Annotated in this window: 39 protein-coding genes (2 of these 39 only partly in view); 17 read left to right on the top strand and 22 right to left on the bottom strand. The window is 34.7% G+C overall.

All coding sequences use genetic code 11. The annotated features are described in order from the left end of the window. Together GQR94_RS08415 and GQR94_RS08410 are read left to right on the top strand one after the other, a co-directional pair. A protein-coding gene (locus GQR94_RS08415; protein ID WP_158975074.1) for a 1-acyl-sn-glycerol-3-phosphate acyltransferase crosses the window boundary here: on the top strand, positions 1-523 show its 3' portion. Its footprint begins 224 nt before the window's first position; 523 of the gene's 747 nt are visible here — the last part of the coding sequence; its start codon lies off the left edge, out of view; the stop codon is at positions 521-523. A gap of 1 nt (position 524) precedes the next feature. After that, the gene (locus tag GQR94_RS08410; protein ID WP_158975073.1) at positions 525-1,406 is read left to right on the top strand and encodes a biopolymer transporter ExbD; all 882 of its coding nucleotides are present in this window, start codon (positions 525-527) and stop codon (positions 1,404-1,406) included. A 5-nt stretch (positions 1,407-1,411) separates the two neighbouring features. On the opposite strand, the gene GQR94_RS08405 is transcribed toward GQR94_RS08410, so the two are convergent. The 4 genes from GQR94_RS08405 to recA all read right to left on the bottom strand — a co-directional run bounded on the left by GQR94_RS08405 (position 1,412) and on the right by recA (position 5,065). Beyond that, positions 1,412-2,929: an outer membrane beta-barrel protein gene (locus GQR94_RS08405; RefSeq protein WP_158975072.1), complete on the bottom strand. Its 1,518-nt coding sequence runs from the start codon at positions 2,927-2,929 to the stop codon at positions 1,412-1,414. A 47-nt stretch (positions 2,930-2,976) separates the two neighbouring features. Then, the gene (locus GQR94_RS08400) at positions 2,977-3,513 is read right to left on the bottom strand and encodes an RNA polymerase sigma factor (RefSeq protein WP_158975071.1); all 537 of its coding nucleotides are present in this window, start codon (positions 3,511-3,513) and stop codon (positions 2,977-2,979) included. Positions 3,514-3,549: 36 nt separating this feature from the next. Continuing rightward, positions 3,550-3,969: a hypothetical protein gene (locus GQR94_RS08395; protein ID WP_158975070.1), complete on the bottom strand. Its 420-nt coding sequence runs from the start codon at positions 3,967-3,969 to the stop codon at positions 3,550-3,552. Between the two features lie 88 nt (positions 3,970-4,057). After that, a complete protein-coding gene (gene recA / locus GQR94_RS08390; protein ID WP_158975069.1) occupies positions 4,058-5,065 on the bottom strand; it encodes a recombinase RecA in 1,008 nt (335 codons plus the stop codon). A gap of 357 nt (positions 5,066-5,422) precedes the next feature. Here recA and GQR94_RS08385 point away from each other — a divergent pair, with 357 nt between their 5' ends. From GQR94_RS08385 to GQR94_RS22935, 7 genes are all read left to right on the top strand, one after another. Continuing rightward, positions 5,423-6,454 carry a rhodanese-related sulfurtransferase gene (locus GQR94_RS08385; RefSeq protein ID WP_158975068.1) on the top strand — a complete coding sequence of 344 codons (1,032 nt, stop codon included), beginning with the start codon at positions 5,423-5,425 and terminating at the stop codon, positions 6,452-6,454. A 225-nt stretch (positions 6,455-6,679) separates the two neighbouring features. Continuing rightward, the gene (gene ricT, locus GQR94_RS08380) at positions 6,680-8,077 is read left to right on the top strand and encodes a regulatory iron-sulfur-containing complex subunit RicT (protein ID WP_158975067.1); all 1,398 of its coding nucleotides are present in this window, start codon (positions 6,680-6,682) and stop codon (positions 8,075-8,077) included. Further along, a complete protein-coding gene (locus tag GQR94_RS08375; protein WP_370458284.1) occupies positions 8,070-8,552 on the top strand; it encodes a gliding motility lipoprotein GldH in 483 nt (160 codons plus the stop codon). The genes ricT and GQR94_RS08375 overlap by 8 nt, the downstream gene beginning before the upstream one ends. A 7-nt stretch (positions 8,553-8,559) precedes the next feature. Continuing rightward, positions 8,560-10,908, top strand: a complete 2,349-nt coding sequence (locus GQR94_RS08370; protein ID WP_158975065.1) for a penicillin-binding protein 1A — start codon at positions 8,560-8,562, stop codon at positions 10,906-10,908. A gap of 104 nt (positions 10,909-11,012) precedes the next feature. Then, entirely contained in the window at positions 11,013-11,714 is a 702-nt protein-coding gene (locus tag GQR94_RS08365; protein WP_158975064.1) for a CoA transferase subunit A, read from the top strand. A 28-nt stretch (positions 11,715-11,742) separates the two neighbouring features. After that, on the top strand, positions 11,743-12,396 hold the full coding sequence (locus GQR94_RS08360; RefSeq protein ID WP_158975063.1) for a 3-oxoacid CoA-transferase subunit B: 654 nt from the start codon (positions 11,743-11,745) through the stop codon (positions 12,394-12,396). 670 nt (positions 12,397-13,066) lie between these two features. After that, complete coding sequence (locus GQR94_RS22935) at positions 13,067-13,237, top strand: DUF6747 family protein (RefSeq protein ID WP_370458283.1); 171 nt, start codon at positions 13,067-13,069, stop codon at positions 13,235-13,237. 77 nt (positions 13,238-13,314) lie between these two features. On the opposite strand, the gene GQR94_RS08355 is transcribed toward GQR94_RS22935, so the two are convergent. From GQR94_RS08355 to pgk, 3 genes are all read right to left on the bottom strand, one after another. Beyond that, positions 13,315-14,295 (bottom strand): DUF4837 family protein, encoded by a 981-nt coding sequence (locus tag GQR94_RS08355; protein WP_158975062.1) that lies wholly within the window; start codon positions 14,293-14,295, stop codon positions 13,315-13,317. Between the two features lie 14 nt (positions 14,296-14,309). Beyond that, complete coding sequence (locus tag GQR94_RS08350) at positions 14,310-15,944, bottom strand: LysM peptidoglycan-binding domain-containing protein (protein WP_158975061.1); 1,635 nt, start codon at positions 15,942-15,944, stop codon at positions 14,310-14,312. A gap of 119 nt (positions 15,945-16,063) precedes the next feature. Then, a complete protein-coding gene (pgk, locus tag GQR94_RS08345) occupies positions 16,064-17,251 on the bottom strand; it encodes a phosphoglycerate kinase (protein ID WP_158975060.1) in 1,188 nt (395 codons plus the stop codon). Positions 17,252-17,469: 218 nt separating this feature from the next. On the opposite strand from pgk, the gene GQR94_RS08340 reads away from it, so the two are divergent. After that, entirely contained in the window at positions 17,470-18,627 is a 1,158-nt protein-coding gene (locus GQR94_RS08340) for a DNA polymerase III subunit delta' (RefSeq protein ID WP_158975059.1), read from the top strand. A 14-nt stretch (positions 18,628-18,641) separates the two neighbouring features. Then, positions 18,642-19,037, top strand: a complete 396-nt coding sequence (locus GQR94_RS08335; protein ID WP_158975058.1) for a DoxX family protein — start codon at positions 18,642-18,644, stop codon at positions 19,035-19,037. 50 nt (positions 19,038-19,087) lie between these two features. Here GQR94_RS08335 and GQR94_RS08330 read toward each other — a convergent pair whose 3' ends face one another. From GQR94_RS08330 to yiaA, 9 genes are all read right to left on the bottom strand, one after another. Continuing rightward, entirely contained in the window at positions 19,088-19,594 is a 507-nt protein-coding gene (locus tag GQR94_RS08330) for an OmpH family outer membrane protein (RefSeq protein WP_158975057.1), read from the bottom strand. 107 nt (positions 19,595-19,701) lie between these two features. Next, the gene (locus GQR94_RS08325; protein WP_158975056.1) at positions 19,702-19,983 is read right to left on the bottom strand and encodes a GNAT family N-acetyltransferase; all 282 of its coding nucleotides are present in this window, start codon (positions 19,981-19,983) and stop codon (positions 19,702-19,704) included. A gap of 424 nt (positions 19,984-20,407) precedes the next feature. Further along, positions 20,408-20,836 (bottom strand): hypothetical protein, encoded by a 429-nt coding sequence (locus tag GQR94_RS08320; protein WP_158975055.1) that lies wholly within the window; start codon positions 20,834-20,836, stop codon positions 20,408-20,410. Positions 20,837-21,066: 230 nt separating this feature from the next. Beyond that, the gene (locus GQR94_RS08315; RefSeq protein WP_158975054.1) at positions 21,067-21,306 is read right to left on the bottom strand and encodes a hypothetical protein; all 240 of its coding nucleotides are present in this window, start codon (positions 21,304-21,306) and stop codon (positions 21,067-21,069) included. A 614-nt stretch (positions 21,307-21,920) separates the two neighbouring features. Then, positions 21,921-22,463, bottom strand: coding sequence for a transposase (locus GQR94_RS08310; RefSeq protein WP_158975053.1), 543 nt, complete (start codon positions 22,461-22,463; stop codon positions 21,921-21,923). A 243-nt stretch (positions 22,464-22,706) separates the two neighbouring features. Continuing rightward, positions 22,707-23,402, bottom strand: a complete 696-nt coding sequence (locus tag GQR94_RS08305; protein ID WP_158975052.1) for a hypothetical protein — start codon at positions 23,400-23,402, stop codon at positions 22,707-22,709. A 53-nt stretch (positions 23,403-23,455) separates the two neighbouring features. After that, positions 23,456-23,842: a hypothetical protein gene (locus GQR94_RS08300; protein WP_158975051.1), complete on the bottom strand. Its 387-nt coding sequence runs from the start codon at positions 23,840-23,842 to the stop codon at positions 23,456-23,458. An 8-nt stretch (positions 23,843-23,850) separates the two neighbouring features. After that, entirely contained in the window at positions 23,851-25,035 is a 1,185-nt protein-coding gene (locus GQR94_RS08295; protein ID WP_158975050.1) for a hypothetical protein, read from the bottom strand. Positions 25,036-25,285: 250 nt separating this feature from the next. Beyond that, a complete protein-coding gene (gene yiaA / locus GQR94_RS08290; protein WP_158975049.1) occupies positions 25,286-25,753 on the bottom strand; it encodes an inner membrane protein YiaA in 468 nt (155 codons plus the stop codon). A 181-nt stretch (positions 25,754-25,934) separates the two neighbouring features. Between yiaA and GQR94_RS08285 the strand changes: the two genes are divergently transcribed. Further along, the gene (locus GQR94_RS08285) at positions 25,935-27,425 is read left to right on the top strand and encodes a hypothetical protein (protein ID WP_158975048.1); all 1,491 of its coding nucleotides are present in this window, start codon (positions 25,935-25,937) and stop codon (positions 27,423-27,425) included. Between the two features lie 282 nt (positions 27,426-27,707). Here GQR94_RS08285 and GQR94_RS08280 read toward each other — a convergent pair whose 3' ends face one another. From GQR94_RS08280 to GQR94_RS08260, 5 genes are all read right to left on the bottom strand, one after another. Next, a complete protein-coding gene (locus GQR94_RS08280; RefSeq protein WP_158975047.1) occupies positions 27,708-28,535 on the bottom strand; it encodes a class I SAM-dependent methyltransferase in 828 nt (275 codons plus the stop codon). Beyond that, positions 28,513-29,070 (bottom strand): hypothetical protein, encoded by a 558-nt coding sequence (locus GQR94_RS08275; protein ID WP_158975046.1) that lies wholly within the window; start codon positions 29,068-29,070, stop codon positions 28,513-28,515. Before GQR94_RS08275 ends, GQR94_RS08280 begins: the two co-directional genes overlap by 23 nt. Before the next feature lie 616 nt (positions 29,071-29,686). After that, a complete protein-coding gene (gene mnmG, locus GQR94_RS08270; RefSeq protein ID WP_158975045.1) occupies positions 29,687-31,555 on the bottom strand; it encodes a tRNA uridine-5-carboxymethylaminomethyl(34) synthesis enzyme MnmG in 1,869 nt (622 codons plus the stop codon). Positions 31,556-31,563: 8 nt separating this feature from the next. Continuing rightward, positions 31,564-31,983: an rRNA maturation RNase YbeY gene (gene ybeY / locus GQR94_RS08265; protein WP_158975044.1), complete on the bottom strand. Its 420-nt coding sequence runs from the start codon at positions 31,981-31,983 to the stop codon at positions 31,564-31,566. Next, positions 31,976-35,467, bottom strand: a complete 3,492-nt coding sequence (locus tag GQR94_RS08260; RefSeq protein ID WP_158975043.1) for a DUF4175 family protein — start codon at positions 35,465-35,467, stop codon at positions 31,976-31,978. The genes ybeY and GQR94_RS08260 overlap by 8 nt, the downstream gene beginning before the upstream one ends. Positions 35,468-35,685: 218 nt before the next feature. Between GQR94_RS08260 and gltX the strand changes: the two genes are divergently transcribed. Continuing rightward, positions 35,686-37,185: a glutamate--tRNA ligase gene (gene gltX / locus GQR94_RS08255; protein ID WP_158975042.1), complete on the top strand. Its 1,500-nt coding sequence runs from the start codon at positions 35,686-35,688 to the stop codon at positions 37,183-37,185. A 74-nt stretch (positions 37,186-37,259) separates the two neighbouring features. Then, complete coding sequence (locus GQR94_RS08250) at positions 37,260-38,201, top strand: SPFH domain-containing protein (RefSeq protein WP_158975041.1); 942 nt, start codon at positions 37,260-37,262, stop codon at positions 38,199-38,201. Between the two features lie 245 nt (positions 38,202-38,446). Here GQR94_RS08250 and GQR94_RS08245 read toward each other — a convergent pair whose 3' ends face one another. Beyond that, positions 38,447-40,129, bottom strand: a complete 1,683-nt coding sequence (locus GQR94_RS08245) for a glutamine--tRNA ligase/YqeY domain fusion protein (RefSeq protein WP_158975040.1) — start codon at positions 40,127-40,129, stop codon at positions 38,447-38,449. 334 nt (positions 40,130-40,463) lie between these two features. On the opposite strand from GQR94_RS08245, the gene GQR94_RS08240 reads away from it, so the two are divergent. The 3 genes from GQR94_RS08240 to GQR94_RS08230 form a co-directional block, all read left to right on the top strand. After that, the gene (locus tag GQR94_RS08240; RefSeq protein ID WP_233268660.1) at positions 40,464-42,647 is read left to right on the top strand and encodes a gliding motility-associated C-terminal domain-containing protein; all 2,184 of its coding nucleotides are present in this window, start codon (positions 40,464-40,466) and stop codon (positions 42,645-42,647) included. Between the two features lie 33 nt (positions 42,648-42,680). Continuing rightward, complete coding sequence (locus GQR94_RS08235; RefSeq protein ID WP_158975038.1) at positions 42,681-45,059, top strand: type IX secretion system membrane protein PorP/SprF; 2,379 nt, start codon at positions 42,681-42,683, stop codon at positions 45,057-45,059. Positions 45,060-45,398: 339 nt separating this feature from the next. Continuing rightward, positions 45,399-57,671, top strand: the 5' portion of a protein-coding gene (locus tag GQR94_RS08230; protein ID WP_158975037.1) for a T9SS type B sorting domain-containing protein. 2,286 nt of this gene lie beyond the right edge of the window; the window shows 12,273 of its 14,559 coding nt (coding positions 1-12,273); its start codon is at positions 45,399-45,401; the stop codon falls past the right edge of the window.

Below are 57,671 nucleotides of genomic sequence, written 5' to 3'. Positions count from 1 at the left end.
AGGAAAAAGCTATATGCTTGTTGCCAACCACACGAGTATGTTAGACATTATGATGATGCTTAAGGCCAGTCCTAACCCGTTCGTATTTGTTGGAAAAAAAGAACTCGTTAAGATTCCATTATTCGGATTTTTCTACAAACGTGTTTGCATTTTGGTAGATCGCGGAGACACCAAAAGTAGAACAGCAGTATACCGAAGAGCTCAAAAAAGATTGAACCAAGGGCTAAGCATTTGTATATTTCCAGAAGGCGGTGTACCAGACGAGCACATTGTTCTGGATAGTTTTAAAGACGGTGCTTTTAAAATGGCGATAGCACATAAAATTCCTGTAGTGCCCATGACTTTTTATAACAACAAAGCGCGTTTGCCTTTTACGATAACCAAAGGCAGACCGGGAGTTAGTAGGGTAAAGGTGCATCACTTTTTCAATACCGAAAATCTAGACGAAGCCCACAAAGCAAGTCTTCGGGAAGAAGTTAGGGCTATTATTTTAAGTGAATTAACAATTTCTGCTAACAAATAAAATGAACAACAAGTTTTTCCTTTGCTTCCTAATACTTTTAGGGATAAAACTCCAAGCACAAAATAACAAGCCAGAAATTGTCTTAATAGAATGTATTTACACTAATTATTCTGATGGCGGTATTGCATTGAAACAATTAATTTCAAATTTTGAAAATCAGCTACTGGAAGAAAAAGTACTCGCAGACTCTAGTGGGTCTAGCTATAGGAGGATTATTAAACAAATGGCGAATGACACTTTTCTCTCTAACCATTTTTTTTCGAATTTTTCTGATGAATGGGAAAAAGTCGGAAACTCTTTTGACAGACTAAACAAGAACTGCCGTAATACTATTCTAAAAGAAAATTCACTACCTTTTGAATTAAAAGTTAGCGACTTAATCACAAAAAAAAACATACAAAGCTCATCTGATATTGCCCAGATAATGCTGCAGGTCTTTTCAGATAAAGATTTAGAATTAGAGTATATTAAATTAAACCTATATCTTTTTATGGCAACAGCTGCCACCACTAATACTAATGGATCAGATAAGCTATTACCTCCTATTTATGATGCGGAGAAGGCATTTAAAATAGCCATAAATAGCGACAATGAAATTTTTATTTCTAAGCACCTGGTTTCAATAAGTCAACTAAGCGAGTTATTGAGAACTTATGTAGTAAAAAACACCTCAAATTCTACCATTCTCCTTAATTACAATAAGAACACAACTTATGGAGATTACATGAAATTACAACAAGTTATTCTAAGCAATATAGAGGCGATAAAACATGAATACGCTTTAGAAACTTATAGTCTCAACTATGAAGCATTAAGCATTGATGAAAAAGATAAAGTAGATACAATGTATCCACTACATGTTATTGCAATAGAAATTAAATAACGTTTCTAAAATCTAAAGCTCACCCCACTATATACTCCAAGTGAAAACGGCTGAAAATTACCTGCAGAATTTGAAAAAGTATTTAATTGATATTTAAAAACGGGTTCTACATTGAATAGAAGTTTCTGAGTAAGTTTATAATTAAACCCGAACCCAAAATTGGTACTGAAGTTTATCGCGTTAACATTATTTGCCTCTCCTACTTCTGTCGTTTGATCTCCAGAATTTAAGAAGACATCATTATTCAATAAAAATAACGAGCTTACCCCGCCAATAACATCAATTCCGAAACGTTTGTCCAACAAAGCATAATTAAGCTCTAACGGCACCTCTAAATACCCAAACTGCTGTGATAAGTCGCCATTTAAGTTAGCCGACTTCGCCGTCACATCATTTGCAATAGCTGCTCCCTTTGTATCGAGACTTAACTCACTCTGAACTACAATATTTTTAGATGTTGGTTTATAATCAATATTTGCAATTTGCACGGTTGCTGCTCCATTTACAGACGAACTAAATTCTATTTGATTGGTGTTATACCCATAATCTACTTTATGGATTCCTGTACGTACTTTCAATTTTCTAGAAACTTCATAAGCTACGGCTATTCCGTAACTTAAGTTTACATTTCCTGTTTTTGTATTAGAAACAAATGCAGAATGTATAGGAGAACCTTCGCCCATTCCATTAAAATACACTGGAGCAATACTAGGGCTCACAGACCATTTATTTGTATTATCTTCTGCAATAAGTTCTTCTTTATCTTCTATTTCATCAAAAATTGATTTCTTCTTGCCTTCCTTTTTATCTAACTGATCTTCTTCTACGTTAACCGCAAGTTCCGTTGTGTTTCCGTTATTTTTTAATGCGCTCCCAGAACCATCATTATCTTTAAGTGGTTTTTTATTCTGATGAATAGGATTATTAGCCGATCCCTCTAAGTTTTTACTCCCGGGCTCTGAACCCTTCTTAGTATTTGAAACTAATTCTGAAGACTGTATGGTAGTAGGCTTTGTGCTTTTTCCTTGTTTCTTAGCTTCTGCAAGCTTTGTTTTAGAAGAATTTAAAGATGCTGTTTTTGTACTTGTTGCACTATTCTCATTGGTAGCGGCACTGTTTGAGCTATTAATTTCATCAACAACATAAGAAGGTGCTGTGTTAAAATTATTTTGTTCTTGCGCATTGGCATCAAAAACTTCTTCCGTATTTGCATGAGAAGATTCTACTGTATTTTCGTGCTTAGATTTTTCTATAACCTCCTTAGAATGTTCTTGAACAGGATGCTCCACATCTGTAACAGAAGGGTGTGCTTCTATATCCTTAGAAAACGGATTTATAAGAAACAACAAAATGACCAATGCAGCAGCTACGCCGCCTAATTGCCACCACCATATCGGAATTATTTTTCGTGATTTCTTTTTGTCTAAAGATTGTTCAATAGCCGTCCAGACTTTTTCGTCTGGCACTTCATCAAAATCTCTGAACTGTTCACGAAACAATTCATCTAAATTCTTTTTACTCATTTTATACTTATTATCTTCCTAATTAGCATCACACTAAAACAAGAGTATCATAAAAAAACTTCTCGTTTAATATCTGCTTCTATTTTATCCTTTAAAATCATTCTAGCTCGCGCTAAATTAGATTTTGAGGTACCCAATGAAGTACCAAGTAATTCACTTATTTCTGCGTGAGAATATCCATCTAATACATATAGATTAAAAGTTAGTCTATATTTATTAGGCAATTCTTGTATGTATTGCAGTAAGCTAGATAAGCTTATCTCTGAATAGTTAGATTCTACGACTATTTCTTCTTCAATGTTGTCATGCACAAGACTAAGGTTAGTCTCTTTCCTATATTTCTGTAAAATTGTATTGACGGTAACTCGCTTTATCCACCCTTCAAAAGACCCCTTAAATTTAAATTGGTCTATTTTTTTAAAAATAGTCATAAAGCTATCATGCAAATTATCCTCTGCCTCCGTTTTATTGCGAGAATACTTAAGACAAACCCCAAACAATACCCGAGAATAATCTCGGTATAATTGCTCTTGGGCTTTTCTATTGCCTTTTTTGCAGTTGTTTATGAGTTCTTCTAGACTCAAAATTGAGTGGTGTGTTAAAGGTTGATAATTTTATTGCTATTCGTTCACTGGCACTTCTATTTCTAAATACTCTGCTTCCCCATTTTCATTTTCTCCTGTGTAAAATTTAAAAAGGTACGTATCTGAATATAAAACAATAAAATTAAACGAAGTTTCTACTTCCTCCAAAACTTCATTACAATCGTCAGAATCAATTAACATAGACCCTATGGCCGCTACATTTCTTATAGTCGTATCTTCTTTGACAATATCAAAACCTTCAAAAAAAGCACAGTCTGATCCTCTCAGGTATTTAACTTTTATCTCATAGGTTTCATTCAAATCAAAAGATTCTGGTAGCTCAACACTTTCTATCGGAAACGCTACAAAACGAAAATTTTCAGTATCTTCTAAGTTACACCCAGCGAGACTTAGCAGTAATAACAACATCATGGAGAGGGACAATAGGTTCCGCATAACTTAATTTTTTTATTAAGATGATCCAGATAGCCAATGGTTGCGTTTAAAAAAAGAAAATCCCGATTTTTACATCGGGATTTTTAATTTAACTTTTTACAGTTTTTATGGCTTCTCTAATTTTTGCATCGAGTTCCTCTTGCAATTCAGGATTATCTAGCAGTAGGTTTTTAACTGCATCGCGCCCTTGTCCTAGTTTGGTATCACCATAACTAAACCATGAACCACTCTTCTTTATAATTTCATACTCTACTCCTAAATCAATAACCTCACCGACCTTAGAAATACCTTCACCGTACATAATATCAAACTCTGTTTGACGGAATGGTGGTGCTACTTTATTCTTCACCACTTTTACTCTGGTTTTGTTCCCTTGAACATTACCATCCGTATCTTTTATTTGTGTAGATCTTCTAATGTCTAAACGTACAGATGCATAAAATTTTAATGCGTTACCACCTGTCGTTGTTTCAGGGTTCCCGAACATTACCCCAATTTTTTCACGCAACTGGTTGATAAAAATTACCGTACATTTTGTTTTACTAATTGAACCGGTAAGTTTACGTAAGGCTTGAGACATTAAACGTGCATGAAGACCCATTTTAGAATCTCCCATTTCGCCTTCAATCTCACTTTTTGGTGTTAATGCTGCAACTGAATCGATAACGACAATATCAATAGCACCAGAACGAATTAAATTATCGGCAATTTCTAAACCTTGCTCCCCGTTATCTGGTTGTGAAATAATTAAATTATCTATATCTACCCCTAATTTTGCTGCATAAAAACGATCAAAAGCATGCTCTGCATCAATAAATGCAGCAATACCTCCATTTTTTTGAGCTTCAGCAATAGCGTGTAATGTTAAGGTTGTTTTACCTGATGATTCTGGTCCATATATCTCAACAACTCTTCCTCTAGGATATCCTCCAACGCCTAAAGCCACATCTAATCCTAAAGATCCAGATGGAATTACTTCAACGTCTTGAGCAACACTATCCCCCATTTTCATAACAGCACCTTTACCGTATGTCTTGTCAAGTTTATCTAGTGTAAGTTTTAATGCCTTTAATTTTGCTTCTTTTTCCGAACTCATTTTTTTTGTATTATAGAAAGCTAAATTACCAATTCTTTTCGCATATAACAATTTGAGAAGCAACCTTTTTAGAAATGAAGGTTTGTAGCATTAGCCAACCCATTAGCATGCCCTATTACTTTATTCTCATGGAACGTGATGATCACTACATTTCCAATAAATTTCTATAAAAAAAATTTACTTCAAGTGATTTAAATATAGTCTTTGAAAAAACTTCAGGGGTTTTAAGAAGAGCTATTTCTTTTTTTGGAAGGGAATCATTTGCAACAAGTTGGCCCTATTTTTTGGTCACCCTTAACAAAACAGTTAAATTTGCCATCTTTAAAATAAATCTTTAACTCATAAAATTAGTATAGCATGCAACTGTACAATACGTTGAGCGCAAAAGAAAGAGAAGCTCTTATCGAAGAAGCTGGTAAAGAACGACTTACAATCTCTTTCTATCAATATGCGCATATTAAAAATCCAGAACTCTTTAGAAACCACCTGTTCATCGCTTGGAATGAATTGGATGTTTTAGGCAGAATTTATGTTGCTTTTGAAGGCATAAACGCACAATTATCCGTTCCGGCAGAAAATTTTGAAGCTTTTAAAAATCATTTAGACAGCATTAGCTTTTTAGAAAATGTGAGACTAAACGTTGCTATTGAGCAAGACAATAAATCGTTCCTAAAATTAAAAGTTAAGGTACGTGATAAAATTGTTGCCGATGGTCTTGATGATAATTTGTTTGACGTGACCAAAAAAGGGATTCATGTTGATGCTGAAAAGTTTAATGAGCTTATTGAAGATCCAGATACAGTTTTGGTAGATATGCGAAACCACTACGAAAGTGAAATTGGCCATTTTAAAAATGCCATTACTCCCGATGTGGATACTTTTAGAGACTCTTTAGATATTATTGAGAATGACTTAAAAGATCATAAAGAAGATAAAAAACTAGTGATGTATTGCACTGGAGGGATCCGCTGTGAAAAAGCGAGCGCTTACTACAAGCATAAAGGCTTTAAACAAGTGTACCAATTAGAAGGCGGAATTATTGAATACACAAGACAAGTACAAAACAAAAATTTAGAGAATAAATTTAAAGGCAAGAACTTTGTTTTTGATCATAGACGAGGCGAACGTATTACAGATGATATCATTGCAAACTGCCACCAATGTGGTAAACCTTGTGATAATCATGTGAATTGTGCAAACGAAGCTTGTCATTTATTGTTCATTCAATGTGAAGAATGCGCAACTACCATGAATCAATGTTGTTCTACTGAGTGCAAAGACATCCATGAATTACCTTTTGAAGAGCAAAAAGCGCTGCGTAAAGGTAAAACGGTAAGTAATAAAATATTTAAAAAAGGACGATCTGAAGTTTTAAAATATAAAAAATAAGAGTAAAGATTACTTTAGTACTAGAAGTACCCTATTTTAAAAACCTCATCATCAATATGCTGAGGTTTTTTCTTTCAAATTTGAGCACTACTTAAATTATATTCTTAGTCTCCTTTTTTAAAATTTTCGTCACATCGAAAAATCACTATCTTTACGGTTATTAAATTTTAGTATGAATCCTTTTTCTTGTAGACTACTAGTCATCAAGAAACCAATATAAAAAATATGGGTTGTAGCAGTTGTTCAACTGGTAAAGACGGACAACCAAAAGGCTGTAAGAATAACGGAACTTGCGGAACTGATGGTTGTAATAAACTTACAGTTTTTGATTGGCTCTCAAATATGTCACTTCCAAATGGAGAAAAACCATTTGATTGCATAGAGGTCCGATTTAAAAATAGCAGAAAAGAATTTTTTAGAAATTCAGAAAATTTATCCCTTTCAATTGGTGATATTGTAGCTACTCAAGCGCAATCTGGCCATGACATTGGTATGGTTACTTTGACAGGAGAACTTGTAAAAGTTCAAATGAGAAAGAAAAATGAAGACCATACCAACAAAGAGCTTCCAAAAGTTTACCGAAAAGCGTCTCAAAAAGACATAGATATTTGGCAAAAATGTAGAGATCGTGAGGCCGAAATTCAGAAAAAATCTAGAGAATTAGCGATTGCCTTAAACCTTCAAATGAAACTTTCTGACGTAGAGTTTCAGGGAGACGGTTCTAAAGCTACGTTCTATTATACGGCAGAAGAGCGAGTAGATTTTCGCCAGCTGATAAAAGATATGGCAAAATCTTTCGGAATACGAATAGAAATGCGCCAAATAGGGTACCGCCAAGAAGCACAACGTTTAGGGGGTATAGGTTCTTGCGGTCGTGAACTTTGTTGTTCTACTTGGCTTACGGATTTTAGATCTGTAAGTACTTCTGCAGCACGTTACCAACAATTATCATTAAACCCGCAAAAATTAGCAGGGCAATGTGGTAAACTTAAATGTTGCCTGAACTACGAATTAGATATTTATTTAGATGCACTGAAAGATTTTCCAGCTTCAGACACCAAAATCATGACAGAAAAAGGATTAGCCTTATGTCAGAAAGTAGATATTTTTAAAGCTACACTGTGGTTCTGTTATAAAGATGATTGGGCAAATTGGCATGCATTATCAAAAGAGCATGTAAATGAAATGCTTGAGAAAAATAAACGCAACGAAAAGGTTTCTAGTCTTGAGGAGTACGCTATAGAGCCATCTGAAGAAAAAGAGCAGGAAAAAGTTTTTGAAAACGTTGTTGGTCAAGATAGTTTAACACGTTTTGATAAGCCTAAACAGTCTAAAAATAACCGGAATAAGAAAAGGAGTCCAAATAAAAAACCGCAGCAAAATGCAGGTAATTCTGCGACTCCGGATGCTAAACAAAATAAACCAGCGAATAACCCCAACCAAAAAGCAAAACCAAATAGGAGAAAACCAAGGCCCCAAAAATCTGCAAATGCAGAAGGTAAAGCAGAGGGTAAACCTAACACGCAAAAAAATCAGAATCCAGAGGGTACCGCTCAAAAAAGAAACAACAATAAGCGAAGAACTAACAATAAAAAAAGACCTACTGACAATGACAATGGCTAAGTATTTGTTTTGTTTTTTATCAATTGTACTTTTTGTTTCGTGTGATTCTAGTATCGTAAAATCTGAGTACAAAACAACTCCACAGGGTAGTTGGGACAAAGATGATGTTAAAGAATTTCAGATTGCTGAATTGGACACAACACAACATTATGATATTTTTATTAACCTGCGGAACGATGAAAAGTATGCATACAGCAATATTTACATCATTGCAGAGTTACACTATCCTGACGGTGCTTCTGTTAAAGACACCTTGGAATATGACATGACTATGCCAGACGGCCAGTGGTTAGGCAAAGGCTCTGGAAGCATCAAAGAAAGTAAGCTTTGGTATAAAGAAAACGTCGTTTTACCCACAAAGGGCGTATATAATTTAAAAATTGCGCACGCCATGAGAAAAAATGGTCGTGTAGAAGGAATCATGGATTTAGAAGGCATTACAGATGTCGGGTATCAAATTGAAAAACACAATTAATTAAGGAATGGCAGCGGCTCCCAAAAAAAAACAAAAGAACAATTTTTTTAAATTCATAAAATGGTTTTGGATTCTATTCATCACAGGACTCCTAGCTATAGTTTTAATATTTCTAGCGGCTTCATGGAACTGGTTTGGAGAACTCCCCACTTTTGAACGTTTAGAAAATCCACAAACAAACCTGGCGACAGAAATTATTTCTTCTGATGGAGAAACATTAGGTAAATATTATTTAGACGATAACCGTACGCCCATACCTTTTGAAGATTTGCCTAAAAACCTTGTAGATGCGTTAGTCGCTACAGAAGATGCACGTTATTTTGAACATTCTGGAGTTGATGCGCGTGGAACCATCCGTGCCTTTGCTTATTTAGGTTCCAAAGGTGGTGCAAGTACCATTTCTCAACAGTTAGCAAAACAGTTATTTACGGGTACGGCATCTCGTGGGTGGAAACGTTACACGCAAAAAATTAAAGAATGGGTTATTGCTACGCGTTTAGAGCGGCAATACACTAAGGAAGAAATTATAGCGATGTACTTTAATATCTATGATTTTGGTAACAATGCTGATGGGATTCGTTCTGCATCAAAAATATACTTTAGTAAAGAACCTAAAGATTTGAATGTAGCAGAATCTGCCATGCTGGTAGGAATGTTTAAAAATTCCTCTTTATACAACCCTAGACCTAAACGTAATCCTGTAGGAACTAAAAACAGACGTGATGTTGTATTAGCTCAAATGGCTAAATATGAGTTCATCAGTGAAAAAACAAAAGACTCATTACAAAAATTATCATTAGGCTTGCGCTATTCTCCGGAATCACATCGTGATGGTTTGGCGACTTATTTTAGAATGCATTTACAGAGTTTTTTAAATGATTGGATCTCTAAAAACCCTAAGCCAGCACTAGAAGGAGAAAGAGATAAATGGAATATTTATTTAGACGGATTAAAGGTATATACCACTATTGATTCAAGAATGCAACAGAATGCAGAAGATGCTGTTGAAGAGCATATGAAAAGGTTACAGGCAGAATTTTTTAATCAAAACACCCCTGAACGCAATAAGACAGCACCCTTTCTAGACATAAACACAAGTCAGATTAACAGTATTATGGAACGCGGTATGAAAGGTTCTGACCGTTGGAGAAAAATGAAAAGTAATGGGAAATCTGAAAAAGAAATAAGAGCATCTTTTAAAGAACCTACACCCATGGTAGTTTTTGATTGGAATAGTGTGGGTAATGAAAAGGATACTATTATGACTCCTTTAGACTCTATCCGCTATTACAAATCGTTTTTACGAACTGCAATGATGTCTATGGAACCACAAACAGGACATGTAAAAGCATGGGTTGGTGATTTAAATTATAAGCATTTTCAATATGATAATGTAATTCAAGGAGCACGCCAAGCAGGGTCTACATTTAAGCCTTTTGTATATGCTGCCGCCATTGATCAATTACGTCTATCGCCTTGCGAAACTTTATACGATGATGAATATTGTATTGAGGCTGGTAAGCATGGCAACCAAGAAGCATGGTGCCCTAAGAACTCTGATGGTAAGTATACTTTAAAAAATATGAGTCTTAAAACGGCTTTGGCAGGATCTGTAAATACTGTTACTGCGCAATTGATGGACAAAGTAGGACCAAAACCTGTAGCGGCTATGGCAAAGAACATGGGAATTACCAGAGATATACCTGAAGTACCTTCCATTGCTTTAGGTACCGCAGAGGTTAATGTCTATGAAATGGTAGGTGCTTTCGGGACCTTTGCCAATGAAGGTGTCTATGTAAAACCAGTTCTTGTTACCAGAATTGAAGATAAAAACGGAACCGTTCTTTATGAGTATGTACCAGAAACTAGAGACGTCATGAGTAAAGATGTTGCCTATGCTATGGTAGATTTGATGCAGGGGGTTGTACAATCTGGTTCTGGAGGAAGATTAAGACACAGCTACGCAAAAAATAATGCTGTTTACAAAGAAGTAGTTACAGGCTATCCATATAACCTAACCAATCCTATAGCCGGTAAAACAGGAACCACACAAAAAAACAGTGATGGATGGTTTATGGGAATGGTACCCAACTTAGTCACTGGCGTTTGGGTTGGTGGCGAGGAACGCGCTACTCACTTTAATAGAACGGCCTATGGGCAAGGCGCTACTATGGCACTTCCTATTTGGGGACTGTATATGGTTAAAAATTATGCCAATAAAGAATTAGATATTTCAGATGGTAATTTTAAAAAACCCGCTGGTATGTCTATAGAATTAGACTGTTCTAAGTTTCAAGAAGATAAAAAGGATGATACAAATCCTGAAGAAGATGATTTGGATGATTTAGATTTTTAATCCCAAATACAACACCTCAAAATGCCCTTAGCTTTTTCCTAAAAAGCTAAGGGCATTTTTTATTTAAAAAATAGTAATTTAGAGGCAACTCAATTTATATTAAAATGATAAAGAAAACTGTTTCTAATGTTCATGAAGCCTTAAAAGGTGTAGAAGATAAAATGACTTTTATGCTAGGCGGCTTTGGATTATGCGGAATACCGGAGAATGCTATTGCAGAATTGGTGTCTTTAGAAGTAAAAGATATTACTTGCATTTCTAATAATGCTGGCGTAGATGATTTTGGTTTAGGCTTACTATTACAAAAGCATCAAGTAAAAAAAATGATCTCGTCTTACGTAGGTGAGAACGATGAATTTGAACGGCAAATGTTAAGTGGCGAACTAGATGTAGAATTAACGCCACAGGGAACTTTAGCAGAGAAATGTAGAGCTGCACAATCTGGTTTCCCTGCTTTTTATACTCCAGCGGGTTATGGTACTGAAGTTGCTGAAGGAAAAGAAACACGAGAATTTAATGGAAAAATGTATGTTTTAGAAGAAGCTTATAAGGCCGACTTTTCTTTTGTAAAAGCGTGGAAAGGAGATGAAGCAGGAAATTTGATTTTTAAAGGTACTGCCCGTAATTTTAACCCTGTAATGTGCGGTGCTGCAAAAATTACAGTGGCAGAAGTTGAAGAGCTTGTTCCTGCCGGGGAATTAAACCCAAATGAAATACATGTGCCAGGGATCTTTGTTCAGCGTATTTTTCAAGGAAAAGACTATGAAAAAAGAATTGAACAACGTACGGTAAGGAAAAAGAATTAATTCATTTTCAAATTTTCAAATTAAAGAAATGTTAGATAAAACAGGTATAGCGAAACGTATCGCAAAAGAAGTAAAAGACGGATATTATGTAAACTTAGGGATTGGCATTCCTACCTTAGTTGCTAATTATGTTCGAGAAGATATAAGTGTAGAGTTCCAAAGTGAGAATGGTGTTTTAGGTATGGGACCTTTTCCTTTTGAAGGAGAAGAGGATGCAGACATCATCAATGCAGGCAAACAAACTATTACAACCCTGCCAGGAGCATCATTTTTTGACTCTGCTACGAGTTTTGGTATGATTCGGGGGCAACATGTAGACTTAACCATTTTAGGCGCTATGGAGGTCTCTGAAGAGGGAGATATTGCAAATTGGAAGATTCCGGGCAAGATGGTGAAAGGAATGGGCGGTGCCATGGATCTTGTGGCCTCTGCAGAAAATATTATTGTTGCCATGATGCACACCAATAGAGCAGGAGAATCTAAGCTTTTAAAAAGATGTAGTCTCCCCTTAACAGGAGTAGGATGTGTTAAAAAAATTGTAACCAACCTTGCCGTCTTAGAAGTTACTGAAAATGGATTTAAACTTTTAGAACGCGCTCCAGGAGTTCATGTAGAAGAAATTATAAGGGCTACGGAAGGCTCTTTAATCATTGAAGGCGATGTTCCTGAAATGATCATTTAAATTAAGCTCCCATTGAAAAAACAACGATAGCCAACATTTATTTATAATTTCACAACAATAATATTTCAAATTCTAATGTTTTTTATTAGATTTACGGAACAACAATTATAAACCCCAAGTTTATATAATTAACAACCCTATTCATACTATGGAAGCACAAATAAGTCACTCCTCTTCTCAAGAAGAAATTCAGGTTTACAGAAACAATTTTATTAGCGGAATTATCGTATTGGTTAAAAAACTTTTTATGGTATAAACCCCTAATTAAAATTAAAAAAAGAGCAACTAGTGAGTTGCTCTTTTTTTTTGCCTTAAACTTAAGATACAAGATACTCCCATATATTCCAAAATACAATTTTTAAGCCTTTTAAGCTCCTTTTCCTCTTGAGAGGAACAATTCACTAGTTGGTATTAAAAAATGCCTTTAGAGAACCGTAAATAAATGTGATAAAAAAGAACGCTATACAGATTATTGGCGCCACTAAAAAAACGCGATAAAAACCATTCAAATTCTAATCTCTCGCCGTTTAACGAATAAATGGGTACTTGAAAGATAGTATACAATGTGTTACTTCGGTACACCTGATTAATACCCATTTCAACCATTATAGTTTATTAAAGCGCTGAATAATACAACCTTGTCGTATTGTTAATTTATAATTTGGGGATTATGAGGAATATTTTACTCGTTAAAGAAATTTATTTTGAAGCTTTTAGGAATTTGGGGAACTTTCTAATAAAAAACTACATGCAAGTGTATGCTTGGTGTTGTTTTGCCTTAATCGGTATATCAATTTTTGCACTTATTTTTAGAGTGTCTACCGGTTTTGCGTTTCAATAAAAATTTCGACAAAAATTAACCCCTACTGCGAAAGCAATAGGGGTTTTTTAATACTCAAAAATAAAAATTCTTTATGCTTACTTAAATTTTATAGTTTTCATAATAGCCTCTAACTCAAACATATTATCTCTTTTTTGAGATGCTGGAGCAAAAGTAAATCCTTCTACGATTAACTTTCTTTTATTTTCTTTATCGTTAATGATGTACAACAAGTACGGACCACCCATTGGATAATCACTCATTTCCCAAAGGCCTCTAACCTCTACTGCTTTTTTCCCGCCAATCTCAGCTGGATACACATGCGGTGCAAATATTTTTTCTGAGACCATATGATTTTTCTTGCCCGCAATATCTTCTCCAGGAATATATACACTCCCGATAGAATCGCGCATTCTAAGAATATCTGTTACCAAGGTAGAATCGTTTTTAAAATAATCTTCTGGCATTGTATACATAATCACATTCATAGTCCCTTTAGGCACTTGACGATCATACCACACAAAATTATCTTCTTGTCTCCCTACTTTATAAGCAGATGGAATATTTAAGCTCACCTTAAAGTTTTTTGCTAGAATGGTGTCCTTATTTAAAGAGCGTTTAAAGCGTTTTTGAGCTTCAGAAATTTCCAAACCTCTAAAGGCTTTAATAATTTCATCTGCTTTACCATCGATCTCTTTTTTAATATCTTGAACATTCTTACCTGAAATTACACCAACTTTTTGTGGTTTGGCATAAACATCTGATTTAATTAATGCCTTGTTGGTACTGTCTCTGGTAACATACAATACAGATCTAGAATGCTGAATACTTCCAGTAAAGACAGACGGTGGCATATAATTAATAGTAAACAATGGTTCTTCTAAAGTTAGACCTACAACTGGTGCTGCAAAATGCTCCCGAACTTTATCCCCTACCTCACCTTGCCATAAGTCATTATCCATAACCACAGCTAATGAATTTATAGCACCAATAGATTCCGGTAAATATTTGACACTCTTATCATCCTTACAGGAGACTAGTAGGAGTGCAATGGCAAAAAAGCTTACTATATTTTTCATAGAAATGTAATTCGTTAGGGTTGACAATCACATAGCACAAGTTTCGTGCCTAACTTTAAGTTGTTTCCACTAATTCCATTCCATTTTTTTAAATTATCCACAGAAATGCCAGGATACTTTTTAGATATTGTCCAGAGGGAGTCGCCTGATTTTACATTATGTATTTTGGTACTAGCCGCAATTGCTCGTTTTGTACTGGTATTAGCGTTAGATTTAGTACTCTTACTGGCTACACTAACAGGCTTTTTAGAATGAATAGTTAAACGCTGTCCAATTTTTAAATTATTACTTCTTAAATTGTTCCACCTTTTAATATCACTTACGCGCACCCCATAACGCTCAGCAATTTTCCCTAAGAAATCTCCACTGCGCACTTTATACCGAATCTGGTTTTTTGTTTCAACCAATTGTGGCAATGCCTTCTCCTGAATTTTTAACTCTTCTTCTACATGTGCATAAATAGCTTCTTCATTAGCTACAAACCTACCAATTGCATCTATAGGCAAGCGAAGTGTATAGTCTTCTGTATCTATAAACGGAATGATATTTAATTTATAAGAAGGGTTTAAAACCTCTAATTCTTCGATAGAGACATTTACCAATTCAGAAATTTGCTGAAATGTAATCAATCGTTTTACATGAATGGTATCCGTTTGGAAATAAGGACGCTCCGCATTTTTAGGTTTTAATCCATGTTCATCAGCATATTCAAATAAATACATGGTTGCCAAAAAAGCCGGAACATACCCAGCCGTTTCGCGTGGCAAGTTATTCCTAATGTTCCAATAGTTTGTATGACCGCCAGATCTTCTTATGGCTTTATTTACATTTCCTGGTCCTGAATTATACGCTGCTAATGCAAGATCCCAGTCGTCATAAATATCATGTAATTTTAATAGGTACGCACAAGCTGCTTTGGTCGCTTTTATAGGATCACTACGATCATCAACATAACTACTTACATCAAGATCATACATTTTCCCTGTAGGGTACATAAATTGCCACAATCCTGTTGCACCAACTCTAGATCTAGCTCTAGGGTTTAAGGCCGACTCTACAATCGCCAAATATTTTAATTCTAATGGGATATTATAGCTCGCTAATTCTTGCTCAAACATTGGAAAATAAAACTGACTAAGCGTAAGCATACGTTCCATTAAACCTCTTTTTCTTTTTAAGAAAGACTGAATAACACTTTCCAAAGAAGGATTGTATTCAACATTAAAAGGGGTTTTCTGGTTTAATTTTTCTAAACGGAGCTTAAGTGTTTCCGTATCTACGGAGGCTAAAAAGTTCTCATCAACCTCTAAAGTTGAAACCTCTTCGTACATTTCATCAAAAAGTGAAGCACTATCCGATAATTCTTTAAGCCAAAGGCTGTCATATTTAGCCGATTGTGGATGATCTTCTAGATTATATTTATCATCCTTTTTTACAATAAAATTAGGATGTTCAATAGTACCATTTGGCGCTACTTGAACGATATTGTTCTTTGTGTTTTTCAGAACTTTTACTGTAGTATCTAAAGGAATATCTTTAGCTTCAATAATTCTGATAGTATTCTCCTTTGGTGTAGTCTGTGCATACATACCTGTACTACACACAACTACAGAAAAAAGGGTTAGTATTTTACTGTGTTTATACATCATAAAAAGACCTTTGTTAGAAAGCAATGGACGAAAATCGTCATTTTTTTACAAAAATAAAATTTTTTACTCCTAATTTAACCTTTCTAACAAAGGTCTGTTTACCGATAAGATGTTAAATATTATAGTATTGCAGCAATACCAGGTAACGTTTTACCTTCTAAGCTTTCTAACATTGCACCACCACCAGTAGACACATAACTAACTTTATTTTCAAAGCCAAATTGTTTCACTGCAGCAACAGAATCTCCACCACCTACTAGAGAGAAAGCCCCATTTTCAGTTGCTTCAGCAATATAATTACCTATCGCAATAGTCCCTTTTGCAAAGCTTGTCATTTCAAATACACCAATAGGACCATTCCAAAGAATAGTTTTCGATTTTAAAATTACTTCTTTAAAGTTTTCCAATGTTTTTGGGCCAGCATCTAAACCTTGCCATCCATCAGGAATTTCATTTACAGAAACAATTTTAGTATTTGCATCATTACTAAAGTCATCAGCAGCCAAAACATCTACAGGAATATGAACTTCTACACCTTTTTCTTTAGCTTTCTTTAAAATTTCTAATGCTAATTCTTGTTTATCATCTTCGCAAATAGAATCTCCTATTTTGCCACCCTGTGCCTTAATGAACGTATACGTCATTCCTCCACCGATGATCAAATGATCTACTTTATCTAAAATATTTTCAATAATTGTAATTTTAGAAGAAACTTTTGACCCTCCTAAAATAGCAGTTACGGGCTTTTCACCTGTAGCCATAACCTTATCAATGGCTGCAATTTCTTTTGCCATCAAATAACCAAAACATCTATTCTCAGGAAAAAATTGTGCTACCACAGTTGTAGAAGCATGCGCTCTATGTGCAGTACCGAAGGCATCGTTCACATAAACATCTCCTAATTTAGACAATTGTTCTGCAAAAGCTTTGTCTCCTTTTTCTTCTTCTGGGTGAAAACGAAGGTTTTCCAATAATAAAACCTCTCCGCTTTTTAAGTTAGCTGCAGCAGCTTCGGCTTTTTCGCCAACACAATCATCAACAAATTTTACACTAACGCCTATTACATTAGAGACTTCATCACAAATATGTTTAAGCGACAAATCAGGATTTACCTGCCCGTTTGGCCTTCCTAAATGACTCATAAGAATTGCGCTTCCACCATCTTCTAATATTTTGATAATCGATGGTTTTGCAGCCTCAATTCTACTTGCATCCGTTACTTTTAAATCGCCATCTAAAGGCACATTAAAGTCGACTCTGATTAATGCTTTTTTTCCTTTGAAATTAATATCGTCTAAAGTTTTCATGTTGATTCGTTATTTGAATAGTAGCAAATGTAAAAATTTATGTGCTCTATGTGTTATACTAAGGCCCTATTTATTGTTGATTTAACAAATTACCTAAGAATTCTGGATTCCATTATGAAATTTACAAATTTTACTAGAACGATGTAATTCCGTTTTTATGACTTACACGAAGAATATAATTTGAAATTAATTGTGACAAAATACCTTATATTTGGCGCATGTTATTTGATTCTATTTTAGGTTTATCCCACATAAAAAACCATTTGGTATCTAGCGCTCAAGCAGGGAGAATTTCGCATGCTCAGCTATTTATTGGAGCAGAAGGTTGCGGAACTTTACCCATGGCAATTGCATATGCACAACACATTCTTTGTGAAACATCTGAGAATGTAAATGAGCAAACAAAGCAAGCCTGTCATATAAAATGCAATACGCTTACCCATCCAGATTTACATTTTGCTTTTCCCGTAGCAAATTCTGATAAGGTAAAAAGTCATGCGGTTAGTGATAATTATATTCAAGATTTTAGAGTATTTGTAAAAGAGCAACCCTATGGCAATTTGTTTGATTGGTACCGATTAATTGGTATTGAAAAAAAACAAGGACAGATTGGTGTTGATGAAGCGCAAGAAATTGTAAAAAAGCTCTCCTTGAAATCTTACGAAGGTGGCTATAAAATTTGCATTATCTGGATGGCAGATAAGCTAAATATTTCTGCCTCAAATAAGCTTTTAAAACTAATAGAAGAGCCACCAAATAAAACGGTGTTTATTCTAATTGCAGAAGATGAAGAGCAGATTATTCAAACCATACGTTCTCGTTGTCAAGTTTTACATTTTCCACCACTATCAGAAGATGCAATTGCTAATGGCCTTATAGATCTTGGTGTTGCTAAAGATCAGGCATTGCGTTTAGCAAACGAAGCTAATGGCAATTACAACAAAGCCTTAGATCTTATGAATAATGATTCTGAGGATTTAGTTTTTGAGAAATGGTTTGTTCAATGGGTACGTAGCGCTTTTAAAGCAAAAGGAAATAAAGCTGCCATTCACGATCTAATTTCTTGGAGTACAGAACTTGCAAAAACAGGAAGAGAAACTCAGAAAAACTTTATTCTCTATTGTATTGCCATAATGCGCCAAGCGATGCTTATTAATTTTAACGCAAAAGAGCTTGCTTACACGAGAATACATGTAGATGGTTTTGATATTAACAAGTTTGCCCCTTTTATTCATGAAAATAATATCATAGAAATTACCGAAGAACTAGAACGCGCCATTTACCATATTGAACGTAATGGAAATGCTAAAATAATTTTTACCGATCTATCTATAAAACTAACCCGTTTACTGCATAAAAAAGCAGAATTATCTTAATACGAATTGCACTTATGAATCCACTTACAAACAATGCCACAGAACTAATTTTACTGCTTTTTTTAATCATTACGTTTTTACAAAGTGGGGTTGATAAAATCTTAGATTGGAAAGGAAACTTAGGCTGGTTAAAAGAACATTTTTCAAAATCGCCATTAAAAAATAGCGTTCCCCTACTCTTAGTCATTGTTTTAATTACGGAGATGATAGCAGCATTGTTATGCATAGGTGGCATATACCAATTACTTGCAGAGAATAAAACAGGATTAGCCTTTTACGGCGCACTGTTTTCTTGTATATCACTTTTGATGCTATTGTTTGGGCAGCGAATGGCTAAGGATTATGAAGGAGCAAAAACCATTGCCATTTACTTTATCCCTGCCATGTTTTTGTTGTTTTTACTGCAATAAAAAAAGCCTCAACATATGTTGAGGCTTTTTTTAGATGTACGTACTACGTTTTAGTTCTTGTACTTATCGTTTAACGCTTTTACGATTGGCGCAGTAACTTCTTGTGCTTCTGCTCCGTAAAGAACACTACCACCGTCTCCACCACCTAAGATAAACGTATACCCGTTATCTTTACCGTATGCTTTAACTTCTCTTTTTACTTTGCTTACAATACTATCCATTTCTGTTTGGCTTTGTACTTGTAATTCTTGTTCTTGAGTTTGTAATTGCTGCCCCATGAACTGACCTTCTTGTTGTAATTGACCGTATTCCTCTTGTGCCTGTGCTTGTGGCATTTTCTGAGCTTTAGCCTGAAAAGCTTGTAATTTCATCTGAAACATTTGAGAAATACTATCTCTCTTTTTCGTTAAAGCATCTATTTTAACTTTGAATTTAGCCTCAACGTCAACCTTTTCTTGATACTCTTCCATTAGCTTTTGATTATCAACAAAACCAATTTTACTCTCTTGGCATGCAAAAACACTAAATAGTGCTAAAGCCATTACAATTTTTTTCATGTTTTATTTTTAAGTGTGTCGCAAAAATAGAAAAGGTTTTGGATTATTTGCAAAAAGTTAGCCCTAATGCGCTAATATCTGGTATTCTATTTTTCTGAGTGGAGTCTTTAAGCTAGAATATCTTGAAGATCTGGGTTTTTATCAATCACCGCTTTAGCGTAAGTGCACAATGCTTTTATTTTAGCATTTTTTTCCCGAGCAAAAGCCACCGCATGTAAAACTAGTTTCTTGCCAATACCTTGGCCTCCAAAATCTGGATTCACTTCGGTATGATTAATACTTAAGGTTTTGGGACCTAGCCAAGCATATTCTAAGTGGCCAACTTCTTGATTTTCAATAAAAGCCTTAAATACTCCGTTTTTGTCCTGTTCTGATTGTTTTATATTCATAATAGTTCATGTCTAATTTCCCTTAAAAATAAGGTTTAGGTTTACTTTTTTGTACTTATTTTCAACTTTTTGGTTTTTTTCATCTTTTTACATCCCCCGCCCTACGGGCACCCCCTTCCAAGGGGGAATATACCTTCGCTAACCATTGTCCGTGAGGGCACTACCGATAGGCTGGGGTATTTTACGTTTGATTATTATTTTATTGTTTTATTTCATAGTACACCAACTTACTGTTGCGGGCACGAGCGTGACGCTCGTGCCGTTAAACAAACAAAAAGTTCTACTAATAATCATCTATCAATACTTAAATGGTTTGGTCATCTTGGTAATTTCTAGCGCTACTATAGTTCAGATCTACAAGATTGCTTATAAATCCTTGTTCTATTTGTATTTTCTACTCATTTCTGGTTTACTTTTTAGTTACTTATTGTTGCGGCCACGTGCGTGACGCTCGCGCTAGCGGGGAGTTCATTTTTTTGAAAACACCATAAATGAATATACTTTCTGGAGCTCTTTCGCCATCAATGGAATAAATAGCTAATAAATTATCATTTTCTGAAATCTCTAATTGTCTTGAATTATGAATTGGTGTATATGAATAGTAAATACCATTTTCCTCTTTTATTTGTAGTTCGTATTTCTTTAATATTTTTTCTAAATCTATTAAATTAAAGAATTTAAAAGTTGATATTACTTTTACATTTTCCTTAATAATATATAGTTTATTATTATTCATTTGCACATATGACTTACTCCATAAAGAATAGTCTATTGATGATAACCAATCATCATATGACAAAAGGTTTTCGAATAACTTTACACCATCAAAAAAGGAGAATTCCATTTTTTCCATATTATTACTTTGTTTATTATCATTACTAGTTAATTTTTCCTTCTCGACGAAGTTTTTTTTCTTTAATACCAAACCGATGAAATAATTCAAATAAATCCAATTACACTCCCATTACATTTTATAAAATTTAAATTAATAACTTTACAATAAATCTTTAGCTTATACGGGTGTTGCATTTGCAGGGTTGGTAAATCAACTGGATAATGGTGATAATATTTGGAGTAAGAATCTCATAGATTATTATTTTGATACCAGTTTTCTGGTGGTTGACGATACAATACAATTTCAAATTTCCCACAGTTTCCACACTCAATTATGCGCTTACCTCCTTTATTTTTATCATTTTCTTCAAATGCAATATCTGTAAAGAAAAGAATGCCTTTTTTGCAATTAGGACATTTAATAACGGTATTACTGTCATTTCTAAATTCTTCTACAGCATTTAGCCATTGTTTTCTTTGTTCTTCCATTATTCAAAAAGATTAAATATTTTATTTGCCTGCTTTTGTTTCCTGAGTTACTTGTATGGTAGAACCAGAACCTCTCAATGTACTTGTTTCGAGTCTATGCATTTTATGCAAAACTGTTTTAATTAACTCTTGCTCGCTTATAAACGCTTCTCTACCAATATTAAAACCATTTTTTTTCAAACCAAGTCATGCCAGAAAATGGAGCGTTATCATAAGAGATTATTCTTTTCTGCTTTTTTCTATTGCTTTTATTATTTTTTTAGCGGTAAATCCTTTAAAATCTCTTAATAAGCCTGATGGGTTGTCTTTATCAGACCTAAAAACAAAATGCTCATGACTCGGCATAAAACACTAAGCAAACACCCCCATGCCTTTTTCAGCTCTACAATACTCAACAGCTTGATCCAAGATTGTAAAATAAGCTAGTCTCGTAAACATGCCTGCCGGTAGGAAGCTCTAACCAATACACGGTTGCAAAACTTACATAGTAAGCTGCTGTTGGGTTTTGCAATTTAAATTTTCTGTTCATTTCTGTTTTACTTTTTAGTTACTTATTGTTGCGGGCACAAGCAAGATGCTTGTGCCGTTAAACAAACTAAAAGTTTTACTAATAATCATATATCAATATTTAAAATGGTTTGGTCATCTTGGTAATTTCTAGCACTACTATATTTCCAGTCAACAGGATTAGTTACAAAACCAGACTCCACAGGGTTGTTGTGTATATAATCTATTTTTTGTTGAATAACTTTTGTACTCCATAATTCTATTGGTTTATTATGTTGCTGCCAAAATTGCATTTTAGATACATTGCTTTTATTTTTACCATCTCTTTCTAACATCCTAAGCAACCATTCTTTTCTACTTTCTTGTGGGTTATCTTCAATTGTTTTAATTAATTTTCTAGCTGTAAAACCTTTAAAATCTCTAATTAGTCCAGAAGGATCTTCTTCATTTGACCTAAAAATTAAGTGAATATGACTAGGCATAAAACAATAAGCAAATACCTCCATTCCTTTTTCTTTTCTACAATAATTTATACTCTCTTCTAATACATTAAAATAAGTTTGTCTAGTAAATACATCTATCCAATAAACAGTAGCAAAACTTACAAAGTAAGCTGCTGCGGGATTATTAAATTTGTATTTTCTGCTCATTTTACTTTTTTCTTATTATTTATACTCCTTTGCTTACTCTTTTACGGCACGAGCGTGACGCTCGCGCTAGCGGGGGAATCTCTACGCTAATCATTGTCCCCGTGAGAGGGCTGTCGATAGGCTGGGGTATTTTACGTTTGATTATTATTTTATTGTTTTATTGTTTTATTTTCATATTGCCCTGCTTACTGTTGCGGGCACGAGCGTGACGCTCGCGCTAGCGAGGAGCAACTAAAAACGAACTTAATCCAGGTTGTCTTTTTCTATTATTTTTAAATATGAACCACTGTCTAATAAGTCAAGTAATGTATGCAAGTTTTTAAAGTCCTTTTTGTACCGTTCATAATCTATATCTACTCCTTTTTTATAAGCATTAAGTGCCCAATTTTTAAATTCATCATATTTTAGATTGTTACATAATTTCATAATTATTAATACTTTAAAATTCAACTCCCCAGGAAACCATTCAAAATAACCCTCCTCCGGCACTTTATTAATAATTTCTTGATTAATGGTTTCTATAGTGGGGTATTTATTGAAAAACGGGAGGTCTATTTTTTTTATATGGTCTATAATAGCCATTATATAATCTCCCGTGTTTTTGGTTTTCAATTGCTCATTTATCTTTTTAAAATCTTCTTGTTTCCCGCCGTTAATATGGTTTTTTAAGGTTATCAACTCATTGTTATCTGATAAATCTGGTATAAACTGTTTAAGTATTTTGTTCACAGGGTTGACTAATATAAATCCATAAACGTAACCTAAAGAAATACTTTTTGATAAGAGTTGGAAAGTTAAATTATATGTTAAGTCTCCAAACTTTTTTGTAGCATCTAACGAATAGAAATGAGGTTCATATACAAATTCAGTAAATCCTAACTTTTCTAGTTCAACTTGTACTAGACTAAATATTTTTTTATGCTGGTTTAAAATACTCATTATTCTAATTTTTTTTAAAGCGGTTTTTAAGGCACCTCCCTCGTTGAACAGTTTTACTTGAATAAATCGTACAATAAGGCAAATATTAAAATGGGCAAAATTAGTCCTAAGGTCGTTACCGTAATATTATATACCCGATCTGCAAATATTCCTGATTGCCAATTATAACCTGTATCAATCGGTTTTCTATTATATCTAGCAACAAAAATTCTTGTAGCGATGTCATACAATGAGAAAAAAAATAAAGGCCCTAACATACATAAGAACATTGGTGTTTTATATAGTATGACCATTATTAACCCCAGAATTACAAGAATAATTGATAGAATATACATAGACATTAAGCCCTTTTTATTTTCTAAAAAAATTCTATAAAACATAAAAATGGTGAATGGAAATAACCATATGGTCATCATCATAAAAATTAATGCTTGATTCATTGTAGTGGCTAATTTTTACGTAACAAAATTCTAGGTTTAACAACACTTGTCTTATCTATTTTGACATTTCTCATTTCAAGTAATTTTTTTTCCTGAATTTCTTTTACAAACTCTATATTAAATTCTATTTCATGATCATACTCAAATTGATTAAAATTATAAGGGACTCCGTCAGAACGAATGCCACTAGGTTTTCCCCAATCCCCAAAAGCTCCACTAATATCCAGAATAAAATAAGTTCCAGACACTAACCAACCTATAGGTCCTCCATAAAATCCAATTAAACCCATTGTTATGTCAATACTAGCTTTAGTCGTTACATTCCATTTATTAGAATCGTCATTAACCAAAACATCTGTAACTTCATAAAAGCTAATCGCAGCACTTACCCACAACATTTTTTTTCCAACAGCTTTAAACTTTGAAGCTCTTTTCAATGCATTTCTTGTGCCTACTTGATGCCCACCTGCTCCTAATCCTTTTTGGCTACTTAGTTTTCTATAAATTCCTTCTTTATTGCGATACCAACCCTTTGCAAATTCTATATTGCTACCGGTTCTCCATGGTGTTAAATTTCCAATGTTACGTGCTCCAAGAGCTCCTGCTGTTTTACCTGTTATTGACACTCCTTTTTTAACAGTAGCATAAAAAGGATCTTCCCAGTACATATATCTTGAAGGTAAAGTGGAAGATGTTTGCTCGCTACCCATTTTATCGCCGGTATAAGAATAATCAAATCCCTTTGTAAAAACATCTTTATCCACATAGCGCACATGGGTGTTTGTTTTAGGATCACTAGCACTAAGGATAACTGCGGCTTTATTCGCTGTTTCCCAGTTTGATTCAATTTTTAAATTAATCCGCGCTTCATTTGAAAGTTGCACCCATTTTATCCCATTAAACACTTGATAACCTCCATTAGATTCCCGCACATATTTTTTAGAATCTACTTTAGGCTGTTTAGGCTTTGCCGAAGACTTTCTTAAACTAGCATTATGCTGCATTAACTTGTCAATTTTATAAAACTGACTAGATATTGCAACTCTGGTATTATCAATTTCAACTTGAAAATGTTCTAAAATTGATTTCCCGGAGGGAGTTCCATTATAGGATTCGCGTTTTGCTGCTTGATAACTCCTCTCTATAATAGGTTTTAAAATTTTATCTAACTCTTGTAGGCTGTCTTCTTCCATAAATAAACACTTAAAAATTGTTATTAGTTTGGCTGTTATTTTACAATGGAATATCAGATTTTAAATACACTCTGTAAACATCTTTAGTAAACGTTCAATAAAGGCTCTTATTGTTAATATCAACCTAAAATACGTCACATATTGACTACAATATAAATTATTTTACGAAAAAGACAACTACATCCCTGCAGTTGCCTTTTCTAATCATCAAAAAAAGGAAGCGCCGCTGTGGCACTCCCTTCTTTTGAAATTATTCCTCGTCTTTACTTTCAATAAACTTTTTATCACGTGTATTCTTTTGCACTGCAATAGCTGCAAATAAACTTAAGGTGAATGACATTCCGTAAAATCCTTTTTCACTCAGTTCTAAATCTGCATTCCATAAACCAACAACTAAAAGTGATATAGATGCTAATGCGGCAAACCAGCTTATTCCGTAGTACATATCGGTTACTTCTGTACCTTCTAATCGGTCACGTACATTTTTTTGTACAGAAACAGCTGAGAAAAGTCCAAATAATAGAATTGTTAAATAATAACCCTTTTCATTCAATAGCATGGCTGCATTTGACAGACCTGTACAAAAAGCCAACATTCCTGCAACTAGTGCTACCCATGATGCGCCAATAAAGGCAGGAGTAGGTTTGTTATCAAATTCTATTTTAATTTTCTTTTTACTTTTTTCTTCGTTGGTATCACTACTAAAATTGTAATTCATAATAATTGATTTTTGATGATTAATTATTTTGTTGATTTAGTTTGTTTCAACGGTACAAAGATGAGGAGCCTTCCGTGTTTTAGAAAGTCTACTTAATGTAATTACTGACGATATAAATTGTAATAAAAACTAGATTACTATTGTATTTAGTATCTTTATAGCACTTATACCTTACGATATAATGAATATAAATACAAGCCTAATAGCTACCTTAACCGCAGAAGAACAAAAAGCTTTTGTAACTCGCCTACGCCAAAAGAACAAAAGACACGACACCAAAAATGTGGCTTTATTCAAAATACTGGCAGCAAACCCCAATGCTGAACATATAGATGTACTCCTTTATGGTAAAAAGGCCAAAGGCGCCTACCACGCCTTGAGCAAACGTTTGTTTGATGGACTGATAGATTTTATTGCCACTAATAGTTTTGAAGGAGAACAATCTGAAGAAATGGAAATTATTAAGCTTTTGCTTACGAGTAGAATACTCTTTGAGCAAAAAGCGCACAAGGTGGCTTTAAAGGTTGTAAAAAAGGCAGAAATAAAAGCGAAGCAGTATGAACTCTATGGCATTTTAAACGAGATTTACTACACTCGTATACAGTATGCCCATTTAGACAGAAAAGTTAGCCTAGATGCCTTAATCGCACAATTTAAAACAAACAAACTGTTATTTCAACAAGAGGAAAACCTGAATCTCTTTTATGCAACCATTAAAAGTGAATTGATTGAAAAAAATAAGAATGTTACCCAAACTATAGCAAGCACCTTATCTCAGTTTGATATTTCAATTGAAAATGGCTTAAGCTATAGGTCATTATTTAAAATTGTTGCCATTAATAATGAAGCAGCCAATATTACACGTGACTTTTACACCCTACTCCCATTCATAGAAAAAATAAATAAAGAAATAGAACACAAACAGAAACTCTCCGAAAAACATTTATTCTATCACATTCAAATATTGTACTATATCGCCAATTCGCACTTCAGAAATAAAGATTTTGAACAGTCTAAAAAGTACCTACAACGCATGGAGGCAGAAATGCAAAAACAAAACAATAGCTACCACCAACGTTTTATTCCCCAATTTACCTTATTACACGTCTTAAATTTGAACTACTCTGGCAATGGCTTAGAGGCCTTACAACTTTTAGAGCAATTTGATTTTGAAAAACACCGGCAACAGATTGCCTATGTCATGGATTTAAAACTTACGGCAGTAGTTCTCTTATTTCAGCAAAACAGATGCAAAGAGGCTTTGCAAATTTTCAAAGAATCGCGCCATAGTGATACTTGGTACGCAGAGAAAGGAGGAGAAATTTGGGTGGTTAAAAAGAACCTAACTGAAATAATGCTTTATATGGAAATGGAGCATTTGGATTTGGTGGAATCTAGAATAAAAAGTTTCCGAAAAAAATATAGTAAACGGTTAAAGGAAAATAATGAGCATAGAGTTTTAGAATTCCTGAGTTTGGCCACTCATTATTTTTATCACAAAGAAACAATAGATCAGAATGAATTTATGTTGAAAGTAAAAAGAACACTTATCACCTTACAGGAAGAAAAAGAAGATTTATTTGTGCTAAGTTTTTATGCTTGGTTAAAATCGAAAATTATGAAAACAGATTTATATAAAACCACTTTAGAAATTGTGCAACAAAAAAATTGATAGACATTATATCATTTTAAAAAATATGCCTGAGGCTTCAACAAATTAAAATCGGTCAAAAAATATTTTCAATAGGCAAAACTGTCGCGTCAATATTTTTATAAAATTCGGAAATAGGTATCAAAAAAACCGCTATAAGTAATATCTATTTTAAAATTAAAAACAATCAAGACTTCTGATTAAAAACAGGTGATTTTAAATAGTCTCTCGGTTGTTTTCAGAAAATAAACAACTACTTACTCGACAAGTACATCAAAACCTCCTCAAAAGGTCTTAAAATGATTATTTAGCCTTTTTAAGCACGTAAATTAGAGAAGAATACTCTTTGGTTCTCCAAGCCTTCATATTTGAACGTAGCCCAACAAAAAACGCGCTAAAAAAGTTTTGCTTTCCTGTTTTGTATTGTTCAGATAAAAGTGAGACATAAAATGCGTCGAAAATCATTGGATAGATTTTTGAGACTTTTAAATCTTCTTTTGAAAAAAGTTTAGCGATAGACAATTTTGAAAAATGCCAAAGATGTCTCGGTACATCAAAAGCTGCCCAATGTTCTTTATAATATTTTGCGTCGAAAGATTTATAATTCGGAACAGCAATAACTAAAATTCCATTTTCTGATAACAACTTAGATAATCTAGTTACTTGATCGGTTAAATTGGGTACATGTTCCAAAACATGCCAAAGTGTAATAACATCAAATTTTTCATTAGAGAAATCTTCCAATGCTATTTTTAGATCTAAGCCTTTTTCTGAAGCTTTAAGACGCGCCTTTTTATTTGGCTCTACTCCAACTACACTCCAACCTTTTTCTTTTGCAACAATCAAAAAATCTCCAGTACCTGCTCCAACATCTAAAAGGCGTTTTCCTTTTGCATGGTTACCCACAACTTTAAGTTTGTTCTTGAGATTAATCTTTTTTACCCTTTGATAGATTTTATCAACCAAAGAAACATTAGCGTCGGTATGAGAAATATAAACCTCACTGTCATAATACGAATCCAAAACTTGGGGTTCTGGTTTTGTAATTAGCATATCTAATTCCTGATCTAGAAATAATTCAAAGGTTTCCTGACTAACAGAATAGTCTTTAGTTTTTAAATAAAACTTCATTATAATTGTGGGTCGCTAAATATTCATCTTTAAGTTGACGAAGATACTTCAAAACTGAAGTACGTGAAAAAGAATTTTCTATCAAACAATCTTTTTCCAAATCACTATACACTTCTATAGCAATATAATAATTGCCCGTACGAGTTATCCCATCAGGATTTGAAAAAATAGGATTGACTTCTTCCATGCCTAAAGATTTATTTAAAAGAACATCTAAAGCAATTGGCACCAACTGAAAAGATTTATCTTGAATCTCAATTTCATAACTAGAGAAGAAAAATTGTTTCTCTTCCAATTGAAAAGGAACGTCGTCATAAACGATAGAATCATTTAACTGAAATTTTGTGTTTACATAATTATAAAACTCACCTCCCTCTTTCGGATCTTCAAAAATAAACATCTGTCGTTTTGATAAAGACCGCTTAAATTTTTTTCCTTTAGAAACTTTATAATCATCAATTCTTGGAGCAATCCGGATTGGAACACACGATGAAAAAACCAAGAAAGTAATTAAGATAGCAAACAACTTATTCATATTAGTATCCATTAAAAATTCCTAAAAACAGCCACAATAATTATTCCAATATGAATCACCTACAACAAATATCAGAACGGTCACAACATTTATTTGCACAACATATTTAATTAAATTAAGAGACAAAGCGCAAGAACTAGACACAGAATTACAGAAGTATTCAAATTGTTCCACGTGGAACAATTTGAATACTGCGACAGCCATCTAAAAAAATAATCAACAAATATGAGGCAAACTTAGTTTCGAGTAGCACGATAAAATATAACCAAAAGAACGAAAGACTGAAATTACAATGTCAACTGAAGACAGTACACTTTACCCCCAACCTACTCCAACAAAATCTCAAACTAACTGACCACTAAATTATTTCACACCCTATAATTCAGACAAATGAGCAGAAGAAAAACATAAATATATCTAAGCCCATTATAAGAATTATGCCTTGTATTTCAATCATCAATCAAACTACATAATCTCCTATTTTGAGTACAGATAAAACACTGCATTATACTCCTTCAAGCAAATAGAACAGAAACATATAGCACATGCCTTAAAAAGAAAAGCCTCTAAATTAAAAATTTAGAGGCTATAAATAGATACGTGATCACCAAAATTATTACCTTCCCAAGAAGACCAATAACACACTAATATCACTTGGTGAAACTCCGCTAATTCTAGAAGCTTGCGAAATAGTAACAGGTTGAATCTTTGTTAACTTCTGTCTGGCTTCTGTAGAAATGGATTTCAATTTCATATAATCAAAGCCTAAAGGAATCTTTACATTCTCTAAACGATGCAATTTATCCGCATTGTTTTTCTCTTTTGCGATATAACCAGAGTACTTTACCTGTACCTCTGCCTGCTCCAAAACTTCTCTATCCAAATCATTATCGGCTACAAATTTCGATACTAGATCTAAAGTTAACATGTGATCCATAGTTACATTAGGTCTAGAAAATGACTTAAACATTTTGTCAGATTGTGATACTGTAGCAGAATTTACACTTTCTAAAATTGGATTTATTTGATCCGGAAGCACACTAGTCTCTCTAAAGAATTGAATGAATTTTTCTGATTTCTCCAGCTTCTCCTCCATCCTTTTCAAACGATCTTCGCGAGCCAAACCTATTTCATACCCCATAGGAGTAAGACGTAAATCTGCATTATCTTGTCTTAATAAAGTTCTATACTCTGCTCTAGAGGTAAACATACGATATGGCTCTTCAGTACCTTTTGTAATTAAATCATCTATCAAAACACCAATATAAGCTTCATCCCTTTTCAAGATAAAATCTGGTTTTTCATTAATTTTTTGATGTGCGTTTATACCCGCCATTAGACCTTGAGAAGCCGCTTCTTCATATCCTGTGGTTCCATTTATTTGTCCAGCAAAGTATAAATTAGCTACTAATTTAGTTTCTAAAGTATGCTTTAATTGTGTTGGTGGAAAATAATCATACTCGATAGCATACCCCGGTCTAAAGAATTTAACTTGCTCAAAACCTACTACAGAACGCAATGCTTTAAACTGAACATCTTCTGGTAAGGACGTAGAAAATCCATTTACATACACTTCTACCGTTCTCCAACCTTCCGGCTCAACAAACAATTGATGGCTATTCTTATCAGCAAATCGGTTAATTTTATCTTCAATAGAAGGGCAATATCTAGGCCCTAAACTTTTAATTCTACCATTAAACATTGGAGAACGATCGAATCCTTCTCGTAATAAATCATGAACCAATTCGCTAGTATGGGTCATATGACAATCACGTTGATGCGCTAAAGCTTTCGTTGGAGAGTAACTAAATTTCTCCGGAATAGCATCCCCAGGCTGTACAATCATTTTAGAATAATCTAAAGATCTACCATCTACTCTTGGCGGTGTACCCGTTTTCATTCTTCCAGATTCAAAACCCAAAGACAATAACTGTTCAGTTATTCCGGTTGCCGCTCTTTCTCCTGCTCTACCTCCACCGAAATTTTTATCACCTATATGAATTAAACCATTCAAAAAAGTACCATTAGTAAGCACTACAGATTTGGATTTAATCTTGATTCCTAAAGAAGTTGTAACCCCTACTGCCTTATTATTTTCCACCAAAAGCCCTGAAACCATTTCCTGATAAAAATCTACATTAGGGGTGTCTTCCAATGCCAACCGCCATTCTTCAGCAAAAACCATACGGTCATTCTGAGTTCTAGGACTCCACATTGCAGGTCCCTTAGACTTATTTAACATCTTAAATTGAATCGCTGACTTATCAGAAATGATTCCACTATACCCGCCAAGGGCATCAATTTCACGAACTATTTGCCCTTTTGCAATTCCGCCCATAGCAGGATTGCAAGACATTTGCGCTATATTCTGAAGGTTCATAGTTACCAATAACACCTTAGAACCCATATTTGCAGCTGCGGCCGCAGCTTCACAACCTGCGTGACCAGCTCCAACAACTATAACATCGTACTCTTTATCAAACATAATTTCCCTTAATGTTCCACGTGGAACAATTTAATTTTCTCTTCTTCTTTCTTACGCATCAACGCAGCATCTGCATCCGTTTTATCTTTAAATCCCATCAAATGAAGAACGCCATGCGACATCACTCTATGCAACTCTTCTAAAAAATCAACATTATACTCTTTAGCATTTTCAATAACCCGCTCAATGGAGATAAACAAATCTCCAGAAACAACATCCCCTTCACAATAATCAAAAGTGACGATATCTGTATATGTATCATGATCTAGATATTTAATATTAATATCTAAAAGATATGCATCATCACAAAAAATATAAGTTAAGTTGCCTAACTTTTTAGCCTCAGTTTCTATAACCCTAGTTAACCAATCTGAATAATAGGGTTCTTTATTTAGTTCAAAATCTAATTCGTAATTAAATTCAATCATTTGTATTAAAATATTCTTTAATTCTATTTTGATAATTTTGGCGCAAAGGTAGTGCTTGTCTATTTAAAATTTCATTTTGAATTTTGTAATTCTCAAAGATTGAAGGTTGCGTAAGAATAGGGTTGCCAAAAGACTTTTCGTTAGTATTAGCCTCTCGCTCTTTCTTCTCCCCTTGCTTCATTGCAGCACCTTCTAATTTTATTAATTCATACTGAATAATTGTAGCTTTATCTATAGTACTTCTCGTAACACCATTCTCCAATAAATTATTCTGAAAATCATTCATCTGTCGGATTAACTTTTGCCCCAACTTGCGATCTTCATTATTAATCATATTTGATAATTGCTCTTCTAATTTATTCTTTAAAACTTCTTGCTCTTTATAAATCTGGTAGATTTCTTTTAAGGAATTCTCCGATAATCCAGTGTTTCCATTACCCATAGAACCGTTCTCACCATCGCCATCGCCATTACCTTTTCCCTGTCCATTCTCTCCACCCTCACCAGATCCAGAGCCAGAAGAATTACCTTGCGAACCTTTACCATTAGATCCGGAAGAACCAGACTCGCCATTTTTACCTCCCTTTCCATCTTTACCTGAAGTACCATTTTGCCCTTGACTTCCTCCCTCACCTTTCTCACCATTTTTACCAGAAGAACCACTTTTACCTTTATCTGAATCCTTACCTTGACCAGCTTGACCCATCTTTTTGTTTAATTCAGATTGTCCTTTAATAATATCAGGCAATTGAAAATCCTGTCCAGAACCTTCACCTTTACCAGATTTCATACTCTGCTGCATATTGTCTAAAATATCTGCCAATAAATCAGAAAGTATATTTCCAGAATTCAGCACATATTTTTGATAAGACACACTTTGATAAATTCTAGATTCTGATAAATTTTCAACTACATTATCCAAATTATAATAAAGGTCTGTTACCTCCTTATTAACCTTTTCAGAGATTTCAGGAACACGCAAGGACAAGGCAAAAAGACTATCATCTACATGTTCAAAAAGTGACTTTAACTCTTTTTGCTTTAAAATCACCTTAGACTGATTTGAAAAAACGCTTTCATCCTCACTAAGTGCATCTATAATAGCTTCTTGTTTAAATGTAAACACAACAAGATTGTCAAGAATTTGACGTAAAACTTCTGCATCTTCAGCTACACTAGAGCCGCCTGAAGTAGATGAAGATTGGGATAAACTTTCCGCCATTTCCTTTAACTTATCTGAAGCCGACTTTTGCTTTGAAGCAGCACTAGAAGATTTGCTTTCCTTAGATTCTTTATCCAATTGCTCAGAAATAGCCTTAAGAGTATCGTCTAAAGAATCAAGCTCCGTATTCTTAATATCCAAAGAAATTGGCTTCTTTAACTCTTCATTATCTTTTTGTAATTCCTTTAATTTAGAAGCAAGCTGTTTAAAAGCGTTGTTCACTTTCTTCTGTTCTTCCTTCGCGTTTAAATCATTACCCTTAACTTCTGATAATTCCTTTTCTTTTACAGATAGATTCTCCAAATCTTTAGCTAATTGCGAAGCAGCCTCCGTAACATAATACCGCTTGGTAAGTTCTAATAATTGTTCCAAGTTACGTTGGCCATTCTTTTGATTTTTAGCCAAGTCATCCAAACGCTTAGACAAATCCTCCTTACTTATTTTATCAGCAATCTTTTTTAAATCTTCCAACAATTGCTTATTCTTTTCTGCCTGCAATTCTTGACGCTCTAAACGTTCTTGCAATAATTTATTTAAGTCATCATCCTCGTTGCCCTTTCTTAAATTATCTTTTAACTGCTTAGAAAATTTTTGCATTTGATCTTCCTGGACCTCTTGTTTTTGCAATAAATTACTCAACTTAGACTTATCATTAAAATTTAAGGCAGATTTTTCTTTCTGACCATCGGAAAGCTCTTCGATAGATTTAGTCTGATTTTTTAATTTCTCAACCGTCTTATCCATGGCAGAAATAATGGATTGCTGAGATTCTAAAGTTTTGTTTTTAAGTTGATTATCATTTAAAATAACACTTGTAAAAGTCTTTGATTTTGCAAATTTAAAACCATTAACTCCGTCATTATCAGATACTTGGAAGAAATACGCGTAAGATGTATTAGGAGAAACCTCAATACCAGAAGGAAACGTATAATAGAACGTACTTACAGCATTCATAGGCTTAGATAACTCAATACTCTCTAAATTATCGGGAGAAAGTAGATCATAATAAACCAACTTTAAAGAACTAATCCCATAATCGTCAGAAATTTTACCACTATAATATGCTGTATTATTTACAAGACTATCTAAACGCTCCTCTACTTCAATTTTGGGCATTTCATCTTTTATCACCTTTAACGAATATTGTAAATTCTCAAAATCCGTAATCTTATCGTTACTAGTAGCAACCGCATAGGTCAAGGAATTGAAGATTCTTTTTGTGAGTGAAAAATTACCCGAAGAAACTTTGACAAATTCCTGTAAAGTATCTAAAGTTTTATACTGCAAGCGGTCTGTAAATTCCGTGCTAACGTTCCACGTAACTACTGTTCCCTCAAGAACTGTTGCCGTACCAACACTAGATAACACTTCCTGCTTCCTTTTAGTATATTTCGGGAACTTTAAACCAAGATTAAAATTGAGGATGGAAGGCGTATTAATAACCTCAAAATCATACGAATTAGAATTAAAACCGTTTGCAATGAAATGAAAAGTAAATGATTCCGTGGCAGATTTTATATCATACTGAAAAACCCCATTCGAATTCTTCATAAGATACTCCTGCCCTTCTATACTAATTGCAACGGTCTCCGGTTGTATACTACCAACAGTTTCGACTAATATAGTGGTGGATTCATTTTTGAAAACCGATAAATCTGAACTTAATAGTATAAACTTAAAAGGAGCTGGTTTCTCAAAAGCTAAATCATAATTAACAACACGTTGATAGCTTTGAAAAAACGACTTAATATCTCCAAAGAAGAAAATTAATAAAAAAATTAAAACAGGAGCCACAATCCATTTAGCAGATGCCAACGATTTATTAAAATCAACAGCCTTAGAAAAATTAAAAGGTTTTAGAACTTCTGCTCTTTGTTGAATACTCGCAGAAAGTAATTCAGAATGTTCATCATTAGACTCTAAATCTATTAAATTAGAAAGTTTATCGTCAATTTCAGGAAAATGTTTTCCAATTAAATCCGCAGCATTTGCATCGGTCAATCCCTTTTTAAGCCGAAATAAATAAAAAATAGGCGTCATAATAAAACGATATCCTAAATATACTTCAACCAGAAAAATACCTAAGAGAATACACAAACGCAAACCAGAGCTTAACCAAAGAAAAAATTCAACACCAAGAACCAATAGGAGAAACAAGCTACCTAGTGCAAAAAAAAGAATACAACCCTTTATTAATTGAGCGGTATAATAGTTTTTTACAAAGTCCTTAAGATTTTTCTTTATTTGATCTAATGCAGTCAATTGTAGGATTTTATTACCAAGATACTCGAAAAAAAATCGGTTTTAAAGTATCAGAATGAAATAACAGCAAAGGTAAATAATACTAAATGCAAAAATGCCATAACAATGTTAATTGTAAGCAGCTCTAAATGTGTCTTTTACAACATGCAAAAATCTAAATTATTTAAGTATTAGTTCTAATTTTTACCTTTTACTATCTTTACAACAAATACAAAATTATGAGTACTAAAGTCCGTGTTAGATTTGCTCCTAGCCCAACAGGACCACTTCATATTGGTGGTGTAAGAACAGCATTGTTTAATTATCTATTTGCCAAAAAACACAATGGTGATTTTATTTTAAGAATAGAAGATACCGACCAGAATAGATATGTGGAAGGTGCGGAACAATATATAATAGATGCCTTAAATTGGTGTACTATTCCGTTTGATGAAGGTCCAGGAAAAGAAGGAAACTTTGGTCCTTACCGACAAAGTGAAAGAAAACACTTATATAAAAAATACATAGAAATACTCTTAGAAAAAGGTAAGGCTTATTATGCTTTTGATAGTTCTGAAAGCCTAGATAACCACCGTAAACAACACGAAGAACAAGGTAAAACCTTTATCTATAACTGGCACAATAGATTAAAATTAGACAATTCGCTTTCCTTAATGCCAGAAGAAGTTGCCAAAAGGATAGAAAATGGCGACGAGTATGTGGTACGTTTTCATACCGCACCAGATGAGAAAATTGAATTAAATGATATTATTAGAGGCAACATGACCATTGACTCTAATGTCTTAGATGACAAAGTTTTGTATAAAAGTGATGGCATGCCCACCTACCATTTAGCAAATATAGTAGATGATCATTTAATGGAAATTACTCATGTTATACGAGGGGAAGAATGGCTACCTTCTTTAGCTCTGCACAAACAATTATATGATGCCTTCGAATGGAATACTCCTGAATTTGCACATTTACCCTTAATTATGAAACCCGTAGGTAAAGGTAAATTAAGCAAACGTGATGGTGAGAAATTAGGATTCCCTGTATTTCCTTTAAACTGGAACGAGTCCGTTGGCTATAAGGAAGAAGGATATTTTCCTAAAACTGTAGTAAATTTTCTTGCGTTATTAGGATGGAATCCAGGAACAGAACAAGAAATATTTACATTAGAGGAATTAACGGAACTCTTTAGTCTAGAACGCGTACATAAGTCTGGAGCACGTTTTGATCCAGACAAAACCAAATGGTACAATCAACATTATTTACAACAAAAAAACAACCATGAATTAGCAGAATTGTACCTTCCTATTCTTACTGAAAAGGGCCTTACAATACCCCTAAAAGATGTAGAAAAAGTTGTTTCCTTAATTAAAGAACGGGCCACATTCGTGTCTGATTTTTGGGAATTATCTGATTACATGTTTGTTACTCCCACCTCTTACGATGAGAAAGGCATTAAAAAACAATGGAAAGAAGATACTCCAAATATCATGTCTGAAGTACAAGAGCTACTAGCTTCTATTGACGAATTTACATCTGAAAAAACAGAAGAAATAGTGAAACAATGGATTGGAGACAAAGAATTATCATTTGGAAAAGTAATGCCGCCTTTAAGACTAATTATCGTTGGAGAAATGAAGGGTCCTCACCTATTTGACATTCTAGAATTCATTGGAAAAGAAGAAACAATTCATAGAATAAAAACTGCAATTAAAACATTAAAATAATTTAATTGTAACAAAAGTCAGAAAAATGCTACCTATATTGTAGAAGCATATTAATCAACTTTAAAAACAACATTATGAACTACTTATTAATACCGATATTATTTTTTGGCTTAGTAATTTTATTTTCATCTTTCTTTACAGTCAAACAGCAAACAGCTGCAATTATTGAGCGTTTTGGAAAATTCCACAGTGTAAGAACATCAGGTTTACAAATGAAACTACCACTAATAGACAGGATTGTCTCTAGGGTTGGATTGAAGATTCAGCAATTGGATGTCATCATTGAAACAAAAACATTGGATGATGTATTTGTGAAACTTAAAGTTTCTGTACAATATGTTGTATTACGCGAACAAGTATACGATGCTTTTTATCAATTAGAATATCCGCATGAGCAAATTACGTCATTTGTATTTGATGTAGTAAGAGCGGAAGTTCCAAAGATGAAATTAGATGATGTTTTTGTTAAAAAGGATGATATTGCAATAGCAGTAAAAGGTGAATTACAACAATATATGTCGGTTTATGGCTATGATATCATCAAAACTTTGGTAACAGATATTGATCCTGACGCCCAAGTAAAACAGGCAATGAACAGGATTAATGCTTCTGAAAGAGAGAAGATTGCAGCCCAATTTGAAGGAGATGCGGCACGTATTTTAATTGTTGAAAAAGCAAAAGCCGAAGCAGAATCAAAAAGATTACAAGGTATGGGTATTGCCGATCAGCGTAGAGAAATTGCAAGAGGTTTAGAAGAATCTGTTGAAGTTTTAAATAGAGTCGGAATTAATTCTCAGGAAGCTTCTGCCCTAATTGTTGTTACGCAACATTATGACACCCTACAATCTTTGGGAGAAGAAACAAATAGTAATTTAATTTTATTACCAAACTCTCCTCAAGCAGGAAGTGATATGTTAAATAATATGGTCGCTTCATTTACGGCAAGTAATATGATTGGCGAAACCATGAAAAATCAAAAAAAGGAGATAGCTGCTAAAAAGAAGACTGATAAATAGGAATCTATTTACTATAAATAATACCAATGAGTTTTAACTTATTAATCTATTCTTATTATAGTTGTATTCAAAAATAGACCGATTAGAATAAATACTTATTTAAAGACGTTTTAAAACAAAAAAACCCTCAATACATAAAATCGTATTGAGGGTTTTTTTAAGTGTCTTAAATTGACTTTATAGCGGTCAATATTAATAGTTAATACCGATTGTTATTTTATAACCAATAGATAATATTGATGCTTCTATTTTTGTTGCATTTTAGCCCAAGTATCTCTTAAGCCTACTGTTTTATTAAAAACTAATTTTTCTGTAGTAGAATCTTTATCGACATTAAAATATCCAATACGTTGAAATTGGAAAAAATCTTCAGGTTGCGCTGTTTTTAAACTAGGCTCAAGATATCCGGTAATTACGGTCAAAGAATCTGGATTTATAAATTCCATAAAATCTTTGTCTTTATGTTGATCAGGAGTTTCATCCGTAAAAAGACGATCATATAAACGAATTTCTGCTGGAACAGCATGTTTAGTAGAAACCCAATGCAAAGTACCCTTAACTTTTCGAAGACTTTCTTCTGTACCACTCCCACTTCTACTCTTAGGATCATACGTACATTGTACTTCTAAAATATTCCCATCGGTATCTTTTGTACAAGACTCAGCCTTAATAATATATCCGTTTTTTAAACGAACTTCATTCCCTAATTTTAAGCGAAAAAACTTTTTATTAGCCTCTTCTCTAAAATCTTCTTTTTCGATATACAATTCTCTAGAAAAAGGTACCGTTCGGTATCCTGCACTCTCATCTTCCTGATTATTTTCTGCTTCTAACCATTCTTCTTGATCTTCTGGGTAATTAGTAATCACCACTTTTAAAGGATCTAAAACAGCCATAACCCTAGGAGCAACTCTGTTTAAATGTTCTCTAATCGAGAATTCTAAGAGACTCACATCTACTACGTTCTCTCTTTTAGCTATCCCTATTGTATTGGAAAAATTACGAATAGCTTCTGCCGTATATCCTTTTCTGCGCAACCCTGAAATAGTAGGCATTCTAGGATCATCCCAAGAGGTAACTACCTTTTCTTCAACTAATTGCAATAACTTACGTTTACTTACAACGGTGTGACTAAAGTTTCTTCTAGCAAATTCTCGTTGCTTAGGGCGTACCTTATCTGAACTTACAACTTGATCTAAAAACCAATCATAAAGCTCTCTATGCATGGCAAATTCTAGGGTACAAAAGGAGTGAGAAACTTGTTCTAAATAATCACTTTCTCCATGAGTCCAATCGTACATTGGATAAATACACCAATCGGTATTTGTTCTATGATGTGCTTTGTGAAGTATGCGATACATAATAGGATCACGCATAAGCATGTTACTAGAAGTCATGTCTATTTTAGCTCTTAAAACGTGCTCTCCTTCTACAAATTTACCCGCTTTCATAGCCTCAAAAAGGGAAAGATTCTCTTCTATAGAGCGATCGCGAAAAGGACTAGCAACGCCTACCTCAGTAGGAGTACCTTTTTGTTCTGCTATTTCTGCTGCAGATTGACTGTCTACATAAGCTTTTCCGTCTTTAATAAAGGTTACCGCCCAATCGTACAATTGTTGAAAATAATCCGAGGCAAAAACTTCTTCAGCCCAGTTAAAACCTAACCATTCTACATCTCTCTTAATAGCATCTACATACTCTTGTTCCTCTTTGGCAGGATTAGTATCATCAAACCTAAGATTTACAGGAGCATCATAACGCAAACCTAAACCAAAGTTTAAACAAATAGAACTTGCATGGCCTATGTGTAAATACCCATTAGGCTCCGGTGGAAAACGAAATTTCAGCTTGTTTTTTGAAAAACCAGCAGCTAAATCATCCTCTATAATATGCTCTATAAAATTCAGAGACTTTGTATCATCGCTCATTGCAAAATTTTTGAAAGACAAAGTTACTAAAAATGGAGTTATTGAGCTCTATAAAAGATACAGACCATGCAATAATAGGGTTTCACAACACTTTTAATCAACGCTACAACATTAAATACATTTAGCAACAATTTAATAGCATATTTGATGTTAATTACTGTAGCTGTGTAAGATATGGATAGGAAGTAGATAAATCCGACTAACGGTAAAAACCCCTAGAAACAAGCTACAAACCCAAATAGTAACCTAAAGTTGCAGCAACATGAACAGACCTACTACACACTCAAAAAAAGCGTTCTTTTTCTTCACATTCTTAATGTGCAGTCTAGGACTAATGGCTCAAACATTAAACAAACCTACCGCAATTGCGAATCCAAATTTTGGAAGTGGCGGCAGCCCATGGACAGCAGCATGTGCATCGGCTACTTTCAACGACTACTATGTAAATTTTACATGGAGTACTCCTAACGTATTAAGTGACAACACTTTTGTTTTGGAATTATCAGATGCAACAGGAAGTTTTTCATCTCCGACTGCATTAACAACAGTAACAGATAAAAATAGTACAATGGATTTTGACATAAAATTTTCACTTCCTATTACTACAAGAGGAGATAGTTATAAGTTAAGAGTAAAGAGTACTAGCCCTGAAATATATAGTCCAGCTACTCAGGCTTATAATATGTACTATATCGATTATAAAAATCCTATTCAAATTACTGAAAACGGAAGCGGAAGTATAGGCGATGGTACGATCTCCATTTGCGATGGAAATACTGCTGTTATTGCAGTAGATAACGTGCCAAATTCAGAAACCTATCAATACATCTGGAGAAAAAGTTCAACGATACTTTCTGAAACGGGCCCATCATTAACGGTTACCGATGCAGGATTGTATAATGTAGAAATAGATTACGGTTCTGTTTGTTCTGGTTCTGCTGGTACACTTTCAAATATAATTACGGTAGAAACTGGTGATGCATTAGGCGTTACGATCAATACTCCATCAAAAACATCTTTTTGTGAAGGCGAAACAGCCACTCCTTTAGAAGCGACAATTGCTAATTCTGATATATATTACACATGGTATAAGGATGGAACTGTAGTGCAAGCTAAAGCATTAGGAAGCTATACCTATGCTTTTGATACCAATGATTCTAATTTTGCTGGTGCTTACACCGTAAAAGTAGAAGGCGATGGCATCTGTGCTGAAACCACTCCTGCCTTAACCATATCTAAAACTGGAGCATTTACAGTAACAGAAAATACACCGTTAGAAATGGTCTTATTGCCTGGAGAATCAAAAACATTAAGCGTAACATCAACGGCAGTATCGCCAACTTACCAATGGTATAAAAATAATACAGCAATTAGTGGTGCTACAACAAATACCTTAACAATTTCAGAAGAGGCAGAATATTATGTGGCCGTTGCACAAGGTGGCGCCTGCCCATCTACATTAAATTCTAACAACATAAATGTTGTTGCTCCAAGTTCATTTGAATTAATAGCCAATTATACCACTACGTATAGTGATTGTGAAAATAGCGAAATAGTACTTGCTGTAACCACGATAAATGCCGTTGCAGCAAATGGCACTAAAACTGATGTTACCATTGATCTAGAGGCTTCTATGAGCTACCAATGGACGAAAGATGGCACAGCTATTAGCGGAGCCACTTCTTCCAGCATAAGTTTAACAGCTATTTCAGAAAATGGATCTTATCAAGTAGATGCAATAATTGATACTTTTAGTCCTAGTTCTAACAGTTTACCCGTTGTATTAAAAAGTAATGAGGTGATTACTATTGAAGCAAGCAGTTTAGTGGCTTGTAATAGTACAGATTTTATTACCATAAGTACAACTACAGATTTAACTGGGGCAACTTTTGGATGGGCTAAAGATGGAACTGTAATAGATACTTCTTCTCTAGATTTAAATACAACAGAAGCAGGTACCTACCGTTTAATGGTTACCAGAAATGGATGTGCAATACCATCAAATGAAGTAACTATTAGTCCTTTAGATGAATCGCTAGTGACTTTAGATAGTCCACTAAATATTGTATTCCCAGAAGGAGGCTCTAAGACCATAACAGCAAGCGGAGGAACTGCTTATGAATGGAGAGATAGCAATAATACAAGTATTAGCAACAGTGCTTCTATTTCCTTAATTACAGAAGGTACTTATACGCTAACAGCATACGTAGAAAACTGTGTGATCATAAAAGAAGTAAATGTTACTTACAAAGACACATTTAAAATACCGAACGTTATAACAGTAAATGGAGATGGCATCAATGACCTATGGTTAATACCAAATAGTTATTCATACCAAGCCGATGTTAATGTGATCATATACAATGATAAAGGAGAAGAAGTGTACAATGTTTATGAGTACCAAAACAACTGGCCAGAGTCTTCTAATAGCTTTACATCACAAAATATGGTCTTCTATTACAAGATTAAAAAAGGTTCCGACACAATAAAACAAGGTACCATTACCGTTATCAAGTAACCAAGTTTTACCAACAAACCATTTAACCACAACATGCTTAAAAAATATATCATATACCTGTTTCTGTTCATCGGAGCGCTTACTAAGGTAAGCGCTCAGGATGACAATCCTTTCATCACTTATGATGTGCCTTCTCAGAACCTATTGAAGTTCAACAGATTCTTGCTGAATCCTACGTTTTCAACAGTTAGAGAAGATAAATCGTATATCAATCTACTACATAGAAATCAATCGGCTACCTTTAACGATAACAACCAAACTTATTTCTTAAGTTATAGTGGTCGTATGAGTGATAGAACAGGTTTAGGTCTTAGCTTATATTCACAACAATCTGGAGCTATATCTAATTATGGTATCTTAGCAAACTATGCTTATGGAATTAAATTAAGTGACAAAAGTAACTTTACATTTGGTGCCAACTTCTCGTATTACAGAAGTGGGTATGACAGCAGCAGAGGAAATACGGTAGATCCTGATGATCCCTTATTAAGCGGGTTACAGAATAGTAATTTAATTTCTTTTCAACCTGGTTTTAACCTTTCCTATGGTAGGTTTGACTTTGGAGTATTTGCAGAAAACTTATTTGATTACAATATAAAAACGAATGAATCTGTTACAGAATTTGGAGATAAAACATATTCTGGTCACTTACAATATACCTACCCTTTTGATTCAGGAGACGGTGTATTAGAAGGTGCACGTTTAATGCCTTTATTACGTGTTAAAAAAGGTGGTGAAAAATACGAAGTAGCAGGTAAAGATTTTATCCTTGGCGGAAGTTTAATATTAGACTTACCAAAATTAGGATGGGCACAAGCCGGTTATGATAGCTATTATGGCGCAGCAGCAGGTATTGGTTTTAACCTAAACAAACGTATCTCTATTGGGTATACTATGGAGAAAGGACTATCAAATACATTCAATGATTTTGGGCTTACTCATGAAATATCATTTGCTTATTCTATTACTCCTAATCTTACAGAAGACAGAGTATTGTTAGAAGATTCTGACGAATTAGCAGATATAGAAGAATTAAAAAAAGATGTAGAATCCTTAACTTCTAGAGATGAAGAGATAGAAAAATTAAAAGCAGCATTATCAGAAAATGATGAAATTGTGGCAGAACTTATGTTTCGTCAAGATTCTATTGAAGGTAGTAGAAATAGTGATTTAGAACGTCGTTTTGATATGGTAATGCGTATGGTGCGTAAAGAAACCAATGGAGAAAACCCAGCCTTAGAAGAAAAAGCAAAGCAGCTATACCTATTAAATAATTTAAAAGAAAAAGATGCTACTCAATTGGCCTCAAATGATTCTAATATAGATCCTACTTTAGAGTCAGACATTATTGAAAAATATAATAATCCAAATGGTATAATTAATCCTTCTCAAGAAAAAGGTGAAGATGCATTAGTGCAAAACATCAAAAATTCTGTAGACACAAATAATACTGGAACCACTGGAACTTCTGGAACCACTGGAACTTCTGGAACAACAGGATCAGCGGGATCAGCGGGAACAAATGGAACCACTCGTGCAGACGGAAGCAACACAGCAGCAGATGCTACAGCTTCAAATGCTACTAGTGCAGCAAGTGGAACACTAAAAACGCCTAAGCAAACGCAAGCTACAGATGCTATTGCTAAGACAGATTATATAAAGACGCCAAAAACAAGTACAGCACAATCTGAACAAACCAAAGATGCTTTCACAGAAATTGCTAAAAAGAATAATATAAAAAGTAGAAAATTTAGAAATCTAGATGGCGTAAAAGACGGATATTATGTAGTCGCTAATGTTTATAAAAGTGAACATTACATGAACAAATTTATTGAAGACTTAAAGGCCAAAGGGATTAATGCAGACTATTTTGAAAACAAGAAAAATGGTTTAAAATATGTTTATCTAATACATGAAGATTCTTGGGACAATGCACTTAGCTCTTACAAGTATGAAAAAGAAGCAAATTATACGGGTGATTTATGGATCATGAATGTAGATAATGCTAATTATACAGACACTGCTTATGCAAACAACTCAACCAAATTAAAAGAAAAATCAGCAAAATACAATAGTGTTAATTTAAGAAAAAATATAATAGAGAAAGATAATGTTGCCGCAACTGGAAGTCCAATCTATAAAAAATATAATTTGAATGGAGTAGATGGTGGTTATTACATTATCGCCAACGTATTTGCAAGTCCTAAAAATGCAAATAATTTTGTAAAACTACTAAATTCAAAAGGTTTAAATGCGAGTTATTTCATCAATCCAGAAAACAATTACCGGTATGTATACCTTAAAAAACATGGCTCTTGGAACAATGCTTTAATGTCTTATTATTCAAAAATAAATAATGCATACGATCAAAAAATGTGGATCATGAAAGTAGGCTCAGGACTACTCACATAACACCTCAAAATAAAAAAATAAAAAGGCTTTCAGATTAATTCTGAAAGCCTTTTTTCGTGTTATAAACTTTCAAAATAACACAATTTATAAGGTCCAAACTGCCTGAAAAAATAAAATAAAAGACATGCTGTAAGAAGAGGGCCTAAAAACACGGAGACCATCGCTAAATTGCAGTACACCACATAAAAATAACAAGCCACAACAATAAATTCATCAACATATCAATTTATATCATATTTGTTATGCAGACCCACTAGTTGCGTGTAAAAACGTGATTATAAGCATATTTCAATGCATTTAAACGTGTATTGATCATTTATATACCAAACTAAATAACAAATGGAAACTTTGTTTCAAAAAAGATTATTCTACTTCATTCTATTTCTAGCTTTTTTCAGTATTTGTAATGCTGGCTATAGCCAAGTAGAAGTACCCTTTAGCCCCCGTTTACAAGATGGAGGTAATTCATACGTGAAAATAAAAGGGGATTATACCTTTTTAGCTAATAGTATTCTAAATAGAAGAGATAACTCCAACACGGCGAATGATCCATATAACGGAGGTTCAAACAATAACGGATTCCATAGAGAATATATCGATATTGATACTGATGCAAGTACATTTAGTTCTAGCAGCTCATCACTATCCTTACCAGATTGTTCAAAAATTTATTATGCTGGTTTGTATTGGTCTGCAAATTACGAACGTGAAGTCAAAAGCACAAGGTACTCATCATTACCAAATGATTCCAGAAGACTAGATTTTACAACGGTAAAATTAAAAGTACCCGGAGGTTCTTATATTGATATAGTTGCAGATACAAATGCAGATCCAGTAGGTGAAGAAGATGATGTAATTTATGACAATGTCAATTTCAATGATTCACCATATGTTTGTTACAAAAACGTAACAAATCAACTACAAGCTTTAGCAGATCCTACGGGTGAATATACCGTTGCAAACATCAGAGCAACAAGAGGTGTGAGTGTAGGAGGAGCAGGAGGTTGGACTTTAGTAATTATCTATGAAAACCCTACATTACCAGGTAGATATATATCTACTTTTGATGGGTATGCTGGCGTTCGCGGAAGTTCTACTGCAGATATAACCGTAAGCGGATTTAATACCATTCCTTCTGGAACCGTAAAAGCTAGATTAGGAGCAAGTGTTGTAGAAGGAGATAGAGGTATTACAGGAGATGCCTTTCAAATAGAAACGCCCTTAAGACCTGGATTTACAAACCTTTCAAATGCGGCTAATAGTTCTACAAATTTCTTTAATTCAAATATAACCATTGATGGCTCAAATGTTACCACAAGGAATATAGCGAGTACCAATACCTTAGGGTACGATGCTGATATATTTCAAATAAGTAATAACGGAAATACTGTAATTGCAAATGATGAAACCTCAGCAACGCTTAGATTACGAACACAAGGAGATGCCTTTGGAGCATTTCTTGTAACTTTTGGTGTAGAGATCATTGAACCAGAAATTATTCTTGAAAAAAAGGTCACTAATTTATCAGAAACTGTAGATTTAACGGGATCCGGAGTAAATTTAGGAGACAACCTTAAGTATATATTATCCTTTGAAAATATAGGGAATGATGATGCTACAAGCTATACCATTCGTGATGTTATACCTCAAAATGTAACTTTAGATGAAGCAGCTTTGTCAAACTCCGGAAACTTACCTCCAGGAGTTACTTACGTCTATGACGCTGCTACACGAACTATCGTTTTTACCATACCAAACAATTTAGTGGTAGAAGGGGCTCCCGAAGCATCTATTCGTATGCAAGTTAAAGTAGCAGAAAACTGCTTCGATTTTGTCAATGCCTGTACGAATCAGATAGAAAACGTTGCCTATTCTACCTATCAAGGTATAGACAATAATAATGTAATTAGTGATGATCCAAGTGTTACAGATTTTGATGCTTGTGGTTTTACAACACCTGGAGCTACCAACTTTTTATTAGATGATTTATCTGATTGTGACTTTTCTAGAACGGTACAACTTTGTGGCGATGACGTCTTATTAAGTGCCGGAGATAATTTTGATGATTACATTTGGTACCGAGATGTTAATGAAAATAATGTCATAGATTTAGGAGTAGATACCGTTTTAAATGATGGCAACCCAGATGGAGATTTAAGTACGTTAACCGTTACAGAACCGGGAACCTATATTGTAGATAAAATTGTTGCAGATCCTTGTAAAGGATTTCAAGAAATTATTACGGTAGAATTTTTTGGAACAACGCAAACAAATCCAATCATTGACTTTTTTAATGATAGAAATAGTGATGCAGATATCACAAATGATATTCAAGGAGAAATATTAAGATGTTCTATTGATGGTGAATATTTAGCCAATATTTTCTTATGTGGCTCTACAGATACGGAGCTCATACAAGTCAACATTCCAGATGCTGTAAGTTTAGAATGGCAGGAACTAAATTCTAGTTGTACTTCTTCAGATCCTTCGTGCCCAAATAAAGGAAATAGCTGTTATTCTACGGTTGCAACAGGAAATGCATTTACCTTAACAGATACCGGAGATTATAGATTAGTAATCAACTATTTAAATGGATGTTCTAGTCGCTATTATTTTAGTGCCTTTAAGAATGATTTACCAGTAACCACAACTTCAACCGATATTTTTTGTGATACGGACGGAAATATTACGGTGACTAACTTAGGTTCAGGATATGGTTTTGAATTAATCAATTTAGATACCAATAGTATACAAGTACCTTTTAGTGCTAATAATGGCAATAGCTTTGATATTGATGTAGCTGGTAATTATAGAGTGGACATCCGTCAATTAGATGCTTCAGGAAATCCAATTGCAAATTCTTGTGAGTTTCAATCGCAAGAAATAGGAATTAGAGACCGGGACTTTACAGTTAATTTATCTACTACACCAGAAAACTGTTATGTCTTAGGAACGATAACAATTCAAACCTTAAATGTAAGAGCTAATTATAGCTATGACTTAAGGTTTAATGATGGAACTACGCATCCTTATGGAACAGGAACACGTGTAAATCTTGTTACTGCACAGACCACCAATAATTACACCTTTAACAATTTAAATCCTGATGATTATACCGTAATTGTTACTACCCAAGATGGGTGTACTGACACTCAAAATATTACGGTTACAGCGGTAGAAGATATTGCATTAGCTGCAGTAACAACACAAAATATAGGCTGTACCCCAGGAACTGTTCAACTTACGGCAACTGGTGGTTTCATAGATCCCGAATATACCTATGCGATATGGAGTAAAGATGGCACTGAACTTTATACGGACATTAGTGATATTCCTGCGAGTAATTTTCAAACAACAGATATTTTTGAATTTGGATATACCACAACAGGTGGTCCTACCGAAACTGACACAGATGCACCATATGTATATACCAAAGTTCCCAATGAAGATGGTGTGTATACATTCGTTGTTGTAGATGCAAATGGGTGTTATATAGAATCCAATAGCGTAACAGTAGAGGATCTTGGTAGCATGACAATTAGCATTACAGATGATTCTCCAGTAACCTGTAGCGGAAACAATGATGCGAGTATTACCATAAACACCACCAATGGCGTTGGTCCATTTGAATATAGTATTGATGGTGGAACATCAACTCAAGATACTCCAAACTTTGTTGGTTTAGGAGCGGGTACTTATGATGTTGTTGTTACAGATAGTTCTGGTTGTTATATAACTGAAACACATATTATAACAGAAACTGCAACCTTATCGGCTTCTGCAGGTGTTTCTAGAGACGTTACCTGTGATCCTGCAGGTGCAGAAGTACGTATTACCAATGTTGTTGGTGGTCAAGCGCCATACACCTATAGTTTTAATGGTGGAACAACTTTTGGAACGGCAAGTACTGCTATACTTCCGCCAGGAAACTATAATACCGTAGTGGTAAAAGATGCTCTTGGGTGCGAATTTGCAATGGATGTTTACGTAGAAGATTATCCTGTAGAACCTGTAATAACTCCAGTCGTAGATTACAATTGCGATGGTTCAGGAAACATAACTGTAAACTCAGATATTAGTACTTATAATTATACGTATGCTATAGATGGTGTGTTAAATACTCCAGATGCTGACTTAAATATTTTCTCAGATATAGCTGCAGGTACCTATACAATTACTACAAATTACACCTCTCAAACACCTCCAACACCAAGTTTATTATTGGTAGAAAATTTTGGCTCTGGTTCCACTACTTCTAGCACAAATACTGTTGGATATACGTATGAAGATCAAACTGGAAATGCACCAGGAGATAGTAATAGTAATATTAATGACTATGAATATACAGTAACAAGTCAGCTTGTTGCTCCTTACAGTTCATGGATTAACCCAATAGACCATACTACCGGTACCAGAACAGGTAATGGCCGTTATTTAGTTATTAATGTTGGTACACCAGCTACAGGACAAGTAATTTACACAAAAACCATAAATGATATTATCCCAAACCAACCTTTAAGAGTTTCGTTATGGATTCTAAACCTCTTGAAAAGTACTAGTTCTGGATTGGATCCTAACTTAATAATTGAAGTACAAGAAACGGGTACTGGAACTCCTGTCCAAACCATATATACCGGAGATATCGCTAAAAATACCGGCGCGAGTGATTGGACTGAATTTTCAGTAGATCTAAACCCAGGTAGTAATGCCACATTAGAATTTGTTATAAGAACAGATAAAGTGGGTAATAATGGTAATGATTTAGCTATTGATGATATAGAAATTTTTCAAATACCAGAGGTATGTGAATTGTTTGTAGAAAACTTAGTAACTGTTGAGGATGATAAAGCTTTTGAAGCAAATTACCTATCTTCTACCAACGTAACTTGTTTTGGAGATACCAATGGTACCATCACTTTTGAAGTAGTAAACTTTGATCCTACTACTGGATTTGAGTATACTACAGATGGTGTAAATTATACTACATCTTTAGTTTCTCCAGTAACCACACCACAAGTATTGGGTGCTGGTGTAGCCACTATTGATATTAGAAAAGTAGATGATGTTACTTGTGTTCAACAAATAACTAGAACAATTACGCAACCAACCGCTGTGAATACCACAGCTGTAGTGTCAAATCCTTTTACCTGCTTAAATACAGGAGCTACCATTTCTGCAAATGCAACTGGAGGTACTCCAACTTATGTATATCAATTAGAAGATACCGCAGGAACAATTATAGGAACCTATGATTATGCGACCAACGGTGCTAATAAAATATTTACAAATGTTACCGCTGGTGATTATATCGTTAGAGCAAGAGACAATAGTGGTTGTGAAGATCCTATAAATACTGCTATTACGATTACAGCTCCAACAGCATTAACATTTACAGCAGCTCCTTCTGTTTGTTATTCTGGAGCTAGTGACGGAACTATTACCGTAAATGCTTCCGGAGGTAATGGCGGTTTATTATTTAGTATTGACAACGGCCCGTTTGTAGCACCAACACCTACCACAGCCAGTTCATATGTATTTAACAACTTAGCTTCAGGAACGTATATCATCAATGTAAAAGATGAATTAGGGTGTACAACAACTCCTCAAAATATTACTATTGCCCCAGAATTAAGTGTTACAGCTTCGGCTAGTGCTATTACTACGTGTGCTTCAAGTACGGATGTTACTATTACCGCTACGGGTGGTGATGCTAATTATGTCTATGCTATTGTAGCAGATGGGGTAACTCCTGTAGCTGGTGATTTTGCTATAACTAATCCTATCGCTATTGCTGCAGCAGGTGATTATGATGTATATGTACGTGATCATGCAGGGGCAACGGGATTCTGTTTCGATATGTTTGATATTACCATCATCAAAAATGCACCTATTGCCATCACAGAAACACTAACAGATGTTACTTGTTTTGGTGGGAGTGATGGTGCTATTGCTTTAGCAGTAACTGGTGGGAATGCACCGTATCGTTATAGTATTGATAATGGAACTACTTATCAAACAATATCTTCAAACTTTCCAAATTTAGTAGCTGGAACCTATCAAGTGTTAGTTCAAGATGCCGATTTATGTACACAACCCTTAAGTGTTGTAATAAACGAACCTAATGCAATTACTGCAGAAGCCGTTCAAACAAAAGACTATACCTGTTTACCTGTCGGTGAAGCAGAAATAACAGTAGGAAGCATAACCCCAACTACTGGTGGTTCTGGTGATTACCAATACAGTATTAATGGAGGAACTTGGACTGCTTCAACTACCGGTGGAACTGTATTTACAGGATTAACCGATGGAACTTATACCATTCGTGCAAGAGATGCAGCTGCAACTACCTGTGTTGTTACTTTAAGTGATGTTATTATTGATCCATTACCCATTGCACCAACATTAACAAGTAGTGTGTCTTACAATTGTGAGGGAACAGGAAATATAACCATCGCTCCTTTTGATGCTTCTTATACCTATTCAATTGATGGAGCAACACCACAAACAGGAGCTACAGCAAATGTATTTAATACTATTGCAGCAGGAAACCATACCATTGAAGTAAACTACGGAAACGAGTGTACCACACAAATTATAGTGAATGTAGCTAGCGGTAGAGCTTTTACAGCTTCTATTTCTACACCAATAAATATCACTTGTTTTGGAGAAAGCAATGGAGGGTTTACCATTAATGCTTCTAATTTTGGAACAGCAGGTTTTGAATATTCTTTAGACGGTACCAATTTTGTAGGTCCGTTTACAAACGCTGAAACCGTTACCGGTTTAACTGCTCAAAACTATTCAATTACCGTTAGAGATTTTAATAGTCCAACAACATGTACTATTCCTTTAACACAAAATCTTACACAGCCTAATGCGATTACAGCAACTGCTAGTATAACAACACCTTTTACTTGTGCTAATACGGGTGCAACAATTACAGCAGTAGCGAATGGAGGTACGCCAACATATACCTATCAACTAGAAAGAAATACAGGTACTATAATTAGAGTATACCAACCTACAGCTACATTTAATAATGTACCGGCAAATGCTAGTGGTGAAAATTATGTGGTACGTATCTTAGATAGTAGAAACTGTACCAATGTAACCTTACCAGCAGTAACCGTAGAGGCTCCAGAAGTACCTACGTTTACCGCAACTCCTACAGCTTGTTATTCAGGAGCTAATGACGGTACCATACAAGTAGATATCACCTCTATACCTGGGAATGAAAATTTCCAATTTAGTATCAATGGTGGCACATGGATTACTCCTTCTCCAGTGAGTGCAACAACTTATACCTTTACAGGTCTAGCGAACGGATCATATACCATTGATGTAAAAGATGGTTATGGTTGTGATGCCCTACAAGAAACAGTGGTATTGAGTCCACAATTAGTAGTAACCACCACTGTTTTAGATGTTAGTTCATGTAATGATGGTAGTATTACCGTAAATGCTACGGGTGGTAATGGAACATTAGTATACGCTATCGTTCCTGCCAATACAGATCCTACTGGATTATATACCACAACAAATAACTTAACGGTAACCAATGCTATGGCAACGGCTAATCCTGCTGGTTATGATGTGTATGTGCTTGATAATAATGGTGTGAGTTCTTTATGCTCGTATACCGAAGAAGATATCATCGTCAATACGGCAGCCACATTAACTATTTCTGGAACGCCAACCGATCCTGAATGTTATGATGGACTAGGGTCTATTGATGCTCTTGCTGCTGGTGGAAACATGCCATATACCTATGCCTTAACAGATTTATCTCCGGCAGATGGTATTGATTACAGTGTAAGTTATTCGAACATCAACTCAACAACAAATGCTTTTAATGGAATTGGTGTTGGTGATTATGAAATCACGATTACAGATGTTAATGGATGTGCTGTTACCTCAACTACAATAACCATCAACAATGCAGTTGAAATTACGGCTGATATTGCGCCTATATTACCAGCAGATTGTGTGGGTTCTTCGGCAAACGATTATGGTTTTGAATTTCAGAACTTAATTACACCTACAGCCACACTGGTTGAATATAGTTTTGATAATGGAAGTACATGGAATACAGATGGCGTTGAACAAAGAAATTTAGCTTCAGGAACAACCGTATACCCATCCATAAGAGTAACCTTGGCTAGTGGAACAGTATGTCAAAAAGATTTCCCAAGATATATCATTCCGTATCCGTTAGATGATTTAGATATTAGTCTTAGCGCCATTGTAGTAGATTGTAATGATTTGCAAGTTACTGTTCAAGGTACTGCAGGATCTGCTCCTTATGAGTATGCATATTCTGATGATCCATCAACTTTTAATCCTGGAACAGCAACATGGATTCCAGGTGGTACTGAAGACAAATCATCAGGATCTACAGTAACCGTACCTGCAGGCCATGGAAACTATACTTGGCTAGGATTAACGCCAGGTAGAACGTATGTATTCTATGTACGAGATGCAACTGGTTGTGTACGTCAAAGTCTTCAAAATGTAAACGATTTAGTGACACCATTGCCAATTGATATTTCTACTGCTTTTTCTCCAACTTGTTTTGGAGCATCAACTGGTGAAATTACGTATACCTTAAATCCTATTACAGCTAACACGCATATGCGTTGGGAATTCTATGAATTAGGAAACCCAACTCCGATTGAAGTAAGTGGTGGTGGCACGGTAGCTGCTAATATTATCTATAATAATACCATAACCCTAAGTAATCTTCCACAAGGAGAATATTATATAGAGGTGCAACAATCTGATGGAACTACAGATTCTTGTAGAGGTGGTAGTGAAAATGTTTTAATAGATCAACTTAGAGAATTAACAGCAACCGCTGCACCAACAAGAGATATCTCATGTAATTTACCTGGTTTAATTACGGTAAGTGCAATTACTGGTGGCGGTGGAGCTCCGTATACGTATGATGTCACTGGTCCTGGTGGATTTACAGCAGTAACTGGCTTAACAAGTAATCCAATACAAATACCTGTAAATTCTCCTGCTGGAGACTATACCGTAACCTTAAATGATCAGTATGGATGTCCGGTAACCCTAGCTCCTGTTACCCTAGGATTATCTCCTAATCCAACAATTGCAGTAACCCAAGATAATTGTGCTGCCCCAATAAGCCTTACAGCTACAGGGACTTCTGCTGCTGGAAATTTACGTTATGCTATTGTTGCTTCAGGTGATCCTATGCCAACAAACTATTTAGATAATAATGGTTTATTTACCAATGTTACTTCTGGAACCTATGATGTTTATGTAATTGATGGTAATGGTTGTACCGCAGTAGAGCCAGCCTATATTGTAAACCCTGTGCTATCAGCGAAAGCAGAATTGACCAAATTATTAGATTGTACCGGTACGCCTGATGCAACTATTACGATAGAAGCCCTAACAGGTTCAGGAAATTATGACTATTCCATTTCAGGTGCAGCAACAGTTACGCAAACCACTTTAACCAGTCCGTTTGTTTACGATGCTTCTGTAGCTGGTGATTATGTAATTACTATTTATGATACGGCAACGCCTAATAGTGCGAGTTGTAATAGAGTATTTACAGTAAACGTTCCTGTTAGAGTGGAGCCTGTAATCAGTGCAACAGCTGCTACGCCAATAACGTGTATTGGTGATAATGATGGTACTATAACCATTACCGCAGTAGATAATGGAACAGGGCCTTATACTTTTGAAATTAGCTCTTTAGATGGTGTTGCAACGAGTATAACACCAACAAGCTTTACGAATACCACAGCAGAATTTACAGGACTTGTGCCAACAACAACTGCAGATGGGTACGTGGTAACCGTTACAGGTAATGCCACGACTAACGCTTGTACAACGGATAGCGCTGCCATATTAATTGCAGAACCTGCAGCCGTGGTCATAACTATTGATCCATTGGTAGATGTAGTACAGTTTACCTGTACACCAAGTACAAATACGGAGAACAATGCAAGTATTACTGTAAATTCGGTAACTGGTGGTTCTAACAATTTTATACGCTACGTATTTGTAAATAATGCCACTCCTAGTACTCCAGTTCAAGACGGTAGTAATGCATCTTATGTTGAAACCAACAGAGCAGGAGGTACCTATACCATTTCTGTTTATGATGATAACGGATGTATTGGAACAGCCACAGCAACTATTGATGCTTTTGATGAGTTATTAACTGCTGATGCTATTATTTCTAGCGCTATTACGTGTAGTCCTGGAAATGATGGAGAAGTAACTATTAATGTTACCTCAACCACCAATGACGTTTCTAAATTTGAATATAGTATAGACAATGGTGCCACATGGCAAACGAGTCTTTCTCATACCAATCCAGAAATATTTACTGGATTAGGAGTGGGTACGCATAACTTCTTAGTAAGACATACGGATACCGATTGTGAATTATTCACATCAATAAATATAACAGATCCAAATACATTTACCATAGCTACTCCAGTAACTACAGATGTCGTATGTATAGGAACTGCTACCGGAACAGCTACGTTTACAGTCGCTGATGTCACGTATACAGGTACTTATTCTTGGGAAGTATTTGATGATAATGATACCCCTACCAACTATTTAGATGATACCTCTGTGCAAACAGGTACTTCTGCAGATTTCACAGCAACAGCTTTACTTGCTGGTGGATACTATGTAACTTTCTCTCAAGATGGCGTGCCTACTTGTGATAATAGAGAGCCATTCAGTATTGCAGAACCTACAAATGCTTTAGCAGCAGGTACACCAACAGCATCACCTATTACCTGTGTTCCAGGTAGTGATGGTAGTATTGAAATAATAAATGTTACCGGTGGATGGGGTGGCTATGCGTACTATGTAAGTACTACAGCTAATCCAGATCCAACAGATGCAAGCAACTATGTGGCTACTCCTAAGTTTGAAAACTTAGCAGCAGGTACTTATGAAATTTGGGTGATTGATAGTCGTGGTTGTTCTTTACAATTAGCAGACATCACTTTAAGTGTACCAACTGCGATTACGGCAGACCTTCAATTAAACAATGAAAACTGTTCTAATTTTGAAGGAGAAGTACAGGTAATTAACCAAGCAGGTGGTCAAGGAGCTAACTATAGCTACCAATTACAACGTTTTGATGGTACTGCTTATGTAAACGTAAGACCAATACAAACCACAGCTACCTTTAGCAACTTAGGAGCTGGAGAATATCAAGTAATCGTTAGTGATCAATGGGGTTGTTTTGCTCCAACTGCAAATGCTATTACCTTATACGAAGAAATGGTGCCTTTAGCTACTATTGTTAAAGCTATCGATTGTACGGTAGATCCTGGTGGACAAATTACCATATCGCAAACTGGAGGTTCTGGTATTTATAATTACACAGGTACTGATCCACTTGGAGCAGCTTTAACTCCAAATACGGATGGAATATTTACAGGATTAACACTAGATGGTGAATATAACTTTACTATTACAGACGGAACATGTACAGTAAACATCAAGCAAACATTAACGCCTGCTGTGTTACCTGCAACACCAACTATAGATGCCTTTACCAATGTAACGTGCTTCAATGCAGCAGATGGAACCATCTCTGTAAGTATCTTGGCAAATGGTTTTGATCCGTACATTTTCCAAATTACAAGTATGGATGGTACAGTAGCAACTATAAACCCAACAAGCACAACCAATACTAGTGCTGTATTTACAGGGTTAGCGAATACTATAGGAGCAGGATATGAAATTACTGTAACAGGAACTAATAGTTGTACGACAACAATTACACAAACCATAGCACAACCTGCGGCTGCATTAACTGCTGGAACGCCAACAGTATCTCAGTTTGATTGTACTACTGGAAACACAACGAACTATGCAACTATAGATCTTGCGGGATTAGTAACCGGTGGATCTGGAAACTATGTACGTTACGTATTTGTAAATGATGCTACTCCTGGTACACCAGTACAAGATGGCAGCAATGCAGAATACACAGAAACGAACTTAGCGGGTGGTAATTATACCATTACGGTGTATGATGATATGGGTTGTTCAGATATAACCACAGCAACGATCACTCCTTTTGTAGGGATTAGTGCTCCTACAGTAGTTATAGATAATACCGTAACCTGTAATGGTGACGATGAAACTATTACCGTGGGTGTTACCATTACCCCAGCAACTGCATTACCTAATTTAACCTATGTAGTTTCTAGTGCTACCGAACCTACTCAAACTGTAAATTCTACAAACAGTTCAGAACAGTTTACCGGATTAGGGATAGGAAACTATACCATTACAATTACCAATAATGATACAGGGTGTTTTGTAAGCACTACGCATAGTATTAAAGACCCTAAAGTTATAGAAGTAACTGCAGTAAAAGTTACCGATGAAACCTGTATCAATGATGGCGTAAATGGTGGTAGCTTTAACGTTACTATAGCCAACTATACAGGAGGCTATGACTACCAAGTATTCTTAAGTAATGGAACTCCTTATTCTGGAATTTTATCAGGAAATACAGGTACAGCACTTGTTATTGATGATTTACCAGGTGGTAGTTACTATGTACAGATTATAGAAACAGATGCTACAAGTACGTTC

Source organism: Cellulophaga sp. L1A9 (assembly GCF_009797025.1).
Taxonomy (GTDB): domain Bacteria; phylum Bacteroidota; class Bacteroidia; order Flavobacteriales; family Flavobacteriaceae; genus Cellulophaga.
The sequence above is the reverse complement of the archived record's forward strand: the minus strand, read 5'-3'. Positions and strand labels throughout refer to the sequence as shown.

Coding starts and splice junctions, on each gene's coding strand:
- GQR94_RS22935 (WP_370458283.1), top strand. CDS start 13,067: ATGAGGAATATTTTACTCGTTAAAGAAATTTATTTTGAAGCTTTTAGG.
- GQR94_RS08245 (WP_158975040.1), bottom strand. CDS start 40,129: ATGAGCGATGATACAAAGTCTCTGAATTTTATAGAGCATATTATAGAG.
- pgk (WP_158975060.1), bottom strand. CDS start 17,251: ATGAAAACTTTAGACGATATTAATTTCAAAGGAAAAAAAGCATTAATC.
- GQR94_RS08350 (WP_158975061.1), bottom strand. CDS start 15,944: ATGATGTATAAACACAGTAAAATACTAACCCTTTTTTCTGTAGTTGTG.
- GQR94_RS08355 (WP_158975062.1), bottom strand. CDS start 14,295: ATGAAAAATATAGTAAGCTTTTTTGCCATTGCACTCCTACTAGTCTCC.
- GQR94_RS08285 (WP_158975048.1), top strand. CDS start 25,935: ATGAATATAAATACAAGCCTAATAGCTACCTTAACCGCAGAAGAACAA.
- GQR94_RS08335 (WP_158975058.1), top strand. CDS start 18,642: ATGAATCCACTTACAAACAATGCCACAGAACTAATTTTACTGCTTTTT.
- GQR94_RS08305 (WP_158975052.1), bottom strand. CDS start 23,402: ATGAGTATTTTAAACCAGCATAAAAAAATATTTAGTCTAGTACAAGTT.
- GQR94_RS08340 (WP_158975059.1), top strand. CDS start 17,470: ATGTTATTTGATTCTATTTTAGGTTTATCCCACATAAAAAACCATTTG.
- GQR94_RS08325 (WP_158975056.1), bottom strand. CDS start 19,983: ATGAATATAAAACAATCAGAACAGGACAAAAACGGAGTATTTAAGGCT.
- GQR94_RS08410 (WP_158975073.1), top strand. CDS start 525: ATGAACAACAAGTTTTTCCTTTGCTTCCTAATACTTTTAGGGATAAAA.
- GQR94_RS08240 (WP_233268660.1), top strand. CDS start 40,464: ATGGCTCAAACATTAAACAAACCTACCGCAATTGCGAATCCAAATTTT.
- GQR94_RS08405 (WP_158975072.1), bottom strand. CDS start 2,929: ATGAGTAAAAAGAATTTAGATGAATTGTTTCGTGAACAGTTCAGAGAT.
- GQR94_RS08235 (WP_158975038.1), top strand. CDS start 42,681: ATGCTTAAAAAATATATCATATACCTGTTTCTGTTCATCGGAGCGCTT.
- yiaA (WP_158975049.1), bottom strand. CDS start 25,753: ATGAATTACAATTTTAGTAGTGATACCAACGAAGAAAAAAGTAAAAAG.
- GQR94_RS08295 (WP_158975050.1), bottom strand. CDS start 25,035: ATGGAAGAAGACAGCCTACAAGAGTTAGATAAAATTTTAAAACCTATT.
- GQR94_RS08275 (WP_158975046.1), bottom strand. CDS start 29,070: ATGAATAAGTTGTTTGCTATCTTAATTACTTTCTTGGTTTTTTCATCG.
- GQR94_RS08330 (WP_158975057.1), bottom strand. CDS start 19,594: ATGAAAAAAATTGTAATGGCTTTAGCACTATTTAGTGTTTTTGCATGC.
- GQR94_RS08395 (WP_158975070.1), bottom strand. CDS start 3,969: ATGCGGAACCTATTGTCCCTCTCCATGATGTTGTTATTACTGCTAAGT.
- GQR94_RS08310 (WP_158975053.1), bottom strand. CDS start 22,463: ATGAGCAGAAAATACAAATTTAATAATCCCGCAGCAGCTTACTTTGTA.
- gltX (WP_158975042.1), top strand. CDS start 35,686: ATGAGTACTAAAGTCCGTGTTAGATTTGCTCCTAGCCCAACAGGACCA.
- GQR94_RS08250 (WP_158975041.1), top strand. CDS start 37,260: ATGAACTACTTATTAATACCGATATTATTTTTTGGCTTAGTAATTTTA.
- GQR94_RS08300 (WP_158975051.1), bottom strand. CDS start 23,842: ATGAATCAAGCATTAATTTTTATGATGATGACCATATGGTTATTTCCA.
- GQR94_RS08280 (WP_158975047.1), bottom strand. CDS start 28,535: ATGAAGTTTTATTTAAAAACTAAAGACTATTCTGTTAGTCAGGAAACC.
- GQR94_RS08360 (WP_158975063.1), top strand. CDS start 11,743: ATGTTAGATAAAACAGGTATAGCGAAACGTATCGCAAAAGAAGTAAAA.
- GQR94_RS08375 (WP_370458284.1), top strand. CDS start 8,070: ATGGCTAAGTATTTGTTTTGTTTTTTATCAATTGTACTTTTTGTTTCG.
- GQR94_RS08320 (WP_158975055.1), bottom strand. CDS start 20,836: ATGGAAAAAATGGAATTCTCCTTTTTTGATGGTGTAAAGTTATTCGAA.
- ricT (WP_158975067.1), top strand. CDS start 6,680: ATGGGTTGTAGCAGTTGTTCAACTGGTAAAGACGGACAACCAAAAGGC.
- ybeY (WP_158975044.1), bottom strand. CDS start 31,983: ATGATTGAATTTAATTACGAATTAGATTTTGAACTAAATAAAGAACCC.
- GQR94_RS08370 (WP_158975065.1), top strand. CDS start 8,560: ATGGCAGCGGCTCCCAAAAAAAAACAAAAGAACAATTTTTTTAAATTC.
- recA (WP_158975069.1), bottom strand. CDS start 5,065: ATGAGTTCGGAAAAAGAAGCAAAATTAAAGGCATTAAAACTTACACTA.
- GQR94_RS08365 (WP_158975064.1), top strand. CDS start 11,013: ATGATAAAGAAAACTGTTTCTAATGTTCATGAAGCCTTAAAAGGTGTA.
- mnmG (WP_158975045.1), bottom strand. CDS start 31,555: ATGTTTGATAAAGAGTACGATGTTATAGTTGTTGGAGCTGGTCACGCA.
- GQR94_RS08385 (WP_158975068.1), top strand. CDS start 5,423: ATGCAACTGTACAATACGTTGAGCGCAAAAGAAAGAGAAGCTCTTATC.
- GQR94_RS08315 (WP_158975054.1), bottom strand. CDS start 21,306: ATGGAAGAACAAAGAAAACAATGGCTAAATGCTGTAGAAGAATTTAGA.